Genomic DNA, 54,578 nt, shown 5'->3' with positions numbered 1-54,578 from the left:
AGGACAACACCTCAAATGCTTAAAACACCTCTTTTCATCGAAAAACGCAACCTAACCGAAACCAGTGACTACTACTCGCTAGCCACATCATGCATTGGCCATATTGACAGAATGGACTATACGGGGTTTCCGATGCCGGACGAGTTCAATCAACTTCTGTCTTTAGATATTTACATCGGCCGCGGATCAAATGCTGGGCACCGAGCATTCTTTCACTCGAACTACGCGTTAAAGGAATTTGTCGCAACATGCCGGGATGCAGCCCAGTTGATTGGCTTTCATGAGCTCGATGGACTGCTGCAGGACTTTGGGAAATGGTCTTCCCGCCTCATGCCTTGGACACGCCGAACTGCAAGCTCAAGTAGGTCGATAAGAAACACCAAACTTGAAAAACAACTTGAGGAATTTGACAGCAGGTTGCTGTGGGAAGCGCAGCCGTTGCGCCTAAGTGAAATAACTCAAAACGCTCGCGCGGAAGCTGCCGGTTGGGTTAACGAAAGAGCACCCAGCGATGCCTTACCCATTTACGAACAATATTATTTTTATTGCTCCGCATGGTTTCTTGGCAATGTCCCCCTGGAAGTGTTCGACGATTACGAAAGCCGCATTGCTGCCCTGGAGGAGTTCAGTCAGCCCCCTCCTAACCAATGACATTTCTCGCATTGCTCCCGCCCCTCATCCACTACGGTTTCCACTTTATCGCCCCTTTCCCGGTTGCCCGCCTTCTCTTTGGCCGCCAGCGCTGACTGATGGCCGCCGGGCTGATGATCCTGGCAAAGTGATTGATGCCGACCACCTGCTGGCTACGCCGATCTTCGACCCGAACCGCTGCAGCCTCAGCTTTCACCCGCTGCACTCAGGCCTTGCTGCCGCCGCTTACGCCGCTGCACTGCTGGTGCCGAGCTGGAAAATCCGCGCCCTGGCGCTGGGTGCCCTGTGGCACCTGGGAACTGACGGGCTGGACTGCGGGATGCAGGGGACATGGTGACCAAGCCCCTTTCATCCTCCTTTAGCAGGGCTTCCGCTCAACCACTCGGTCGGCACCAGCAGTCCGGGCAGCCTCCATCTTACGCCCTCGCCGTTTCCGGCTGTATATATTCATTGCCGCCAGAACACAGGTAACAAGGAACACCCCAGCCATCAGCGGATGAGTTACGTCCTCGCCGAGACCAAAGACCCGGTCCAACGCAGCTATAATCGCGACGACGGGCAAACATACGACAAAGGCCGTTAATTGAACGATCAAACTCCACTTGAGCAGTCAGATCAGAAATTTGACATAGAGCACTAAGGCAAATACGAGCAGCAACAAGATAGCCAAAATGCCAATGGCGACCCCCGCGGAAACTAATGTAACTTCCAACAGCTCGAGCCTCTTCTTGAGTAGCCTATCTAGCGCCCCTTTGCTTTAAGTGACAAGTGCTGCCGCCTCACTCCCACTTGTAGTTAAAACTCACTGAAATCCGCTCTTCCTCGGCCATGTTCAGCGGCACCTCGTGGCGGATGAAGCTCTCCCACAGCAGCACATCGCCCACCGCGGGCGACTGATAGACAAATGTCTTCAGCTCCTGGCGGCAGTCCCTCAGGCGCGGCGGGTGCGCCATCATCATCGCGTGGCGCGGGTCTTCCAGTTTCAGGGCAGAGGCGCCATCGGGCATCGACACGTAAGTGGTGCCCGAGATCACCGAATGCGGGTGGATGTGGCTGGCGTGGGTGCCGCCTTCGGGCAGGATGTTGATCCACAGATCCTCCAGCACCAAGTTGCGGCCGTCCAGATCCAGCTCCAGATCCTTGGCAAAGGCCGCCACATGCAGATCCAGCGATTTCACCACATCAGCAAAGATCGGGAACCGCCAGGGCAAATCCGTCAGCGAGGCATAGGAGGTATAGCCCGGGTAGCCGTTCTCCTCGCACCAGTCCTGGCCTGCGTCGTCGTCGCCGGCGATCACAAGACAGGAGTTTTCCAGTTCCTGCGCGTCAACCTTGGGTCCGTATTCGGACAGCTGCGCGCGGTAGAGGCGGGTCACGAAGAGCGAGTCAATCTGGGCCATACCGGTCTGATACCCCAGCGCCCGCCCCTTGGCGAGCAGCATCCGCACCGCAACCCCGCTTCTTTCTGGTGGAAAATACTCCGGGGGAGCCACCGCAGGCGGCGGGGGCGGCGCCCCCATTCTGCGCAGGCGCAGACCGGTGCCTGTGCCGCCGGGCGCCCCGGGTCAAACCCCGCCCGCCACAGAGTTGGGGCAACCGCGGTGCGCCTTGGGCATGCCCACGTGGTGCGGGTTCTGCACAAGGTACCAGACCGGCGCATAACCCCGTGCCTGGGTCCGGGAATATGTGCAGCCTTCCGGAGTGATCCAATGCACAGCGGTGCCGCCTGCCGAGACATAGCCCGATTGCGGCGCAGCGGCCGTTTCCGCTGGCGGCCCGCCCGCGGGGGCCGGGGAAAAGGCCATTGAGACCGACCCGCGGTCCGGCGCGGAAGAGCCGCAGGCCGAGGTCAGCAAAAGACAGGAGGCAGAGATCAGCATACGCATTAGAGAGTACTCCAAACAATCAGGCGCCCCTGCCGCTGAGGCCCGGCAAACTGAAAAACCTCCTGCCGGCGGGGCACATTAACAACCACGGCCCAACAATAGGAACTAAATGTGAACAAATGATGTGCGGCCAGAGACATCCGCATCGGCCGCAATCCATTCTGCAGAGGATGTCAAAGCTTCTCAGCCAAAGAAAAACCCCCGCTGATCGCTCAGCGGGGGTTCTTAATTTTAACAACCGGCTGCGCTGCCGCGCAGGCGGCGGCAAAGCCGCCGTTTACCAGTCTTCGCGGACCACGACGCGGGTCTTGACCGGCAGCTTCATCGCGGCCAGGCGCAGGGCCTCGCGGGCGATTTCATCGCTGACGCCGTCGATCTCGAACATCACGCGGCCAGGCTTAACCTTGGCTGCCCAATAGTCCACGGAGCCTTTACCTTTACCCATACGGACTTCGGTCGGCTTCGAGGTCACCGGGGTGTCCGGGAAGATACGGATCCAAACACGGCCCTGACGCTTCATGTGGCGGGTCATGGCACGGCGGGCAGCCTCGATCTGGCGTGCAGTCACACGCTCAGGGGTGGTTGCCTTCAGGCCATAGGTGCCGAAGTTCAGGTCGGAACCGCCTTTTGCCAAGCCGTGGATCCGGCCCTTGTGCATTTTGCGGAATTTAGTGCGCTTTGGCTGAAGCATCTCAAATCCTCCTTAGCGACGGCCGCCACCAGCACCACGGGGTGCAGGGCCGTCCTGGATTTCTTGTGCTTTACGGTCACGCGCCGAAGGATCGTGCTCCATGATCTCGCCTTTGAAGATCCAGACCTTGATCCCGATGATCCCGTAGGGGGTCATCGCTTCGGAGTGTGCGTAATCGATGTCGGCACGCAGGGTGTGCAGCGGTACGCGGCCCTCACGGTACCATTCGGTACGCGCGATTTCCGCACCGCCCAGACGGCCAGCGACGTTCACCCGGATACCCAGGGCGCCCATGCGCATGGCGTTCTGCACGGCCCGTTTCATGGCACGGCGGAAGGACACACGGCGCTCCAGCTGCTGGGCGATGGACTCGCCGACCAGCTGAGCGTCCAGTTCCGGCTTGCGCACTTCAACGATGTTGAGGTGCAGCTCGGAGTTGGTCATCTTGGCAATCTTCTTGCGCAGGACTTCGATGTCCGCGCCTTTCTTGCCGATGATGACGCCCGGACGGGCGGTGTGAATGGTCACGCGGCATTTCTTGTGCGGGCGCTCGATGATGACGCGCGCAATGCCGGCCTGCTTGCATTCTTCCTTGATGAACTCGCGGATTTTCAGGTCCTCGAGCAGCAGATCACCGTAGTCTTTGGTGTCGGCGTACCAGCGGCTGTCCCAGGTGCGGTTGACCTGAAGGCGCATGCCGATCGGATTGACTTTCTGACCCATTAGGCTTGCTCCTCAACTTGACGCACCTTGATGGTGATCTCCGCGAACGGCTTCAGGATTTTGCCGAACCGGCCACGGGCACGCGGACGGCCGCGCTTCATGGTCAGGTTCTTGCCAACCCATGCCTCGGCGACGATCAGTTCATCGACGTCCAGGTTGTGGTTGTTTTCAGCATTCGCGATGGCGGACTGAAGGCATTTCTTCACGTCCTGCGCGATCCGCTTGTTGGAGAAAGTCAGGTCGGTCAGGGCCTTCTCGACTTTCTTGCCGCGGATCATCTGCGCCACCAGGTTCAGTTTCTGCGGCGAGGTACGGAGCATGCGCAGTTTTGCCATTGCTTCGTTGTCTGCCACGCGGCGGGGGTTCTTTTCCTTGCCCATGACTTACTTCCGCTTCGCTTTTTTGTCTGCGGCGTGGCCATAATAGGTGCGGGTCGGCGAGTATTCACCGAACTTCTGACCGATCATGTCTTCCGAGACGTTGACGGGGATATGCTTCTGGCCGTTGTACACACCAAAGGTCAGGCCGACGAACTGCGGCAGGATGGTGGAACGGCGCGACCAGATCTTGATCACTTCATTGCGGCCCAATTCACGCGCTGCTTCGGCCTTTTTCAGGACATAAGCATCAACGAAGGGGCCCTTCCATACGGAACGTGCCATGGATTAGCGGCCTTTCTTCTTGGCGTGGCGCGAGCGGACGATAAGCTTCTGCGACGCCTTGTTTTTGTTGCGGGTCCGTTTGCCCTTGGTCGGTTTGCCCCAGGGGGTCACCGGGTGGCGGCCACCGGAGGTCCGGCCTTCACCACCGCCGTGGGGGTGGTCGATCGGGTTCATCACGACACCACGCACGGAGGGACGCTTGCCCTTGTGGCGCATACGGCCGGCTTTACCGAAGTTCTGGTTCGAGTTGTCCGGGTTCGACACGGCACCGACGGTGGCCATGCATTCCTGACGGACCAGGCGCAGTTCGCCCGAGGACAGGCGGATCTGAGCGTAACCGCCGTCACGGCCAACGAACTGAGCATAGGTACCGGCTGCACGGGCGATCTGGCCGCCTTTGCCGGGCTTCATTTCGATGTTGTGGACGATGGTACCTATCGGCATGCCCGAGAACGGCATTGCGTTGCCCGGCTTGATGTCGGCTTTTGCAGACGCGACGACTTTGTCGCCAACAGCCAGACGCTGCGGCGCCAGGATGTAGGCTTGCTCGCCGTCTTCGTATTTGATCAGCGCGATGAATGCGGTCCGGTTCGGGTCGTATTCGATCCGCTCAACGGTGGCCGCTACATCAAATTTGTTCCGTTTGAAGTCAACGATCCGGTAGAGGCGCTTTGCGCCGCCGCCACGGCGGCGTGCAGTGATCCGTCCGGTGTTGTTCCGGCCGCCCGATTTGGTCAGGCCCTCAGTGAGGGATTTGACCGGACGCCCTTTCCAAAGCTCCGAACGGTCGATCAGAACCAGCCCACGCTGGCCCGGCGTCGTCGGTTTATACGACTTGAGTGCCATGCTTTCTGTCTTCCGTTTAGCGTGCCAGGCCTTCGGTTCTTGTCTTTGGCCCAGCTATGTTTAAGGCCCCCGTAGGTGCCTGAGATATAGGGCCCCGAAGGTCCCCGAGTTCACACATCCTGACAAACGTAACGACCCCGGAACGAATCCGGGGTCTTCAGGATGGATGGCGTGTAGCAGAGGTGTTTGGGGGAGTCTAGGGGCTGTTCACACTAATAGCGATCACCTTCAATCCACACCTTGTTTGATCCTTTTGGCCGTCCCTTCCAAACTTGGAAACAAGAACTCTTTGAAAATGCCCAAGCTACTTAGGTCTGCCAGAATTTTTTGTTTGTCCTTAGGGGAGATATATAACTCGAAGGTACTAAAGCTCTGGAAAAAGTGACGCTTAGGCTCCGCTTTTCTCGACCTAGCGGCAGCTTCTTCACGCTCTGGACTAAATAAGCCAAAGATAAGGAACTCCCCACTTTGAGAAGCAATTCGAACATCCAATTTCCGGGGAAGGACAGAAACTGGATGCGTCAGATCATCGGGGTGAACCACCCCTTTGATGCTGGGGTTGTCCTTCTTTGCAAGACTTATCAAGTCTTGGATGCACTCTCCAACATTGAACTTTTCGAAGAACAGTTTTGCGAAGTCGTCCTCGGTGCCGTCTGAGGTTTCATCTTGTGCTTTTTCCCGGCACTGAAGCAGATGCTCTCTTATCGTCTCTTTCTGCTCAAACGGGAGATAGGCCAAGTTACACAAAAACGACACCGCCTCACTATCGAAGAATGTCTTCCGCATTTTCCCTGGCAGAAAGACGACTACCTCACCAGCGGCCCTTTTGGGCTTGGGGTTTTGGTTTTCAGAACCGATTTGCTCTTTTTTCTGACAAGCAAAGTACAGAGCAACCAAAGGATTTCTAGTAACATCCAGCAGACAAGTCGGCAGCCCGTAGTGCTGCGCCCTGGCCAGCAATTCAAACGTGCTAATATCCCGCGAAAATTCATCGGGATGTTCGGCCAAGAGCTGCCGAAGCATTTCGTGCTCTCGAAGCTGCCAGTCTCTTGACCTCAAGACAGAAGGCTCCGCCATGTAGGCCCTGTCTTCATGACCTCGAAAAAGAAGCTGGCCGTTACCCCATTTTGAGTTCAGTTTGGCAACTGCCTCAATAAACTCCGAAAGGCTGCTTACGTAAGCCATCACTGCTCCACCCACAATCGTAGATGGAATATTGAGGAGAAACCCATCTGTAACAAGTGCGAAACTCAGAACCGTCCCGTGGGGGTGCTCTCAACGTGGCGTTTGGCAGTTTATCCCGGCAAGATCCGTAGGACCTCACCGACGCGCAGAACATCAGCCATAGCGCCGCTCTATCGGGGCGGGCCATGCCGGAGGCATGCTTTCAGCATGACGCTAGCGCGGCGGCCTGCGGCCTTGATTCCGCGCCCGGGAACTAGGTCACAGGTCAGCGCTTTGATGGGTGTTGCGTGAGGGGCGCACGGACGGCTTCGCGGATTTTAACCGGCAGCGGCTATAAATCAGCGCAAGCCTTTCACAAGGGACCCGCCATGCCTGCTACCGCTGACCTCAGCCGGATTCCGCCCCTGGACAAAGCCGCCGGATTGCTCCGGCGGCTCCGCTTCATATCTGGTCAACAACCTTTTCCAGGCACCAGACCTTGGCCACGATCTGCCAGCCGTTCTCGCCCTTCAGCATCGACAGGTGATCCTGATACACATTCCTGCGCGCCCGGAAGCGGATTTTCACCAGCGCGCTCACCGGCGACATATGGTCTACCATCAGGATTTCGGCATCCATCTTCTGCCCCAGCGCATGGGGCGAGTTGGCCGCGTTGCCGCCGACGTCCTCATTGAAGCTTGCCACGGGTTCGGAAAAGATCGCGCCCTTCTCGGCATCAAACAGGCTCGCTGCCGGGTGGAACACCGCGTCCAGCTTTTCCTTGTCGCAGTAAAACAGCCCGTCGAAATACATCTGTACGACGTCAAAAAGGTCAGCGTGGGAATTCATAATGCACCTTGGTTCAAATTGCCTTTGCACCCAGACTAGACGGAGTGGCGTGTGCGCGGAAATGAAGCCTTGTGCGAAAGGCCATTTCGATCCGTCATGGGTTGCACCCCTGCCCCAACAAAAAAGGCCCCCGCTTGCGCGAGGGCCTCTCAATCTTGTCAAAAAGGCAGATCTCAGAGTCCGGTGGACACGTCGATGGTATTGCCTTCTTCCAGGGTGACATAGGCTTTTTTCACGTCTTTACGCTTGCCCATCTGGCCGCGGAAACGCTTGACCTTACCCTTGGTGACGGTGGTGTTGACCGCTTTCACCTTGACGCCAAAGAGAGCCTCAACGGCTTCTTTGATCATCGGCTTGTTGGAGTCGATTGCCACTTCGAACACCACTGCGCCGTTCTCGGACGCCATGGTGGATTTCTCGGTGATGATCGGCTTGCGGATCACGTCGTAGTGTTCTGCTTTCGCGCTCATTTCAGGCGAGCCTCCAGTGCTTCGACACCCGCTTTGGTGATCACCAGGGTGTCACGCTTCAGGATGTCATAGACGTTGGCACCGATGGTCGGCAGGATGTCCAGACCTTCGATGTTGCGGGACGCTTGCAGGAAGCCTTCGTTCACGGCAGCGCCGTCGATGACCAGAGCGCGTTTCCAGCCCAGGTTCTTCACCTGTTTGGCCAGAGCGGCGGTCTTGCCCTCAGCTGCGGCGTCCTCGATGATGACCAGTTCGCCCGCTTTTGCTTTGGCGGACAGCGCGTGGCGCAGGCCCAGCTTGCGGAACTTCTTGGTCAGCTCGTGGCCGTGCGAACGCGGGGTCGGACCCTTGTAGATACCACCCTTGCGGAAGATCGGCGCGTTGCGGTCACCGTGGCGTGCGCCGCCGGTGCCCTTCTGGCGGTAGATCTTCTTGGTCGAGTAGGAGGTCTCGGAACGGGTCTTCACCTTGTGGGTGCCGGCCTGCGCGTTGTTGCGCTGCCAGCGGACCACGCGGTGCAGGATGTCCGCACGCGGCTCCAGGCCGAACAGGTCTTCGGACAGTTCGATGTCGCCCGATTTGCCGCCGTCCAGTTTGATCACGTCAAGTTTCATGCTTCACCACCTTCCGCGGGAGCTTCCGCAGTTTTCAGAGCGGCCGGGAAAGGCAGACCCTCGGGGGCTTTCTTCTTCACGGCGTCCTTGACGGTAACCCAGCCGGATTTCGGGCCCGGTACGGCGCCCTTGATGAAGACCAGGCCGCGCTCGGCGTCGGTTTTCACCACTTCCAGGTTCTGGGTGGTCACACGGGCAGCGCCCATGTGGCCGGCCATTTTCTTGCCTTTGAAGACGCGGCCGGGGTCCTGACACTGACCGGTCGAACCGTGCGAACGGTGCGAGATCGACACACCGTGCGAGGCGCGCAGACCGCCGAAGTTGTGACGCTTCATTGCACCTGCAAAGCCTTTACCGATCGAGGTGCCGGTGACGTCCACTTTCTGGCCAGCCAGGAAGTGTTCGGCCGAGATCTCGGCGCCGACTTCGATCAGGCCGTCCGCGGGAACGCGGAATTCGGCCAGCTTGCGCTTGGGTTCCACCTTGGCAGCAGCGAAGACACCGCGCATGGCTTGCGAAGTACGCTTTGCCTTGGCAGAGCCTGCACCCAGCTGAACAGCGGTGTAGCCGTCTTTTTCCTCAGTACGCTGAGCAACAACCTGCAGGCCGTCCAGGGACAGAACGGTCACAGGGATCTGCTTGCCGTCTTCCAGGAACAGGCGGGTCATGCCCACTTTTTTAGCGATAATACCGGAACGCATAATCTATACCCTCCGATCTTACGACTGCAGCTTGATTTCGACGTCAACGCCGGCGGCCAGGTCGAGCTTCATCAGCGCGTCCACGGTCTGCGGGGTCGGGTCGACGATGTCGAGAAGGCGCTTGTGGGTGCGGATCTCGAACTGGTCGCGGGATTTCTTGTCAACGTGGGGGCCACGCAGAACAGTGAATTTCTCGATCTTGTTCGGCATCGGGATCGGGCCGCGCACTTGCGCGCCGGTCCGCTTGGCAGTGTTGACGATCTCTTGCGTGGAGGCATCCAGCACGCGATAGTCAAATGCCTTCAGCCGGATACGGATGTTTTGGCTTTGCATCGTACAGCCTTTTATTCAGGCGTTGGGGTTGAGAGGAGGGCCTGCGACCACCGCAACCCCTCATCGAACCCAAAAGGCGGGAATCATCCCGCCCCTATTCGCACTTGGCGAACTCGCGCCCTATACGCCCGAAAGGGCCATGTGGCAAGGGGTTTCGCACCGAAACCGTTGCGTTTGGGGAGAGCGGTGGGTTTGGGGTTTGTTTAGGTGTGTTAACCGGCAGTCGCGGAGAACAGGTTGCCCAACAAAGACTACACCTTACCTATGCCGTCGAAGAGTCCGTTGGTAACGGCGTAGACAAGCCCAATTGCCGCCGCAGCAGTACTACCGACCAGGAAACTCAACACTTCAGGGGGAAGGACAAAACCGTAAACTTTGAAACCAGCCAAGAGAAGGACAATCCCCACAAAAATCGAGTAGCAAACCAAGTAGCAGAAAACTGACTTGGCATACCCAGTCCGAAGCTTACGATTTATTCTTCGGTCTCGGTTACGCTCCTGCAACCCAGCTGTTTCAGCCTTCTTCCTCTGAATTTCTTCGTACTGCTCGTTTGCAAATGCACTAGCTTCATCCGAAGCTTTTTGATCTGTATCACCAATTGGACGTGCAGCATCCTTTGCATGCTGCTTGATCTTCTGGAACAAGAAGTCCGAAAGAGGATCACCTGCTTTGGGGGCCATTATGCAGCCATGATCTCTCTGTAGTGGTGCTGAATGAGGTCATCACCTATCTCAAGGTTAGCCACACTAGGGTCGTACACCTCATCCCAGGGAGTACCCGGCTGATGAGTAAGATTAGAAAGCGCAATACCATCCAGATCTTTATAGGCTTGGTATATCTGTCCAACGAATACCTTTTCATCATCCGTCAAATCTGGAAGAGAGGTAACGACGACCTTGCCGACAGGCTTGTCGCGCCAGTGCTTGATGGCGTGGTAGAGAGACGGAATGACGGGCCCAAATTTCCATGCTTCTATTCGATTGGAGATCAATGGCACCCCAAATGCACCGAGCCGGTAGCCGTGTGAGATATACACAAGCTTAAGATCCTGCATGGGTGTCAGAGTGTTCTGTTCCGCCTCGGCCAAATCCACGAGGAAATTTGACACAACACGTGCGTCCGCCATTTTGCATCCTCCCTCAATCTAGAAACTACAGAACCGTCAACAATGCAACTTTTGTTCGTGACTGAGCTACTCAGTTATCTACGCAACGAACTCAGTTGCACGAACCATATGGGGCAGTTTCCCTCAGTATGCAAGCATGACGAGGTATCATGTGCGCCAATCAAAACTATCAATAATCGATTAACATCCCGCTAATTCTTACACCCACAAAGAAAAAAGGCCGCCCGAAGGCGGCCTTTCCGTCGATCAATCAGGAGACCTGATTATTCAATGATCTTCGACACAACGCCGGCGCCGACGGTGCGGCCGCCTTCGCGGATGGCGAAGCGCAGGCCGTCTTCCATCGCGATCGGGGCGATCAGCTCAACTGCGAACTTCAGGTTGTCGCCCGGCATCACCATCTCGGTGCCTTCCGGCAGGGTCACGGTGCCGGTCACGTCGGTGGTGCGGAAGTAGAACTGCGGACGGTAGTTCGCGAAGAACGGGGTGTGGCGGCCGCCTTCTTCCTTGGTCAGGATGTAGGCTTCGGCTTCGAACTTGGTGTGCGGGGTCACGGAACCCGGCTTGCACAGAACCTGGCCGCGCTCAACGGAATCACGGTCCACACCGCGCAGCAGGGCGCCGATGTTGTCGCCCGCTTCACCGCGGTCCAGCAGCTTGCGGAACATTTCCACGCCGGTGCAGGTGGTTTTCGAAGTGTCTTTGATGCCGACGATTTCGATTTCGTCGCCAACGTTGATCACACCGCGCTCAACACGGCCGGTCACAACGGTGCCGCGGCCGGAGATCGAGAACACGTCTTCGATCGGCATCAGGAACGGCTGGTCAACCGCACGCTCCGGGGTCGGGATGTACTCATCCACGGCCGCCATCAGCTCTTTGATCTTCTCTTCGCCGATTTCCGGGTTGTTGCCTTCCATCGCCGCCAGAGCGGAGCCCGCAACGATCGGAATGTCGTCGCCCGGGAATTCGTAGGAGGACAGCAGCTCGCGGATTTCCATTTCCACCAGCTCCAGCAGCTCTTCGTCGTCGACCTGGTCAACTTTGTTCATGAAGACAACCAGGGCCGGAACGCCAACCTGGCGGGCCAGCAGGATGTGCTCGCGGGTCTGCGGCATCGGGCCGTCAGCAGCGTTCACAACCAGGATCGCGCCGTCCATCTGGGCTGCGCCGGTGATCATGTTCTTGACGTAGTCGGCGTGGCCGGGGCAGTCGACGTGCGCATAGTGGCGCGCTTCGGTTTCATATTCGACGTGCGCGGTCGAGATGGTGATGCCGCGGGCTTTTTCTTCCGGTGCGCCGTCGATCTGGTCGTAGGCTTTGAAGTCACCGAAGTATTTGGTGATAGCCGCGGTCAGAGTGGTCTTGCCGTGGTCAACGTGGCCAACGGTGCCGATGTTGACGTGCGGTTTATTACGTTCAAACTTTTCCTTAGCCATGATGGCCTCCTTTTGTTTCGAGAGGGGCACGCAACGGCTGCGGACCCCTCAATTTTCTGACGCTTACGCGTATTTCGCCTGGATCTCGTCGGAGATGTTCTGCGGCACCGGATCGTAGTGATCGAACTGCATGGTGAACTGGGCGCGGCCCGAGCTCATCGAACGCAGGGTGTTGATGTAGCCGAACATGTTCGCCAGCGGCACAAAGGCGTCGATGGCGATTGCGTTGCCGCGGTTCTCCTGGCCGGACACCTGGCCGCGGCGGGAGGTCAGGTCGCCGATGATGCCGCCGGTGTATTCTTCCGGGGTGATCACTTCGACCTTCATGATCGGTTCCAGCAGCTTGGCGCCAGCTTTCTTCATGCCTTCGCGCATGCCCATGCGGGCGGCGATTTCAAAGGCCAGAACGCTGGAGTCCACGTCGTGGAACTTACCGTCGATCAGGGCAACTTTGAAGTCGATCACGGGGAAGCCGGCCAGCGGGCCGCTGTCCATGACGGACTGGATGCCTTTTTCAACACCGGGGATGTATTCCTTCGGAACCGCACCGCCGACGATGCGGGATTCGAAGGAGTAGCCTTCGCCGGCTTCGGTCGGCGAGATGATCAGCTTCACCTCGGCGAACTGGCCCGAACCACCCGACTGCTTCTTGTGGGTGTAGGAGTGCTCGACCTCTTTGGAGATGGTCTCTCGGTAGGCCACCTGCGGCGCACCGATGTTGGCTTCCACCTTGAACTCGCGCTTGAGGCGGTCAACCAGGATGTCCAGGTGAAGTTCGCCCATGCCCTTCATGATGGTCTGACCGGATTCCAGGTCGGTTTCCACACGGAAGGACGGGTCTTCGGCGGCCAGACGGCCCAGACCCTGGGACATTTTCTCCTGGTCGGCCTTGGTTTTCGGCTCAACCGCGATCTCGATCACCGGATCCGGGAAGGTCATGGTTTCCAGGACAACCGGATCGTTGACGGCGCAGAGAGTGTCACCGGTGGTGGTGTCCTTCAGGCCTGCCAGCGCGATGATGTCGCCTGCGAACGCTTCAGTGATTTCCTCGCGGTCGTTGGAGTGCATCATCATCATCCGGCCGACGCGCTCTTTCTTACCCTTGGTGGAGTTCAGAAGCGTGTCGCCCTTGTTCAGGACGCCGGAATAGATGCGGGTGAAGGTCAGCGAGCCGACAAACGGGTCGTTCATGATTTTGAACGCCAGGCCGGAGAACGCCATTTCATCGTCCGCACGGCGGGCAATGTTACGCTCTTCGGTTTCGTCACCGGGTTTAAAGCCCATGTAGTCGACAACGTCCAGCGGGCTGGGCAGGTAGTCGATCACGGCGTTCAGCAGCGGCTGCACACCTTTGTTCTTGAACGCGGAACCGCCCAGAACCGGAACAAACGCCAGCTCCAGGGTGCCCTTGCGCAGCAGTTTGCGCAGGGTGGCAACGTCGGGCTCTTCGCCTTCCAGGTAGGCTTCCATGGCGTCGTCGTCCATTTCGACGGCCGCTTCCACCATTTTGCCGCGCCATTCGTCAGCCATGTCTTTCAGGCTGTCACGGATCGGAGCTTTGATCCAGGATGCGCCCAGGTCTTCGCCCTGCCACAGCCATTCTTCCATGTTGACCAGGTCAACCAGGCCTTCCAGCTCATTCTCTGCGCCGATCGGAACACCAACCGGGACCGCGCGGGCGCCGGTACGGTCTTCGATCATGTTGACGCAGTTGAAGAAGTCGGCGCCGATCTTGTCCATCTTGTTGACGAACACCATGCGCGGAACCTTGTAGCGGTCAGCCTGACGCCACACGGTTTCGGTCTGGGGTTCAACACCGGCGTTGGCGTCCAGAACACAGACCGCACCGTCGAGAACCGCCAGCGAACGCTCAACTTCGATGGTGAAGTCAACGTGGCCGGGGGTGTCGATGATGTTCAGGCGGTGCTTCGGCGAGTCGGCGGTCTTACCGTCTTCGGTGCGTTCCCAGAAAGTGGTGGTCGCAGCCGAGGTGATGGTGATACCGCGTTCCTGCTCCTGCTCCATCCAGTCCATGGTGGCTGCACCGTCGTGCACCTCACCGATGTTGTGGGATTTGCCAGTGTAATACAGGATGCGCTCGGAGCAGGTGGTTTTACCTGCGTCGATGTGCGCCATGATACCGAAGTTACGGTACAGGTCGAGCGGATATTCGCGTGCCATAGGTCTATGTCCTCCGGCTTACCAGCGGTAATGGCTGAAGGCTTTGTTCGCCTCGGCCATCTTGTGGGTGTCTTCGCGCTTCTTAACCGCGGTGCCACGGGACTGGACGGCGTCCAGCAGCTCGCCTGCGAGGCGCTCTTCCATGGTGTTCTCGTTGCGGTTGCGTGCGGCAGCGATCAGCCAGCGGATGGCCAGCGCTTCGCGGCGCTCGGGGCGGACTTCAACCGGAACCTGGTAGGTTGCACCGCCAACACGGCGGGAGCGGACCTCGACGGACGGTTTGATGTTGTCCAGGGCTTCGTGGAAGACCTCAACCGGAGCGCGCTTGATCTTGCCTTCGACGCGGTCGAATGCGTTGTAGACGATACGCTCTGCGACCGACTTCTTGCCGTCGATCATCAGGTTGTTCATGAATTTGGTCAGAACGCGGTCGCCGAACTTGGCGTCGGGCAGAACTTCGCGTTTTTCAGCGGCGTGACGACGTGACATATCAGCCTCTCCTTCTTACTTAGGACGCTTCGCGCCGTACTTCGAGCGGCGCTGCTTACGGTCTTTGACGCCCTGGGTATCCAGAACACCGCGCAGGATGTGGTAACGGACACCCGGAAGGTCTTTTACACGGCCGCCGCGGATCAGAACCACGGAGTGTTCCTGAAGGTTGTGGCTTTCACCGGGGATGTAGGAGATCACCTCGAAGCCGTTGGTCAGGCGGACCTTCGCAACTTTCCGCATAGCGGAGTTCGGTTTCTTCGGAGTGGTGGTGTACACGCGGGTGCAGACGCCGCGCTTTTGCGGGCACTGCTCGAGGTGCTGGGACTTCGAAACTTTACGCTTCGGCTGACGCGGCTTGCGGATCAGCTGCTGGATCGTTGGCATTCAGGTATTCCCCGTTTAGCAACTTGTCATGCACGCCGGCGCGTGCGGGTGATTTCGCTGCACCTGTGCGTCCACAAGCGCAAAAACCGCAATCGCTCCCATTCCGAGGTGAGACGACGCGGTGTGTTTACAGAGGATCCGGGTGGTAAAAGTGCCCGGACCTTGAGCCACTGCAATTTTGAATTCGGCTGACGAAGAATACACTCCAGGTGCCGGATAAGCGCGCGTATATGGGGAGTCGCGGGGGTTGTCAACAGCGGCCCCTCCGGGATCCTGCCGGCCGCGGCCTGTTGCATCTTGCCCGGCCCCGGAGGGACCGGCATAGTCAGCGCACCCAGCATTGCACGCAAAATGGATTTAAACATGCAGGTCATCGGATTGTGCCGGTTTTCATACCCGGCCATCGGCGGATTTCAAGTGGAGCATGAAACGCTGGAAGAGCGTCTGGCCTATCTCTATGCCGAGGCCCGGATGGAGGAGCGGTTCCGGTTGTTTGAGACCGTAGCCCTGCCCTGCCTGCGGGAGCAGACAGACCAGGAATTTGACCTGATTCTGGTGATTGGCGGAAGCCTGCCCGGCAAGTACCGCGACCGGCTGGAGGCGCTGACAGCCGGAATGCCGCAAATTCGCATTCATGCTGAGCCGCCGCGCAAGCACCGGGAGGTCATGAAAGAGCTGCTGAACAATGCCCGGCAAAATCCCAAGGCCCCCTGCCTGCAATTCCGGTTCGACGATGACGACGCGGTGGCCACCGATTTTGTTGAACGCCTGCGCGAGACCGCTGATGACTGCGCAAAACTGTTTGCCCGCTCCTCTGCCGCGGCGATTGATTTCAACCGGGGCTATGTTGCCGAATTCGGCGCCGCAGGCATTGCCGCAGCGCCGGCCGTGCGCCCCTATTTCACCGCGGCGCTGGGGATGTATGCGGCAGGCGGCAGCCGCAAGACGATCATGAATTTCGCGCATCATAAGATCCACCACCACATGCCCTCGGTCACGATCACCGACGCGCCAATGTGGGTGCGCAGCCACAATCGCTATAACGATTCCCGCCAGGCCGGCGCCAAACCGGTGGATGTCACGCCGCTGACGCGGGAACAGCAAACGGAATTTACCACTGTTTTTGGCATCAGGACTGCCAGCGTGAAACAAGCATTTGCCCAGGCTTAACCTGCCGCTGCTGTCGCCCGCGCAGCCTTGCGCTCGCGGTAGAAGGTGAACAGCCCGGCGCCAGCGACAATTGCCGCGCCGGCCAAGGTCAGCATATCCGGCCATTCGCCAAACACCGCCCAGCCCAGAATCAGCGCCCAGATCAGGCCGCTGTAGCGGAACGGCGCCACCACGGCGACCTCACCTACCCGCATCGTCATCACCGAACAGAGGTAGCCCGCAAAGATAAACACGGCCGCCCCCATCAGCGCCAGGAGGTCGGCAGTGCCGGCCGGCTGCCATTCGGTGGTGGCGGAGGCCGAAATGCCGAACACAAGCACCGAGACTGAGGCCGACAGCGTCACGGTCATGGACGGCACCTCGGCCGGCATCCGGCGGGTCACCAGGTCGCGGGCGGTGATGCAGGCCACCGCAGCCAGGGCATAAAGGGCACCGTCACTGAACCCGTCCGGGCCCGGGCGCACGATCAGCAACATCCCAGCAAAGCCCGCGGCAATAGCGGCCATCCGCCGCCAGCCCACCGGTTCCTGCAGGAACAAGGCGGCGCAAAGGGTCACGGTCAGGGGCAGCACCTGCAGTACCGCCGTCAGATTTGCCAGCGGCATCAGCATCAGGGCCGTGAGGAACAGATAGGTGCAAGCGACCTCGAAACCGCAGCGCAGCGCGATCATCGTCCAGGCCTTGCCGGACAGGCGGAGGCGCAGGCTTCCAAGGCGTCGGGCAAGAAACAGTATGAGAAAGCTCGCGGCAATGCCCCGTATGGTCAGGATCTGCGCCAGCGGCAGGGAGGAGCTGACCAGCTTGACCAGCGCGTCGTTGAAGGTGAAGGCGGCCATACTGCCTGCCATCAGCAGAGCGCCGGCCTGATTGGGTGTCATGGCAGCAGTTCCCTGAGCCAATCCGGGTCAAAGCCGAAATGCCGCTCTAGCGCTTGATTGACCTGGCGCCGCCGCCATTTGCGGGTGATCCCCATCTGGGCCGGATCGGATTTGTTGTCACCGTGAATTGTGCGCAGGAACGCAGGCACCGAGATATCGGAGAATGTGTTGTAATGCTGCGCAATCTTGCGGTGATTGTAAGCATAGGGGTTGGCGTTGCTGCTGAGCGGCGCTACCAGCGACAGGCCGGCCGAAAGCGGCGAGCGTTCGCAGGTATCGTAGATCTCGCAGCCCTTGCTGGTTTTTTCCAGGTAAAGCCCGCGGTTATGCGCAATCATAAATGGCGTCTGCCCCTCGTCCTGGAGCGGGATCATGCCGCGCGCAAAAGCCTTGGTGCGTTTGATGAAATCACGGTCCAGCGCATCGTCATCATCCAGCCGGAACAGAACCCGGTGCGTCGCCCGGCGCAGGTGGACAAGCCCATAAGCCGCTTTCAGCTGCTGATAGTGAATGTCAGGGGCGGCGCCGTGACAGTAGATGTTGCCGAAGGGCTCTGTCAGATCCAGCAGCCGCTGAAGGTAAGGCGCCGGCAGATCCTGCGAAGTCAGCACAATCAGCCGGAAACTGCTGTCGGTTTGTTGTGTCAGAGACCGCAGGCACAGGTTTTCAAACAGCCGGAAGCGCAGCTCCATCCGCTCCGGTGAGAACAGGTGCTCTGCCTTTTCGTCCAGGGTCTTGAACCGGTCCGAATAGTAATCTGTGCTCAGGACGGAAAACCGCACCAGCCCGATCATCCGAAGCCTGATATCCATCGGCGCCCCCTGCCCGCGGAACATGTGCTGATCCGCTTCCCTCAACCAACACATAGCCGCGGTTCAGAACACAAAAAAGCCCCCGCATGTGGCATACGGGGGCTTTTTCATGACTTTCGGCGCCAGGGATTAGTCGCGGCTTTCCGGAGTGTCGACCAGGTTGTCCAGGCCGCCCTCGTCCACCACGCCGTCATCCATCACCGGCGCAGCCAGGGCTGCAGCGGCTTCGGCTTCCTCGCGGCGGGCTTCCAGAACCACGTTGTCGCGGCCCTGGGCGATCTGGCGCACCCGCTGGGTGGCGCCGCCGGTGCCGGCCGGGATCAGGCGGCCCACGATGACGTTCTCCTTGAGGCCGACCAGCTTGTCCTTCTTGCCCTGCACCGAGGCCTCGGTGAGAACCCGGGTGGTCTCCTGGAAGGAGGCTGCCGAGATGAAGGAGCGGGTCTGCAGCGACGCCTTGGTGATGCCGAGCAGAATTGGTTCGCCCTGCGCCGGACGCTTGCCGCGGGCAAGGGCCTTCTCGTTGGCGGCGTCGAACTCCTGCTTGTCCACGTGTTCGCCTTTCAGCAGCGTGGTGTCGCCGGAGTTGGAGATCTCCCACTTCTGCAGCATCTGGCGGACGATCACCTCGATGTGCTTGTCGTTGATCTTCACACCCTGCAGGCGGTAGACGTCCTGAACCTCGTCGATCATGTAGTTCGCCAGTGCCTCGACACCCATGATGGACAGGATGTCATGCGGCGCCGGGTTGCCGTCCATGATGTAGTCGCCCTTCTGGACAAAATCACCTTCCTGAACCGGAATGTGCTTGCCCTTGGGCACCATGTATTCGACGGCTTCCATCGACTCGTCCGACGGCTCGATCGCGATACGGCGCTTGTTCTTGTAGTCGCGGCCAAAGCGCACGTAACCATCAATTTCGGCGATGATCGCGTGATCTTTCGGGCGGCGGGCTTCGAACAGTTCCGCAACGCGCGGCAGACCACCGGTAATGTCCTTGGTCTTGGCGCCTTCACGCGGGATACGCGCAACAACGTCACCTGCCATGATCTGCTGGCCGTCTTCGACCGACAGGATGGCGTCCACGGACATCGGGTAGGTCAGCGGGTTGCCAGCATCGTTGCGCACCGGCTCGCCATTGCCGTCCACCAGGATGATTTCCGGCTTCAGGTCGGAACCTTTCGGAGCCGCACGCCAGTCGATCACGATCTTCTGGGTCATGCCGGTGGCTTCGTCGGTCTCGTCGCGGACCGCCAGGCCCGAGATCAGGTCGACATACTTAGCCGTACCCGGCTTCTCGGCGATGATCGGCAGGGTATAGGGATCCCATTCGAACAGCTTGTCGCCGCGGGCAACATTCTGGCCTTCCTTGACGAACAGCTTGGAGCCGTAGCCCAGCTTGTGGCTGGCGCGCTCTTCGCCGTGCTCGTCCTGGATGATCAGCTTCATGTTGCGGCCGACAACCAGGGTCTCGCCGTTGGCGTTCTCCAGGGTCTGCGGCATCTCGAAGACGATCTTGCCTTCCTGGCTTGCTTCCAGGAACGACTGCTGGCCACCCTGGGCAACGCCGCCGATGTGGAAGGTCCGCATGGTCAGCTGGGTGCCGGGTTCACCGATCGACTGCGCCGCGATGATGCCGACGGCCTCGCCGGTGTTGACGCGGGTGCCGCGGGCCAGGTCACGGCCGTAGCACATGGCGCAGACGCCCTCTTCGCTCTCACAGGTCAGCGGCGAGCGGATGCGGGTCGACTGCACGCCGGCCTCTTCCACTGCATCCGCCATGCGCTCATCGATCAACTGGCCTGCGGCCACGATTATCTCGTCGGTGCCAGGACGCTTGATGTCATCCGCAGCCACACGGCCCAGGATGCGCTCGCCCAAGCTGGCCACAACCTCGCCGTCGTTCACAGCCGCTTCTGCGGTGATCGCACGCTCGGTGCCGCAATCGATCTCGCGAACGATGCAGTCCTGCGCCACGTCCACCAGACGGCGGGTCAGGTAACCCGAGTTCGCCGTCTTAAGCGCGGTATCCGACAGACCTTTACGGGCACCGTGGGTCGAGTTGAAGTACTCGAGAACGGTCAGGCCTTCTTTAAAGTTCGAGATGATCGGAGTCTCGATGATGTCGCCGTTCGGCTTGGCCATCAGGCCGCGCATGCCACCCAGCTGCTTCATCTGCGTAACCGAGCCACGCGCACCAGAGTGGGCCATCATGTAGACCGAGTTCGGTTCCATCACGGCGCCGTTTTCGTCCCGCTTGTCAGCGGAGATCGAGCCCATCATCGCCTCGGTGACCTTGTCGTTACACTTCGACCAGGCGTCGACAACTTTGTTGTACTTTTCGCCCTGGGTGATCAGGCCGTCCATGTACTGCTGTTCAAAGTCTTTCACCTGATCGCGGGTGTCGTCGACGATGGTCCACTTGCCGTCCGGGATCACCATGTCGTCCTTGCCGAACGAGATGCCGGCCTTGAACGCTTCGCGGAAACCCATGGTCATGATCTGGTCACAGAAGATAACCGACTCTTTCTGGCCGCAGTAGCGGTAGACGGTGTCGATGACCTGCTGAACCTCTTTCTTCCGCAAGAGGCGGTTGACCAGTTCAAACGGCGCCTTGGCGTTTTTCGGCAGCAGCGCGCCCAGGCGGACACGGCCCGGGGTGGTCTCAAAGCGCTTGAGAACCTCGTTGCCTTCCTCATCAATCTGAGTAATCCGCGCAGTGATCTTGGTGTGCAGGTGCACTTCGCCGGCGTCCAGCGCGTGCTGAACCTCGTCGATGGTGCCAAAGATCTTGCCTTCACCGGGCATGCCTTCGCGTTCCAGGGTCACATAGTAGAGACCCAGGATCATATCCTGCGACGGAACGATGATCGGTGCGCCGTTTGCGGGCGACAGAACGTTGTTGGTCGACATCATCAGGACGCGCGCTTCCAGCTGGGCCTCAAGGCTCAGCGGGACGTGAACAGCCATCTGGTCGCCGTCGAAGTCCGCGTTGAACGCCGAGCAGACCAGCGGGTGCAGCTGGATCGCCTTGCCTTCGATCAGCGTGGGTTCGAACGCCTGGATACCCAGACGGTGAAGCGTCGGCGCGCGGTTCAGCATCACCGGGTGCTCGCGGATCACCTCATCCAGGATATCCCAAACCTCGGGACGCTCTTTTTCGACCAGTTTCTTCGCCTGTTTCACAGTCGAAGACAGACCCTTGGCTTCAAGGCGCGAGTAGATGAAGGGCTTGAACAGCTCCAGCGCCATCTTCTTGGGCAGGCCGCACTGGTGCAGCTTCAGTTCCGGACCGGTCACAATCACCGAACGGCCGGAGAAGTCGACGCGCTTACCCAGAAGGTTCTGGCGGAAGCGGCCCTGCTTGCCTTTCAGCATGTCGGACAGCGACTTCAGCGGTCGCTTGTTAGCGCCGGTGATGACGCGGCCGCGGCGGCCGTTGTCGAACAGCGCGTCAACGGATTCCTGCAGCATCCGCTTTTCATTGCGGACGATGATGTCCGGCGCGCGCAGTTCGATCAGCCGCTTCAGGCGGTTGTTCCGGTTGATCACGCGGCGGTACAGGTCGTTCAGGTCGGAGGTCGCAAAGCGGCCACCGTCCAGCGGAACCAGCGGGCGCAGTTCCGGCGGAATGACCGGGATCACGGTCATGATCATCCATTCCGGACGGTTGCCCGATTCCAGGAAGGATTCCACAACTTTCAGACGCTTGATGATCTTCTTGGGCTTCAGTTCGCCGGTTGCTTCGGCCAGTTCGGCGCGCAGCGTTTCGGCTTCCGATTCCAGGTCGATCTGGGCCAGCATGTCACGGATCGCTTCAGCGCCGATGTTGGCGGTGAAGGCGTCCATGCCATAGGCGTCCTGGGCGTCCATGTACTCTTCTTCGGTCATCATCTGACCGTAGCTGAGGTCGGTCAGGCCCGGCTCGATGACAACGTAGTTTTCAAAGTACAGAACCCGTTCCAGATCGCGCAGGGTCATGTCCAGCATCAGGCCGATGCGGGACGGCAGCGACTTCAGGAACCAGATGTGCGCAACGGGTGCGGCCAGTTCGATGTGGCCCATGCGCTCGCGGCGCACTTTCTGCAGGGTGACCTCGACGCCGCATTTTTCGCAGACGACGCCACGGTACTTCATCCGCTTATATTTGCCGCACAGGCATTCGTAGTCTTTGATCGGGCCGAAGATGCGGGCGCAGAACAGGCCGTCGCGCTCCGGCTTGAAGGTCCGGTAGTTGATGGTTTCCGGTTTCTTGATCTCACCATAGGACCAAGACAGGATCCGTTCCGGGCTGGCCAGCGAGACTTTGATTTCATCAAAGACCTTCGGCGGCGTCAGCGGGTTGAACGGGTTGTTGGTGATTTCCTGGTTCATTTTTGAACCTCCGCGAAATTAAACGAGCACCAGCTTTGCTTTCCGACAGGCGCAAATACAGTGTAGGAGAGAAATGGCACCTGATCTTCATCACGAATGCCCATGACGAAGCGAACATTTCTTCCGCAAATGGTTGCGGTTCCAATACTTGTAGTCGTCATGCCTTCTCCATTGCTCAAGCCCTGGTCCAGGTGATTCCAGCTAACCTCTTTCCAAGAAGCGCTGTCCTCACCTAGGCCAAACTCTCCACTATCGATACGAGGTGGAAGTACGAATGGGTTCACTCCTCAACCTCCGCATCCAGGAGTTCCATGTTCAGGCCGAGGCCGCGGACTTCTTTGACCAGAACGTTGAACGATTCCGGCACGCCCGCCTCGAAGTTATCCTCGCCCTTGACGATCGACTCATAGACCTTGGTCCGGCCGGCGACGTCATCCGATTTGACGGTGAGCATCTCCTGCAGGGTGTAGGCGGCGCCATAGGCTTCCAGAGCCCAGACTTCCATCTCACCAAAGCGCTGACCGCCGAACTGCGCCTTACCGCCCAGCGGCTGCTGGGTAACCAGCGAGTACGGGCCGGTGGAACGCGCGTGGATCTTGTCGTCCACCAGGTGGTGCAGCTTCAGCAGGTACTTGATGCCGACGGTCACCGGACGCGCGAACTGCTCGCCGGTGCGGCCGTCGAACAGGATCGACTGGCCGGACTGGTCAAAGCCCGCACGCACCAGGGCGTTGTTCACATCGTCTTCCTTGGCGCCGTCAAAGACCGGGGTCGCAATCGGCACACCGCGGGTCACGTTGCCTGCGGCCTCAACCAGCGTTGCCTCGTCCATATTGGCGATGCCTTCGTCATAGACATCGTCGCCATAGGCGTGGTGCATCGCTTCACGGACCGGGGTCAGGTCGCCCGAGCGGCGGTATTCCTGCAGCGCGTCATCCACCTTGATGCCGAGGCCGCGTGCGGCCCAGCCCATGTGGGTCTCCAGGATCTGACCGACGTTCATACGCGACGGCACGCCCAGCGGGTTGAGGCAGAAGTCGACCGGAGTACCATCGGCGAGGAACGGCATGTCCTCCATCGGCACCACTTTCGAGATCACACCTTTGTTGCCGTGACGGCCGGCCATCTTGTCGCCCGGCTGCAGCTTGCGCTTCACCGCGATGAAGACCTTGACCATCTTCATCACACCCGGCGGCAGGTCGTCGCCGCGGCGGACCTTCTCGACCTTATCCTCAAAACGGGCGTCCAGAGCACGCTTCTGCGCCTCGTACTGCTCGTTCAGGGCCTCGACAACCTGGGCGTCCTGCTCATCCTCAAGGGCAAGCATCCACCACTGGCCGCGGGACAGGCTGTCCAGCATGTCCTGGTCGATCGGGGCACCGGCGCGCACGCCTTTCGGGCCCTTGACCGCGGTCTTGCCCAGCAGCATGCCGTGCAGGCGGGCATAGATGTTGCGGTCCAGGATCGCCAGTTCGTCGTCCCGGTCGCGGGCCAGACGCTCAACTTCCTCACGCTCGATCTGAAGCGCACGCTCGTCTTTTTCCACGCCGTGGCGGTTGAAGACGCGTACCTCGACCACGGTTCCGTAATCGCCCGGCTTCACGCGCAGCGAGGTGTCGCGCACGTCAGATGCTTTTTCACCAAAGATGGCGCGCAGCAGCTTTTCTTCCGGGGTCATCGGGCTTTCGCCCTTCGGAGTGATCTTGCCAACCAGAATGTCGCCCGGCTCCACATCGGCACCGATGTAGACAATGCCCGCCTCGTCGAGGTTGCGCAGGGCTTCCTCGCCGACGTTGGGGATGTCGCGGGTGATTTCTTCCGGCCCAAGCTTAGTGTCACGGGCGGCGACTTCGAATTCCTCGATGTGGACCGAGGTGAAGACGTCGTCACGCGCGATGCGCTCGGAGATCAGGATCGAGTCTTCGTAGTTGTAGCCGTTCCACGGCATGAACGCGACGACCACGTTTTTGCCCAGTGCCAGTTCGCCCATATCGGTCGACGGGCCGTCGGCGATAACCTCGCCCTTGGCAACGGTGTCGCCCACCTTGACCAGAGGCTTCTGGTTGATGGTGGTGTTCTGGTTGGAACGCTGGAACTTGCGCAGACGGTAGATGTCAACGCCCGCGTCGCCCAGCTCCAGATCGGAGGTGGCACGGATCACGATACGCTGTGCATCCACCTGGTCGATGATGCCCGCGCGTTTCGCCTGGATGGCTGCGCCGGAATCGATCGCAACCTTTTCCTCGATGCCGGTGCCGACCAGCGGCGCCTCTGCACGCAGCAGCGGAACCGCCTGACGCTGCATGTTCGAGCCCATCAGAGCGCGGTTGGCGTCGTCGTTTTCCAGGAACGGGATCAGCGAGGCAGCGACCGAGACCAGCTGCTTCGGCGACACGTCGATCAGGTCCACGCTTTCGCGCGGCGCCAGGGTGTAGTCGCCGGACTGGCGGGTCGACACCAGGTCGTTGATGAACTTGCCGCTCTCGTCCAGGGTCGCGTTCGCCTGCGCCACGGTATGGCGCATTTCCTCGGTTGCCGACATGTAGTGCACTTCGTCGGTCACCTGGCCTTCGTTCACCACCCGGTAGGGGGTTTCAATGAAGCCGTATTTGTTGACGCGCGCGAAGGTCGCCAGCGAGTTGATCAGGCCAATGTTCGGGCCTTCCGGGGTCTCAATCGGGCACATCCGGCCATAGTGGGTCGGGTGCACGTCGCGGACCTCAAAGCCGGCGCGCTCGCGGGTCAGACCGCCCGGGCCAAGCGCCGAGAGGCGGCGTTTGTGGGTGACTTCCGACAGCGGGTTGGTCTGGTCCATGAACTGCGACAGCTGCGAGGAGCCGAAGAATTCACGCACAGCAGCCGCAGCCGGTTTCGCGTTGATCAGATCCTGCGGCATCACGGTGTCGATCTCGACGGAGGACATCCGTTCCTTGATCGCACGCTCCATGCGCAGCAGGCCGACGCGGTACTGGTTTTCCATCAGCTCGCCGACGGAACGCACGCGGCGGTTGCCCAGATGGTCGATGTCGTCGACATCGCCGCGGCCGTCACGCAGGTCGACCAGCGCCTTGATACAGGCGACAATGTCTTCCTTGCGAAGGGTGCGCTGGGTGTCTTCGGCGTCTAGTGCCAGGCGCATGTTCATTTTGACACGGCCAACGGCGCTGAGGTCGTAACGCTCAGAATCGAAGAACAGGGTGTCGAACAGCGCGGAAGCGGCTTCGACGGTGGGCGGCTCGCCCGGGCGCATCACGCGGTAGATGTCCATCAGCGCGCTGTTGCGGTCCAGGTTCTTGTCCTGCGCCATGGTGTTGCGCATGTAGGGACCGACGTTGACGTTGTCGATGTCCAGAACCGGAATGTCGGTGATGCCAGCGTCCAGCAGTTCCTTCAGGGAGCCGCCGATCAGTTCGCCGTCCTTGTCGTATTCCAGGGTCAGTTCATCACCAGCCTCGACATAGATTGCGCCGTTGTCTTCGTTGATGATGTCCTTGGAGACATATTTCCCGACGATGTGCTCGAAGGGGACCAGCAGCTCGGTGATGGTGCCTTCTTCGATCATCTTCTTGACGGCGCGCGGAGTAACCTTCTTGCCGGCTTCGCAGATGATCTCGCCGGTGGCAGCGTCCACCAGGTCGTAGGTCGGGCGGGTGCCGCGCACGCGTTCCGGGAAGAACGGGGTGACCCAGCCGCGGGATTTCTCCAGCTTGAACTGCACGGTGTTGTAATAGGCATCCATGATGCCTTCCTGGTCCAGGCCCAGGGCGTACAGCAGGGTGGTCACCGGCAGTTTGCGGCGGCGGTCGATACGGGCAAAGACGATGTCCTTGGCGTCGAACTCAAAGTCCAGCCAGGAGCCGCGGTACGGGATGATGCGGCAGGCAAACAGCAGCTTGCCCGAGGAGTGGGTCTTGCCTTTGTCGTGGTCGAAGAACACGCCCGGCGAGCGGTGCATCTGGGACACGATCACGCGCTCGGTGCCGTTCACGATGAAGGTGCCGTTCGGGGTCATCAGGGGCATGTCGCCCATGAAGACGTCCTGTTCCTTGATGTCCTTCACCGACTTCGCGCCGGTGTCCTCATCGACATCAAACACGATCAGGCGCAGGGTGACCTTCAGCGGCGCCGAGTAGGTCATGTCGCGCTGCATGCACTCTTCGACGTCGTATTTCGGCTTCTCGAACGAGTATTTCACGAACTCCAGAACGGAGGTTTCGTTGAAATCCTTGATCGGGAATACCGACTGGAACACGCCTTTGATGCCTTCGCCGTCCAGCGGCTCTGCTGCATCGCCGGAGCGCAGGAACAGGTCATAAGAAGATTTCTGCACCTCGATGAGGTTCGGCATCTCCAGCACTTCGCGGATTTTGCCGTAATATTTACGTAGACGTTTCTGGCCAAGGAACGATTGAGCCATGTCAGATGTCACCTTTCGAGTTCTCACCGGTCAAGGAAGCCGCCGGGCCCCGGCTCCTTGCCCATACGAGACAGCGCGTTCGGATCAATTCATGGCCACCGTCCCGAAGGCAGCCTCCCGATCCTTTGAACTCCGCCTAAGAAAACGCCTCTTGGATGAGGCCCTTTCTAAGACAGGTTCGGCTGGGCCCGGAAAAATCCGGACCCAGCCAAATTTCCGATGCATCCGCGATGCACCAGAGGCAGGACTTAGGCCAGCTCGACTTCGGCGCCAGCTGCTTCCAGCTTGGCTTTGATGTCTTCTGCTTCGGCTTTGTCGATGCCTTCTTTGATTTTGCCGCCTGCTTCGACCAGCTCTTTGGCTTCTTTCAGGCCCAGGCCGGTGATGCCGCGAACTTCTTTGATCACGTTGATCTTGGAAGCGCCGGCGTTCTTCAGAACGACGTCGAATTCGGTCTTTTCTTCTTCAGCTGCACCGCCGGCGTCGCCGCCAGCTGCCATGACAACTGCGCCGCCAGCTGCGGGCTCGATGCCGTATTCGTCTTTCAGGATGGTTTTCAGTTCTTGTGCTTCCAGCAGGGTCAGACCCACGATGCTTTCTGCGAGTGCTTTCAGATCAGCCATTGTATCAGCTCTTTCCGTTTACAGTATGTGTGTTCCAACGTGCGGGACATTTCCCCACGCCAGTCATTCAGTGCCAACCGCTTACGCAGCTTCCGCCTTCTCTTCGATGGTCGAAAGGATGCTTGCGATGTTGCTTGCAGGTGCGCCAATTGCGCCGGCGATGTTCGAAGCAGGTGCGCCAATGCAGCTTGCGATCTGAGCGATGAGCTCGTCGCGGGACGGCATTTTGGACACAGTTTCGACGCCTGCGCGGTCCAGAGCATTCTCACCCATTGCACCGCCGAGGATCTCAAACTTTTTGTTATCCTTGGCGAAACCCTCGGCCACTTTTGCAGCGGACACAGGGTCTTCCGAATAGGTCAGAACGGTCATCCCTGTCAGCAGGTCGGCCATGCTTGCACACGGCTTACCCTCGAGGGCGATTTTGGCGAGCCTGTTTTTGGCAACACGCACGGAGCTGTTCGCGTCACGGGCACGTGCGCGCAGATCCTGCATCTCGGCAACTGTCAGACCGGCGTAGTGAGCTACCACCACGACGCCAGAGCTTTCGAAGATCTGGCCGAGTTCCTCGACCACTTTCTCTTTCTGGGCTCTATCCACAGTTCTCTCCAAGTTAGGGATGCTTACACATCCCGGCTCATATTTGCCGAACCAGATGGCCCGGCGTTCAGGTCCGTTTTACGGGATGAGCCAAATCCGCCCGAGGGAATGAAAACCCCCGATCTTCTTGGTCTGTACCCGTCTCAGGAGGGAAATTAAGGCCAGATCGGAGGCCACCCACCATCTTGGACGAAATGAAATAAAGCGCACGACGAATTGCACGCTTTATCTCAAGGCAGTGGATAGTCCCATTTGCAGGGATTTCCAAGGGCAAATCTGCCCCGCCGGGTATAATCGCCGCAGCTCAGGCAGCCGCCGCCAGCACCCCTGGTGTCAGGCAGCCGCGAAGCACCCGGGCCTCCGCCGCGCTCAGCGTCATGGCTGCGGTTTCGCCAAAGGCGCCAGCGCCCCCGGCCAGCTCCGGGAACAGCACCAACAGCTCGCGGCGCTGGCTGGCCCCCAAGGCTGCCACGGAACCCGCCGCCAGAAAGAAACTCTCTGTCAGCACGCCGTTTGACCTTAGGATGTGGTGACGGTCGAACATGACATGATGGTAGCGGACCGTCTCCTGAGCACGGATGGCGACGCCTGGAAGTCCGCAAAGGTGCTTGGCGGCGACCAGAACCTCGGCCCGGCTGAACAGCATCTCGGCAACCGGCAGCTCGAAGTGCACCCGGTGCTGCTGAGACAAAACCAGCTCCCGGCCGTTTCCGATAGCCCCCGGCGCAAACACCACCGGGGCGAATGCACCGCTGCCCGCCACCTCAACGGATGACATCCAGCGGATGGGCTGAAGGCCGCCATCCTTTGTCCAGACGAGCTGCCCCGGGGTCAGATCCTCAACGGGAACCGGACCGTCAGCGGTCTCGATCAGGGTGCCATCGCCAAAGCAGGTGACAAAGTCGTTGTATCGGGCAGTTCCAGTGTTGGAGCCGCCAACCTTCACATACGAAAAGCCGCTCTCAAGCGGTGCGCTGGCGGCATAACCCCAAACATTGGACGTTTGCCCGTTCTGGGAAAAGACATAGATGGTTATTTCAGGCCCCGCGGGATTGCCGTCGCCATCCAGCTGCCGGACCCGAATCTGCAACTCCGCCTCCACTTCGGTGCCATCGGCCACGATGCCGCCGCCATCGGTGATGATATGGTCGTCTTCCCGGTCATCGTTAAACCGGTTCCGCCCGCCCCCGGTATCGTCCAGCGTCACCGTGGTTCCTGTTCCGCCGGAATAGGTGAAGACCGTGCCGTCCGGAGTGTCCGAATTGTTGATGATCGGATTGCCAACGATCGCGCCGCTGGAGCTCAATTCAACAATGAGGCTGGAACTGTCCTGTGCAAAGAAACTGCGTAGTGTCATGGGCCGCAAATATTCTCCGGTGAGGCCTGAACAAGATTTACCCAAGGATAACCGTATGAAATTTCCGTGAGAAGGCCTGCGCGCACGAGCGGCGGAAACCTGCCCCGGGGCCGGATTGCAAGCCCCCCCCCTGCCCAAGACCAGCCCCAAAGAAAAAGCCCCGGACGTTTGCACATCCGGGGCTTCGAAGTCTGGCAAGGCCGCCCGATTACTCGGTAACAGCGTTGTCCACGTCAACCGTGATGCCCGGACCCATGGTCGAGGACAGGTTGATCTTTTTCATATAAGCGCCTTTTGCGCCCGACGGCTTGGCTTTGGCCACGGCCGACACGAAGGCACGGACGTTCTCGACCAGCTTAGCTTCGTCAAAGGACGCTTTGCCGACGCCGGCGTGCACAACGCCGCCTTTTTCCGCTTTGAACTGGACTTCGCCGCCCTTGGCTGCTTCCACGGCCGCTTTCACGTCCATGGTCACGGTGCCGACCTTCGGGTTCGGCATCAGGTTGCGCGGGCCCAGGATTTTACCCAGACGGCCGACGACCGGCATCATGTCCGGGGTGGCGATGCAGCGGTCAAAGTCGATCTTGCCGCCCTGGATCGCTTCCATCAGGTCTTCGGCGCCGACGATGTCTGCACCGGCTGCCTGCGCTTCTTCCGCTTTCGGGCCGCGGGCGAAGACTGCAACGCGCATGTCCTTGCCGGTGCCGTTCGGCAGGCCGACCACACCGCGGACCATCTGGTCTGCGTGGCGGGTGTCGACGCCCAGGTTCATCGCGATCTCGATGGTCTCGTCGAATTTGGTGGTTGCGTTGGCTTTCACCAGGGCAACTGCTTCTTCCACGGACAGGTTTTCTTTGCCTGCGAAAGCTTCGCGCGCGGCGCGGGTGCGTTTACCGAGCTTTGCCATCTTACTTCACCTCGATGCCCATGGAGCGGGCAGAGCCCAGGATGATCTGCATTGCCGCGTCGATGTCGTTGGCGTTCAGATCTTTCATCTTGGCTTCGGCGATTTCCTTCACCTGGGCCACGGACACGGTGCCGACGGTTTCACGCGACGGGTTGTTCGCGCCGGATTTCACCTTGGCCGCCTTCTTCAGGTAGTAAGACGCGGGCGGCGTCTTGATGTCCATGGTGAAGGACTTGTCCTGATAGTAGGTGATCACGGTCGGGCACGGCGCGCCGGGCTCCATGTCTGCGGTCTTGGCGTTGAACGCCTTGCAGAATTCCATGATGTTGATGCCGCGCTGACCCAGCGCCGGGCCGACGGGCGGAGAGGGGTTTGCCTGACCTGCAGGAACCTGCAGCTTCATCGAACCAACAAGCTTCTTAGCCATTTGGTTGTCCTTTCAACGAGGGCGGGACGCGTCCTGCCCGGAGAATGTTGCGTGGTCGGATTTCAGGATCGCGATCCGTCCATCTCCCACGAGAGAATCTCGCCCGAAGACGATAGAGGCGGCGTTTACAGGGGAACGGCGGGGTTGGCAAGTGGGTGAGACAAGCAATCAAGTGGCAGCATCATCCCCTCCGCCCTGCAGAGGATCCTTCTGCCCCGCCATCGGCTGCAGGACCAAATGCCAGGCCGCCATGCGTGCCCGACCCGCAAGTCGGCAGGAAGATGCTAAGTCAAGGCGGCCGCATTTGCCGATAGGTGCGGATTTCCCCTTTGACGGGTCCGGTATTGAAGGATTTTTTGCTGTGCTGCCTTGACCGTCAGGCATTTACGCGCCGGCGCGCCGTTTAGCGCGCCTTCGGGTCCCGGCACCGGGCCGTAAATACCTGCCAGCTGCTGGCGGCCGGCGCGCGGCAGCCCCTGCAGTACCATCGGCCCCAGCAGCAAGGATTCTGAAAAGCAGCCGTTGGCGATTACAATCTCATGCTGGTCGCACGCAAAGTGAACCCAGGTCGCCCTGGTCTTTCCCAGCATATGACGGATCCCCGGCGCCGCGGTCAGCGACTTGGCCGGGGCAAGCCCGCTGTGCAAGAATTCGCGGTGCAGCTGCCCTGCCTCACCAACCAGTATCCGGTGCTGGGGCGAAACCGTCAGATCCTGTGCGGGCCGCCCAGCACCCAGAGACCCAGCCTTGATCAGAACCGGCTTGGCGTGATCGCCCGCCGCATCAAGCGAATGATCGCCACAATGCGTCCAGCGGACTTGCTGAGGACCGTGATCCTTGGTCAGCACATAGTCACCAGGGCGCAAGGTTTCGACCCTCCGGGCCCCTGATGGGGTCTCTATCCGGACTCCCGGCACGTAGCAGGTTGCAAATTCAAAGGCATCCCGCGATGCATACAGACCGGATGTGGTGTCATGAGTCAAACTGTCCAATCTGATCGAACGGATTGGCGCGGCCTCAAGCGCATCCTGATTAGCGTTCTGACTGGTTTCCGGCGCCAGATAGGTATTGCCCAGGACATCCTGAAAAATCGCGACATTCGCCGTCGCTGTTGTCCCGTCGATATATGTTATCGTGACATTGAACCGGGCCGCGCTGTCAAAAGCTTGATCCGCGCCGCCGTCAATGCGAAAATTCTCGGCCGGTGCGTTGTCCTGATCAAAATAACTGGCCGCCCCGCCGCCATAGCTGCCAGTCCCGGGTGAGAAGGAAACAAAATCATCAACCAGCGCATCGCCAACACCACCCAGCGTCGTGCCCACCAGCGCCGAGGCATTTTCAGCCACGTCATTGCCTTCAATGGTATCCATATCGGCCAGATTGCCGAGTGAGATCACATTGAAAGTCGTCGCCATACCACGCGCTCCGCATAACCCAGCTTTCGCCGTTCCAAGCGAAAGCCATTTGCGGCAGTACGTTACCCGAACAATTCTACCGGCTCGTTAATCACGGATTCAACGCCCGGCGCCCCCCCCCGCGCGCGCTCACGAGCGCCGAGGCCAAAGCAACGAAAATGCCGCAAGGCTGGACCCCGCGGCACCTAATATTCCAAACTATTAGGACTTATCACCCCTGCTTGGTCACCTGGGTGAAATCCAGTTCCACCGGGGTCTCGCGACCGAAGATGGACACGGTGACCTTGAGCTTCTGGTTGTCGTCGTCGACCTCTTCGACCATGCCGTCGAAATCCTCGAACGGGCCGTCGTTGACCTTGACCTTCTCGCCGACCTCGAATGTGATCAGGGTGCGCGGCGCCTCGACGCCTTCCTCGACGCGGCCCAAGATGCCCTGCACCTCTGCGTCGCGCATCGGCATCGGGCGGCCCTGCGGGCCGAGGAAACCGGTGACGCGGTTGATCGAGGAAATCAGGTGATAGCCGCGGTCGGACATTTCCATATGCACCAGCACGTAGCCGGGCATGAAACGGCGCTCGGTCGAGACCTTCTTGCCGCGGCGGATCTCGATCACCTCTTCGGTGGGGACCAGCACCTCGTCGATCTCGTCCTCAAGGCCCTGTTCTGCGACCGAGGTGCGGATCTGCTCTGCGATTTTCTTTTCGAAGTTCGAAAGAACGCTGACCGAATACCACCGTTTCGCCATGAACCGTTGTCCTTGTTCTGCCGGGCGGGCCTATGCCGCGCCGCTGCTAAATCATCCCGCTGCAGCCCAATGGCTGCGCTCTCCAACAAAAAGCGGCGTGCAAACCGAATCGCTGCACGCCCGCCTCAATAGTTCCGGTTCCCTACCGCCCATCACATCCAAGATCAAGGGCCGCCAAGATCAAGGCCTGCGCAGCAGCCGCATAGGGAGCCTCAGTACCGCTGCGGGCTTAGCCGAACATCCCCAGAAGCCCTTGCAGGCCAAAGCGGATCAGCAGATCGACCAGCGCAAAGAACAGCGCCGTCAGCGCCGCCATGATAAACACCATGACCGTGGTCAGCAGCACTTCGCGGCGGGTCGGCCAAACGACCTTGGATACTTCGGCGCGAACCTGCTGGATGAACTGAACGGGGTTGATAGTCGCCATACCGGGGGAGTCTCTCTGCTAGCAGTGCAGGCGATGTAACGCCTGCCGCCGCTGAATTCAAGCCCCGCCCCGCTGTTGCGCAGGCAGCGTCCGCGCGGTCAATCCAATTTTAATCCACTTCCTGCAAAACTGACTTTAGCAGCCCCGGCCCCTTGATGCGCCGCGCAGGCTTTTTTCGTGTTGATGAATGAGACAGGATGCCATGACACCCGCATTTTCCTTATCCCAGGCCGAACAACTGGAACGCGATTCCAAATTTGAGGATGCCGTCCTGGCCTATTCCGGCATCCTGGCCCGCAACCCCAGGAATACCCGCGCCATGCAAGCACTGGAGTTGCTGCGCGGGCGCCTGCGTGAACAGCGGGAACCGTCAGATGACACCAAGGAAGAGCTGGAGTCAGCTCTGGCGGCCGGACGCCACTTTGATGCGGCTGAAAGCTGCGGCGCCCTGCTCAAGACATTCCGCGAATTGCATTTTCTATGGGACTTCCTGGGCCGCTGCCATCTGGCCGCCGGACATCTGGACAATGCCGCGACCTGCCTGAACAAGGCCTGCGGCCTGAACCCCAAATCCGCCGGAACCTATGCCGCAATGGGCCGCGTTCTGATGGCGCGCGGGCAGCGTGAAAACGCCATCGCCCTGTACCAGAAAGCCCTGGGGCTGGATGCCAATTGCCTTCCCGCCCTGCTCAGCATGGCCGAAGCCCTGCCGCAGGAAGGCCGCAGCGCGGAGGCTGCCGTCATGCTGCGCCAGGCAGTTTCCATCGCGCCCGAGGACGCCGCATCCCGCTTTGCCCTCGCCAGCCTGCTGCGCAGCCTTGGCGCAGCAGACGAGGCGAAGGAGCATTATACCCGCGCCGCCAGCCTGAACCCGGACCTGGCAGAAGCCCATTTCCAGCTTGGCCTGCTGCTGAAGGCCGAGGGACGGTTTGCGGAGGCCCTGCCCTGCTTTGACCGGATGCTCAGGATCTCGCCGTCCGACGACCGTGCCCGGACCCAGCGCCTGCACATGCTTGCGGAGCTGAACGATTGGCGCTGGATGCAGGAATACGCAGATCACCGGCGGCTGCTGGGCCTGCGCTGCGGCGGCTGCGACCCCAGCGCGCTGATGCTGATGGAAGACAACCCGGATCTGCTGAGGGCCCGCGCCCAGGCCTATGCCAGCGACGTGTTCCCGGGAGCAGTGCTGCAGACGGAGCCGCCCGCGCAGCAACGCCCAGCCCGTCTGCGGATTGGCTATGTCTTCACTGCCGCAAATGCCGCAGCGGTCCTGGATCAGCACGCCGCCCTGCTCGCCGGGCACGACAGCAGCCGGTTTGAAGTCTGCGCCTATGCCGCAGGCCCCGGCCTGGACAGCGAAGCGGCCCGCAAAATCAGCAGCTGCGTTTCCATTTTCCGGCAGTTGGATGGAACAGCCCCAGGCAACGGCGCCGCGGCGATTCAGGCGGACCGGCTGGACATTGCGGTGGATCTGTCCGGTTACAGCGATGGCAACAAGGCACATCCCTTTGCAGCGCGTCTGGCACCACTGCACATCGCCTGGCCGGGCTATCCAGGCACAATGGGCTCTGCCGCCTTTGACTACCTGATCAGCGATGAAACCGTTTGCCCGCCCGGCAGCGAGCGATACCACAACGAACATCTCCTGCAGCTGCCCGCCAGCTGCCAGGCAATGGCAAGCGCGGCCATTGACGCAAACGCCAAACCCGGCCGGGCGGACTTCAGCCTGCCGGAGGATGGCTTTGTATTCTGCAGCTTTGCCAGCGGCAGCCGGATCACCCCGCGGGAGTTCGATCTCTGGATGCAGCTGCTGGATGGCGCTGCCGGCAGCGCGCTCTGGCTGCTGGACAATGGCCCCCACGCGGTGTCCAACCTGCGCCGCGCCGCTGCGGCCCGCGGGGTCGACCCGGACCGGCTGATTTTCACCCCCAAGGTAGATGGACATCCTGCCGGCCTGTCTGCGGCGGATCTGTTTCTCGACACATTTACGGTTAATGCATCCGCCGAAGCCAGGAGCGCGCTGGCGGCCGGGCTGCCGGTCCTCACCCTGCCCGGGCAGCAGCTGGCCGCACGCACGACCGCAAGCCTGCTGCAGGCTGCCGGCCTTCCGGACCTGATCGCCGGCAGCATGGAAGATTACAAAGCCAAGGCCGCGGAACTGGCCAGCGATGCCGGCGCTTACAAGGCACTGCGCGGCAAACTTATGGCACAGCAAAAGACCGCGCCGCTGTTCGACACTCCCCTTTTCACCCGGCAGGTGGAGACCGCCTATGACGCGGTATACGAACAGCATATGCGCGGAATGCCACCGGGCCATCTGTCCCTCGCCAGAGCTGCGCCGCAAATTGAATAGACGTCCGTTCCAGCGCCCGGAAAGCGCACAGGCGAACCCTGTTTGCAATGTCAGGAAAATGGCAGGGGCAGCAGGGTTCGAACCCGCGACCTACGGTTTTGGAGACCGTCGCTCTACCAACTGAGCTATACCCCTGTGGTGCGGCATGTCCTACGGCAGGTGCGCTGCAGAGGCAAGAGGGAAAAGCGCATTTTCTTGCGCCGCCCGGGCGGTTTGCCCGCCACAGGCTCTCCCTGGGCTTTGCCCCGGCGCAGCCATGCAGTATGACAGGGCAATTGCCGGGGCCAAGCCCCTGTGCCCCTTGCAGGAATGAGCCCTAGCCCCGTGAGCCTCAGAAAGAAAATCGCCGACAGCCCAAGGGTCAACCGCGCCATCGAGGGGCTGTTTGCCGCCTATGTGCGATTCGCCTTCCGCACCTCCCGCTGGACCCGCACCGGGTTTGAGGAGATGGACGCCTGCGTGCGCCGCGGCGAGCCGGTGATTTTCGTGCTCTGGCATCAGCGGCTGATCATGGCGCCTTATCTGTTCGACACCTCGCTGGGCCGCATCTGCGCGCTCACCTCCGCCGCCCGCGCCGGGCGGCTGGCCGGGCAGATCCTGGTGCGGCTGGGGTTCGAAACCATCCCGATGTCCAGCCACAAGCGCCACGTTGCCCTGTCACGCGAAGTGCTGCGCCGCACCCGGGAGGGCTGTTCCATCGGTATCGCTGCTGACGGCCCGCGGGGCCCGGCCCGGGTGTCTTCGACCGTGCCGGTGGTCTGGGCGCGGATGACCGGCTGCCGGGTGTTCACCGTGGCCTTTGCCGAGAAGAAGGTGATGAAGCTGCCGACCTGGGATCGGCAGATGCTGCCGATGCCGTTTTCGCGCGGAGTGCTGATGTGCCGGGAATGGACGGACGAGGTTCCGAAGAAGCCGAGCGAAGAAGAGGTGGAAGCGTTGCGGCTGAGCCTGGAGGCGTCGCTGGATACCATTACCGATGCCGCGGATGCCGCAGCCGGGTGCAGCAGTGAGGATCCAAAGACACAGGCGGGCTGAGCCGGCGTTTGCGGCGGCGGGCGGATTACCTGCCCTGCGAACATAATACAACGCACGGGCATGCAGATTGTCCGCAAGAAGTTCGTTGGTTTTTGACCTGGTAAAGACCGCACCAGATTGTATTCAATCGCAAGATGCGTAACGCTGGCTGGAGCCAGCATTCATATTTTCAGTTTGAATTTCCACAGGTCAAAATGCAGTCCATCACCCTACGCCCCCTGCAGGCAGCATCTCTCTTCGCCGTTTCTGCCGCTTTCCTGATTTGCGGCGAGGCCCGGGCGGAGACGGAAATTGATCTTGGGTCCCGCAAAACGGTTTCCTTGGAAACAAAACTGCTCTGGCCCCAAGAGTACGGCTTGTACTTGCTGCTGCAGAAAAGCACGGAGCTTTATTGGGAACTGACCAGAAACGGGTACGGCGTCAGCCCGCCCAATCAGACAACGGATGACCCAGGCCTGCTCACCTTTTCTGTGAAAATCTACGAATGGGGGAGCGGCGAAGATAAGCTGGTCTTTGAGCAATCGAACCTGCTGCCAAGTGTTCATATGATTTTAACGAAGAATTCGGGCTGGAAGTCGCTTCGGCCCAGCTGTCCACCGGCAGATACCGGATAGAGGCCACACCGGAGAATACGAGTCACGCCCTGGCGGACATCCCCGCAAGGCTGATGTTTATCAAAGCACTAAGGGGAAAATAGGCCGCATTCTATTCCCCGCCCGGACGCTGCGCGTTCGGGCCGCGTCCGGCCTGCGCCGAACCGGAGGTTTGCCTCCGGCAAAACGGGCGGGCGCGATTGCATAGCAGCCGGAGCTGGCGCTCCCTGCGGCCTCAAAAGCTCCACTGGAGCTTTTGCAATACGGCCTCCGGCCCCGGGCCGGTTCCTGCCCTGTTCTGAGATTGCCGTATAGTGCTGCCGTATAGAAAAAGGGCCTCCCGAGGGAGGCCCTTTCTATTGTCTCACCGGCGCGGGCTCTCATTGATTTTGCTGCGCAAAACCAACTGCCGCCCGCCAGACGGCAAAGCCGTCTTACTCAATGATTTTGGAAACAACGCCAGCGCCGACGGTGCGGCCGCCTTCGCGGATGGCGAAGCGCAGGCCGTCTTCCATCGCGATCGGCGCGATCAGCTCAACTGCGAACTTCAGGTTGTCGCCCGGCATCACCATCTCGGTGCCTTCCGGCAGGGTCACGGTGCCGGTCACGTCGGTGGTGCGGAAGTAGAACTGCGGACGGTAGTTCGCGAAGAACGGGGTGTGGCGGCCGCCTTCTTCCTTGGTCAGGATGTAGGCTTCGGCTTCGAACTTGGTGTGCGGGGTCACGGAACCCGGCTTGCACAGAACCTGGCCGCGCTCGACGGAATCACGGTCCACACCGCGCAGCAGGGCGCCGATGTTGTCGCCGGCTTCACCGCGGTCCAGCAGCTTGCGGAACATTTCCACGCCGGTGCAGGTGGTTTTCGAAGTGTCTTTGATGCCGACGATTTCGATCTCGTCGCCAACGTTGATGACACCGCGCTCGACACGGCCGGTCACAACGGTGCCGCGGCCGGAGATCGAGAACACGTCTTCGATCGGCATCAGGAACGGCTGGTCAACCGCGCGCTCGGGGGTCGGGATGTATTCGTCCACGGCCGCCATCAGTTCTTTGATCTTCTCTTCGCCGATTTCCGGGTTGTTGCCTTCCATCGCCGCCAGAGCGGAGCCCGCAACGATCGGAATGTCGTCGCCCGGGAATTCGTAGGAGGACAGCAGCTCGCGGATTTCCATTTCCACCAGCTCCAGCAGCTCTTCGTCGTCGACCTGGTCAACTTTGTTCATGAAGACAACCAGGGCCGGAACGCCAACCTGGCGGGCCAGCAGGATGTGCTCGCGGGTCTGCGGCATCGGGCCGTCAGCAGCGTTCACAACCAGGATCGCGCCGTCCATCTGGGCTGCGCCGGTGATCATGTTCTTGACGTAGTCGGCGTGGCCGGGGCAGTCGACGTGCGCATAGTGGCGCGCTTCGGTTTCATATTCGACGTGCGCGGTCGAGATGGTGATGCCGCGGGCTTTTTCTTCCGGTGCGCCGTCGATCTGGTCGTAGGCTTTGAAGTCACCGAAGTATTTGGTGATAGCCGCGGTCAGAGTGGTCTTGCCGTGGTCAACGTGGCCAACGGTGCCGATGTTGACGTGCGGTTTATTACGTTCAAACTTTTCCTTAGCCATTGCTTAGGCGCCCTTTTGAAATGAGGGGTCGCTTGCCGACCCGGTTTCCTCTGCGCCGGCGGATTATTTGGTTTGCCGGCAAAAATCAACCCGTTCCTGCTTGACAGGGACGGTTTTCGCGCGCCTCAGCCAGCCGGTTGCGTCTCTGCCGCAGCCGCGTCCGCGCCGGTGGCGGGTTCCACCGCAGCGCGCGGGGCAAACCAGCCCTCCACCTCGTGCTGTTCGGCCATCCATTCCTCGACCTTGTCGGCGATATTGATGGCCAGGCCCTGGATCTGTTCCTGCTTAGTCCGGGCATGGCCGGAGCCCAGGAGGGCGCTTTCGCCAGTGGTGCTTTCGAAGATTTCCATCTGGTGCTTCTTCGCCAGGAATTTCTTTTGTGCCACGTCATAGACAAAGACATTCACCACCACTGCGCTCTTGGGGGAGAACAGCACCGGCACGCCGGGGGGCGCAAGCATGAAGCCCTCAAGCGTCACCGCAACGTCGTATTCCTGGGTGCCGTCATAGCGGCGCAGGCGGGTGTTCAGCGCGTTTTCGATCGGCGCGGTCCATTCGCTGTGCTCGGCGTCGCGCGACAGCGGCCATTGCAGCGCTTTCTCGGTGTAGACATGGGTGACGCGGGCCTGGAAGGCACCCAGATCCTCCGGTGCCTCATCCAGGCGGGTTTCACCGCAGGCGGTGAGCAGGGTCAAAGAGGCCAGCAGGGAAAGAACGCGGATCATGGAAGTCCCCCAAGAGAAATTCGGTCCCGCCCAGATAGCCGCGGGCGGCGGTTGGGGTAAAGGTCCGGAAGCAGCAACCCCCGCGCGGGTGGCGCGGGGGGCACAGGCAGGCGGCAGGTTTCTGCTGCCTCACTTGAACTTGTAGTTGCGCGGGAAGCCGTGCGGCGGGCGTTTGCCCACGCCGGCGCGCTTGCCGAGCCACTGGGTCAGGTCGGTCTCGTGGCGGGTCTTGCCGCCACCCATTTCCCAGCGCAGCCCGTCATCCCAGTTGAAGGTCGTGATGTCGGAAAGGCCGCCGTCCAGCTCCAGTGAGCCCTGCTTGCCGCGGGCCATGTTGTACTTCTGCAGCCGCACGCCCTTGCCGCGGGTGAGTTCCGGCATTTCCTCGACGGAGAAAACCAGGAACTTGCCGTTCTCAGAAACGATGGCCACATGGTCGCCCTCGACCGGAATACAGATCTTGGCGCGCTCGTCGTCCTTGACGTTCAGCACTTGCTTGCCGCTGCGGGTCTGGGCGACGATTTCCTTTTCAGCGCAGATGAAGCCGTTGCCCGCATCCGAGGCCACCAGCAGGCGGCCGTCGGGGTTGTGGATCATCAGGTCGACGATCTCAGCCTCGTTCGGCAGGTCGACCATCAGGCGCAGCGGTTCGCCCATGCCGCGCCCGCCCGGCAGGTTGGCGGCTGACAAGGTGTAGAAACGTCCATTGGAGCCGAACACCAGCAGGCGGTCGGTGGTTTCGGCGTGGAAGATGAAGCGCGGGCCGTCGCCGTCCTTGAACTTCAGCTCGCGGTTCAGGTCGATGTGGCCAGTCATCGCCCGGATCCAGCCCATCTGTGAGCAGACCACGGTGATCGGCTCGCGGTCGATCATCGCCTCCAGCGGCACGTCCTCAACCTCGCCGGCCTCGGCAAACAACGTACGGCGGGCTCCACCGGCGTAGTCCTTGCCGAACTGCTTCTTGGTTTCTTTCAACTGCTCGGAGATGCGGGACCATTGCAGGTCTTCGGAGGCCAAGAGTTCGACCAGCCCGGCGCGCTCCTCGCGCAGGGCATCGCGTTCGCGGACCAGTTCGATTTCTTCCAGTTTGCGCAAAGACCGCAGGCGCATGTTGAGGATCGCCTCAGCCTGCACCTCTGTCAGTTCGCCCGCGCCGGGCGCCGGAGAGACATACTCGGCCTCGGTGAAGGCGCGGGGGTGGTCCTTGCTCCAGTCCTCGCGGATCAGGGCGGCCTTCGGGTCCTCGTCATAGCGGATGATGTCGATCACCCGGTCGAGGTTCAGGAAGGCGATGATGAAGCCCTCCAAGACCTCCAGCCGGTGGTCGATCTTTTCCATCCGGTGGCGCGAGCGGCGCTGCAGCACATCGCGGCGGTGGTCGAGGAAGGCGCGCAGCACCTCCTTCATTGAACAGACCTTGGGGGTCACACCGTCGATCAGAACGTTCATGTTGAGGCTGAATCGGATTTCCAGGTCCGAATTGCGGAACATCATGTTCATCAGAACCTCGGGGTCCACATTCTTGGACTTAGGTTCCAGGATGATGCGGATGTCGTCCGCCGATTCGTCGCGCACGTCGGCGAGGATCGGAACCTTCTTGGTCTGGATCAGCTCGGCGATCTTCTCGATCAGCTTGGATTTCTGGACCTGATAGGGGATCTCGGTGACGACAACCTGCCACTGGCCGCGGCCCAGGTCCTCGACCTCGTGCTTGCAGCGCAGGCGGAAGGAGCCGCGGCCAGTGCTGTAGGCCTTGGCGATGTTTTCCTTGGGCTCGACGATGATGCCGCCGGTTGGGAAATCCGGGCCCGGCACGTAGTTCAGCAGGGTGTCATCGCGGGCATCCGGGGTCTTGATCAGATGCAGGCAGGCGTCGATCAGCTCTGCAATGTTGTGGGGCGGGATGTTGGTCGCCATGCCAACCGCGATGCCGGCCGCACCGTTGGCAAGGATGTTCGGGAAGGTCGCGGGCAGAACTGCCGGCTCAGTCAGGCGGCCATCGTAATTGTCGCGGAAATCAACCGAATCCTCATTGAGGCCTTCGAGCATCGCTTCGGCCACGAAGGTCATCCGCGCCTCGGTGTAGCGCGACGCCGCCGGGTTGTCGCCGTCGATGTTGCCGAAGTTGCCCTGACCGTCGACCAGCGGGTAACGGACGTTGAAGTCCTGCGCCAGGCGCGCCATCGCGTCATAGATCGCGGCGTCGCCGTGGGGGTGGAAGTCGCCCATAGTATCGCCGGAAATCTTGGCCGATTTCAGGAAGCCGCCGGAGGAGCTGAGCCGCAGGCGGTTCATCGCATAAAGAATGCGCCGGTGCACCGGCTTCAGCCCGTCACGCGCGTCGGGCAGTGCCCGGTGCATGATGGTGCTAAGCGCATAGGTCAGATAGCGCTCGCCAATGGCGCGGCGCAGCGGTTCGCGGATTTCGCCACCTTCAGGGGCGGACGGCATGTCGGGGTCTTCTACCAGGTCGGTCATGCATCGGTGATACTGCCGCCGCTGGAATTGGTAAAGCGGGCGCGCGCGAAATTCGCACACCTCTGCCTGGTTGCCAGGGCACGGGGAGAAGCGGCGCGACTCTCCCCTGTTTCCTGGCCGTTAACATGCACTAGGTATAGAGGGACCGGGCAGCTGCGCCGGTCGTTTTTGTACTGGAAATCCATTTTCTGATGCAGCCGCCTTTAGTTGGTCTGGGGGGACCGGGTTATGTCGCGATTTGTTCTGGTATCATTTGCCTTCCTCGGATGGGGATTTTACGAGCTGAGCGGAGGGGCGGATTTTGAACCGCCTAAACGGCCAGAGCCGGTGGCGGCAGCGCAGCCTGCCGCGGCTCAGCCTGTGAGAATCACCGCTGCCGCGCTGACTGCGCAGCCGGTCCTGACACACCGGTCGCAGGTTCAAACGCCAGCCCGCCCGGCTGCGGACCCGGCCCTGCGCCAGCGGGTCGCGGCCCAGCATCTGGCCAGCGCTTCCGGTGTTCTTGCATCGACTCAGACAGCCTTTTCCGGCGAACCCGCCCCTGGTGGCCTGCAACTGGCATCGCTTGACGGCGGCTTGGCGGCGATCACGGCAGCACCTGCCGCCATCGTGGAAGCCGTGCAGCCGGAGCCAGAGGCCGTTTTGGACCGCCGCAGTATCCGTGCGTCACGAGTGAACATGCGGCAAGGGCCAGGCACCAGTTATCCGGTAATCACCCGCTTGCTGGGCGGGGATGAGGTCATCGTGATCGAAGACAGCGGCACCGGCTGGCTGCACCTTCGTGCGCCGGACAAAGGGCACGTGGGATGGATTGCGGCTTCCCTGGTGAGCAAGAAACGCCCATAACTGCACCGGTAGTTTCCGGGCAAAAGGGCGAAACCTTGAAAAAGACCATCCTGATTACCGGCTGCTCCTCCGGGATCGGCCTGGACGCAGCCCGCGGCATGCGGGAACGGGGCTGGCGGGTGTTTGCCTCCTGCCGCCAGCAGCGCGATTGCGACCGGATGCGGGCCGAAGGGTTTGAAAGCCCAAGGATCGACTACACCGACCCGAACAGCATCGAATCAGGCCTTGCCGAAGTGCTGGAAGCCAACGGCGGCACGCTGGATGCGCTTTTCAATAATGGCGCACACGGTCTGCCCGGTGCGGTGGAGGATCTGCCCACCGAGGCCCTGCGCACCATTTTTGAGGCTAATTTCTTTGGCTGGCACGAGCTGACCCGGCAGGTGATTCCGGTGATGCGCAAGCAGGGGCACGGGCGGATCGTGCAGAACTCCTCGATCCTGGGCTTTGTCACCTTCCCATGGCGGGGCGCCTATGTAGCGACAAAATACGCGCTGGAGGGCCTGACCGACACGCTGCGGGTCGAGCTGCGCGGCACCGGCATCCACATGGTGCTGATCGAGCCCGGTCCGGTGACGTCGAAAATCCGCGAGAAATCCATCCCGCATTTCGAGCGCTTCATCGACTGGAAGGCGTCGCCGCTGCGCGAACTGTACGAATCGCGGCTGCTGAAGCGGCTGTATGATGGCAGCAACGGCCCGGACCGGTTCGAGCTGCCGGCCTCAGCTGTCACTGCCAAGCTGGCCCATGCCTGCGAATCCCGGCGGCCGCATCCGCGCTACTACGTCACCACTCCCACCTATATCGCCGGTTTCCTGCGGCGCATCCTGCCGACCCGGGCAATTGACCGCATCCTTGTAAAGCTCGGATAGGGTCGCCATCTGCATCTGCGCAGGGTAGATGAGGCCCAACGAATTGATGCGCTTGGGGGACAGGATGAGCGATCCGCTGTATTATCTGGGGCTGGCTGCGGTGGCTGCCGTGGTTGTGGCGCTGGTCGTCGGCATCGGCGGCTTTGGAAAGGGCGGGGAGTTCAACCGCCGCAATGCAAACAAGATGATGCGGCTGCGCATCCTGTTTCAATTCATTGCAGTGGTGATCCTGCTGGCCTACGTCTATCTGCGCAGCCAGGGAGGATAAGTGGCGATGGTCGTTCTGAACAAGATTTACACCCGCACCGGCGACAAGGGCGAAACCGCGCTCGGCAACGGCGCGCGGGTCGCCAAGCATTCGGCGCGGGTCAATGCCTATGGCACCTCGGATGAGCTGAACTCCTTTGTCGGGGTCGCACGGCTGGAGGCGGAGGGCGAAATGGATGCCGCCCTGGCCCGCATTCAGAATGACTTATTCGATCTGGGCGCCGATCTGTGCCGTCCGGAGATGGAAAAGGACGCCGAAGCGGAATACCCGCCGCTGCGGGTCGCGGCGGCGCAAGTTGAGCGGCTGGAAGCCGAGATCGACGTCATGAACAAGGATCTGGAGGCGCTGCGCAGCTTCATCCTGCCGGGCGGGTCACGCCTTGCGGCGCATTTGCATGTCTGCCGCACCGTGGCGCGCCGCGCCGAACGGCTGGCCACCGACCTCAGCACTGCCGAGGACGTGAACCCGGCGGCAGTGAAATACCTGAACCGTCTCTCCGACTGGTTCTTTGTTGCCGCCCGCACCGCCAACAACGGTGGCAAGGACGACGTACTGTGGGTGCCCGGCGCCAACCGCTGAGGCGACCTGCCTCAGTTTTCCCGGCCTGATTCGCCCTTTGGCGCCGGATTTTTGCGAATCCGGCGCCAAACGCGTCACGCAGGCCAGCTGCGCCCTGCCGTTGCGGCGGGCAGATTTCCCACCGGAAACATTCTTGCAAAAATGATGTTCCAAATGAGCAAACGCGACGTCGGCGTGCGCTAACGTGACGATTTTGCCCTGTTGCAGGCGCACACCAGCCGGTATCAACGCTGCGAGAGCATAGAGGGGGAGTCGCCCTGGGGCGGCTTGCCGTTTGTTAAGGAGAGAACGCAAAATGAAGGTACTCGTGCCTGTCAAACGCGTGATTGACTACAACGTGAAGGTCCGCGTCAAAGCGGACGGCAGCGGTGTCGATCTCGCCAACGTGAAAATGTCGATGAACCCCTTCGACGAAATCGCTGTCGAAGAAGCTATCCGCCTGAAAGAAGCCGGCAAGGCCGATGAGGTGGTTGCGGTTTCCATCGGCGTCAAGCAGGCTCAGGAAACCCTGCGCACCGCCCTGGCGATGGGCGCAGACCGCGCCATCCTGGTGGTTGCTGCCGACGACGTGCACACCGACATCGAGCCGCTGGCCGTTGCGAAAATCCTGGCCAAAGTGGTCGAGGAAGAGCAGCCCGGCGTCGTGCTCTGCGGCAAGCAGGCGATCGACAACGATATGAACGCAACCGGCCAGATGCTGTCGGCGCTGCTGGGCTGGTCCCAGGGCACCTTTGCCTCCGAGCTGGACATCGAAGGCGAAACCGCAAAAGTCACCCGCGAGGTTGACGGCGGCCTGCAGACCATTTCCGTGAAGATGCCCGCCATCATCACCGTGGACCTGCGCCTGAACGAGCCGCGCTATGCGTCGCTGCCCAACATTATGAAGGCGAAGAAAAAGCCGCTGGACGAGAAAACCGCCGCCGACTACGGCGTCGACGTCACGCCGCGCCTGGAAATCGTCAAGACCGAAGAGCCGCCGGCACGCGCCGCAGGCATCGTGGTCGGTTCTGTCGACGAGCTGGTTGAGAAACTCAAAGAAGCGGGGGCTGTGTAATGGCTGTTCTTCTCCTTGCTGAAGTGACCGACGGCGCGCTGGCGCTGGACGCAACCGCAAAAGCTGTTGCCGCAGCCTCCAAACTGGGCGACGTGACCGTTCTGGCTGCTGGCGCCTCTGCTGCTGCGGCTGGCGAAGAAGCCGCCAAGATCGCAGACGTTGCCAAGGTTCTGGTTGCCGAAGACGCATCCCTGGGTCACCGCCTGGCGGAACCGACCGCGGCACTGATCGCTGGCCTGGCGTCTGACTTTGAGCACATCGTGGCACCCGCCACCACCGACGCCAAGAACGTCCTGCCGCGCGTTGCGGCACTGCTGGACGTGATGGTGATCTCCGACGTTTCCGGCGTTGTCGACGGCAACACCTTCGAGCGCCCGATCTACGCCGGCAACGCGATCCAGACCGTGAAGTCGAACGACGCCAAGAAAGTCGTGTCGATCCGTACCGCGTCCTTTGACGCAGCTGGCGAAGGCGGCTCCGCATCCGTGGAAACCATCTCTGCTGCGGCAAACCCGGGCCTGTCCGAGTGGGTCGAAGACAAGGTTGCCGCAAGCGACCGCCCCGAGCTGACCTCGGCCGGCATCGTTGTCTCTGGCGGCCGCGGCGTTGGCTCCGAGGAAGACTTCAAACTGATCGAGACCCTGGCCGACAAACTGGGCGCTGCTGTCGGCGCATCCCGCGCGGCTGTCGACTCGGGCTACGCCCCGAACGACTGGCAGGTGGGTCAGACCGGCAAGGTTGTTGCTCCGGACCTCTATGTCGCCATCGGCATTTCCGGCGCTATTCAGCACCTGGCCGGCATGAAGGACTCCAAGGTCATCGTGGCGATCAACAAGGACGAAGAAGCACCGATCTTCCAGGTTGCGGACTTTGGCCTGGTTGCCGACCTGTTCGAAGCCGTCCCGGCCCTGACCGAAAAGCTTGGCTAAGCCCTACTGAGGTGTTAGGCAAAGATAAGGCCCGCCGAATGGCGGGCCTTTTTCTGTTCACGGGCGTCACTTGCCTTGCAGCAGGGGGAGAAGGCGATCAGCGAGCGCGTCTGCAATCCTCATATGCTCCTTGGGGCCGATCATGTGGCGGGCAGCCGGCAGTTCCATCTGACCGAAGACCATTCCGGCAATGTCCTGAGCCGTGGACGCGGAGGAGGACTTGAACTCCAGAATGCCGCTGACCTTGGGGCGCAGCGCATCCGCCATAGGCCGGTCCACCAGCACCGGCTCTTCTGTAAAGCCGCCGTCGGCATCCAGTTCATAACGCAGCCAGAGCAGCAGAACACGGCCTTTCAGCTCTTCTATCAGGCCGCTCATCCGCTCCAGCCAGCTGCGCTGCAGCTGCTCCCGGACCTGCTCGAACCTCTGCCCGGAGATGTCCTGAAGGGTGCTGAGCAGGTGCTTGTTGAAGTGGAATTCGGTAAAGTCCACTTCCGGGTACAGTGTCTTGAGCGCCGGCTGGGCTTGCAGGAAGCGGTCGTTGCGGCGCGGGTGGACCCGGTAGTACGGGTTCGAAATGTTCTGCGCACTCAGCATCTGCAGCACCGAGATGTGCGCACCCCGGGCAATATTGATCAGCGTCTTGTCCTGCACAAAACTGTCCAGCCCGGCGTTCACGCTGCCCAGGTTGATACAGTCTATGCCAAGGCGGGGCTGCAGGGTGTCGACAAAGGGAAACTCAACGAATCGCCCGTAGACTTCGGTTCCACCAAGAAAGGCAACATAAGGCGCATCCAGGGACCGTTGAGGCCCCCGAACCAGCAGCCTGGACTGCCCATATCTGCATGGTTCCCCCGCAAGCGCACCTGCGCTTTTGAGTTCATAGCTCATTTCACCACCAATTTTTCACCCGAGACTCACCTTGCAGGGCAAGCATTGCAATTTCCCTAAAGTGAGAATTTGCCTCAAATCGGCTCAAGCTGCCCTTGTGCCTGCCCTTCCCCGGCCAGTAAGGTTGCCGCAGATATTTCAGGAGCCTGAGGCATGGAAATTCAGAAGGTTGGAGTGATCGGCGCGGGTCAGATGGGCAACGGCATTGCCCATGTTATGGCGCTGGCCGGGTACGAGGTCGTGCTGAATGACGTCAGCCAGCAGGCGCTGGACGGCGCGCTGAGCCTGATTCACAAGAACATGGAACGCCAGGCCAGCAAGGGCAAGATCTCCGAAGCCGACGTGAAGGCGGCGCTGGCGCGTATCGTACCGTCGCTGAAGCTGGCTGACGTGGGCGCAACCGATCTGGTGATCGAAGCGGCGACCGAGCGCGAGACCGTGAAGCAGGCCATCTTTGAGGACCTGCAGCCGCATCTGCAGCCGCATACAATCCTGACCTCCAACACCTCCTCGATCTCGATCACCCGGCTGGCCAGCCGCACCGACCGGCCAGAGCGTTTCATGGGGTTCCATTTCATGAATCCGGTGCCGGTGATGCAGCTGGTGGAGCTGATCCGCGGCATCGCCACCGACGAGCCAACCTTCAACGCCTGCCAGGAAGTTGTGGCGCGGCTGGGCAAGACCTCGGCCAGCGCCGAGGATTTCCCGGCTTTCATCGTCAACCGGATCCTGATGCCGATGATCAACGAGGCGGTCTATACGCTCTATGAGGGCGTGGGGTCTGTGAAGTCGATCGACGAGTCGATGAAGCTGGGCGCCAACCACCCGATGGGGCCCCTGGAGCTGGCGGATTTCATTGGCCTGGACACTTGCCTAGCGATCATGAACGTTCTGCACGACGGGCTGGCGGATACCAAGTACCGCCCCTGCCCGCTGCTGACCAAATACGTTGAGGCGGGCTGGCTGGGCCGCAAGACCCAGCGCGGCTTTTATGACTACCGCGGCGAGGTACCGGTTCCGACCCGGTAACCGCCCGCACAGAATAAAGAAGCGCCCCGCGGGGCGCTTTTTCGTTTCCGGCAGTATAATCAGGCGGGCTCAGCTTTGCTTACCGAGGCTGAGCGTGTGGTCACGCAGCCAGGCCATGAAACCGCGCGGGTCGGTTTGCAGCTGCTCCATCTGCTCATCCGTTAGCGGCTTGCCGACCACCGGCGCCTGCGGTTTGTTGCAGGAGCGGACGATTTCGTGCAACAGCAGGCCCTGGCGCAGGATCGGGGAGATCTGACAGGCGATCTGATACCAGCGGGAATTCGAGCCGGGGAAGTAGATCGGCACCACCCGCGCGCCGGAGCGGCGGATCAGCTGGGCGGTGAAGACGTTCCATTCGCGCTCTACCGCGGGGCCGAACCAGCTGTCGGACGACATCACTACGCCCGAGGGGAACAAGGCCACCGCACCGCCCTCCTTGAGGAAGGCCATGGTCTTGGCCCGCATGTCCACCATCTTGCGCTGCGCTTCGGGGTCATGCGGGAAGGGCACCGGGATCATGAAGGAGGTTGCCGCCTCATCCAGGCCGGTCAGCACCGAACGGGTCAGGATGCGGTAATCGAGGCGGCGGCGGCCGATGAGATCAGCAAAGATCATGCCGTCGACCATCCCGTGCGGGTGGTTGGCGACGATCACCACAGGACCGTCTGCGGGGATATTTTCGATCTGTGTCTGCGGGGTCTGCAGGTCGATGCCCATGGTGTTGAGGGCGCCGCGCCAGAACTTCTGACCACGGTACTCGGCGTTCCGCTTCTCGAACTTGTTGACCATACGCAGGATGGTCAGCTTGCCGGTCAGCCATTCGATGGTCTTGATCGCCACGGACGTCCAACGGTCATCGAAAGAGTTAGCATAGGTCAGCGTGCGGCGGTCATAGACCTCGCCCGTTGCCTGTTCAGCGGTGTCCGGTGTGATGCCGGTCTTCCTGTCTTGTGCGGTGTCCGCCAATGTGTCTATTCCCGTTCCGCTTCCGGCGCGGACCTAGAACCCTTCGCCGAACTTGTCCGCCACCAGCGCTTCCAGCGCATGTGCCAGCGCATCAGCATCAGGCCCCGAAGTCTCGACGTCAATAGTCGTTCCTTTCGAGGCTGCCAACATCAAAAGCCCCATAATACTGTCGCCGGAAGCGGACAAGCCGTCCTTTAAGACTTCTGCCGTGGCGTCAAACCCTTCGACCACCTCTACCAGCTTGGCCGAGGCGCGGGCGTGCAGCCCTTTTTCATTGATGATTTTCAGCGTCTTCAGAGCCATTTAATGTGCCTGCTCCCCGTCAGGGTTTACGTTCTGGGCATTGATGTACTTGCGCCCGGCCTCCATCGCCTGCCGGACTGCATCGGCGACCGGCAGGTGGCGGGATTTCGCCAGTTTGATCAGCATCGGCAGGTTGGCACCGTACAGAATGCGGCGGTCCGGCGGCGCGCAGGCTTTGAGGCTGAGGTTAGAGGGCGAACCGCCGTAAAGGTCAGTCACCACCACCACGCCGCCGCCGCTGTCAACCTCGTTGGCGGCTGCGCAAATCTCATCCTGCTTGCCTTTCCGGTCGTCCTCAGGACCGATGGCGATGGCCATCAGACTGGGCTGCGGACCCACAACGTGTTCCACCGCGGCGAGGTATTCCCCCGCCAGTCCGCCATGCGCTACGATCACAATCCCGATCAACCCGGCCTCTCACTTCTTTTGCTGGCCTTGCAGCTCGCGGTGTCTAATTGACACTTGCTGGCCGTCTTCTGCAAGAGCCTTGGCCAGGGATTCAGCCAAGGTCACTGAACGGTGCTGCCCTCCGGTGCAGCCAAAGGCGATGGAAAGATGCGACTTGCCCTCTTCCTGATAGGCGGGCAACAGCAGGCGGGTGAGATCCAGCACCCGCGAAAAGAATGGGGCATAGCGCACATCGGCGCGGACGTATTCCTGAACCTCCTGATCCAAACCGCTGTGTTGCCGCAGCTCCGGCTGCCAGTAGGGATTGGCCAGAAACCGGCAATCGAAGACCATGTCTATGCCAAGCGGGATTCCGCGTTTGTAAGAGAAGCTTTGCACGGACAGCGCCAGCCTGCGGCCCTCCGGTGCGAACCAGCGCTCAATCTCGGCCTTCAGCTGATGGACATTCATCGTGGATGTGTCGAGCAGGATATCGGCCCGGTCCCGGATCGGTGCCATCAGGTCCAGCTCCCGCCGGACGCCGTCACCCGGGGATTCAGCCGGCGCCAGAGGGTGGCGGCGGCGGGTTTCCGAGTAGCGGCGCAGCAACACATCGGGCTGCGAATCGAGATACAGCACAGTCAACTCCACCTCCTGGCGGCCTGACATCATGTCGATCACATCCAGCAGCGCACGCGGCGAGAAATCCCGGTTGCGGCTGTCCAGCCCCAGGGCCACCGGCCGCGGGGCCGCGGCTGTTTCGAGCAATCCCGGCAGCAGCCGCAGCGGCAGGTTGTCGATGGCTTCAAACCCGAGATCCTCCAGCACGTTGATTGCTGTGGTCCGGCCCGCCCCCGACGGGCCGGTCACAAGCACTGCCGGCACCGGTTTGTTCCTGGGCTCAGGCATCCGGGTCCAGAGCTCCGCATCTAAGGTATTGAAGCAGCGCCGGTGCGAAATGCGCGCCATCCACACGTTTCAGCCGGGCAATCTCCTGCCCCAGCAGCCGGGTGGAATGGCGCACCGGCAGGCGTTCGGTCTCAGTCTCATCCAGGTCCACCAGCGCCGCTACCGGCACCGGGCTGCGGATCTGCGCATGCAGCAAGCCCATATAGCGGGCTTCCACCAAGCCGCGGATCGGTTCGGGTGCGCTGGCAACCAGCCGACTGTCCAGCAACTGCACCAGCACCCGGTCATCTGCCACCAGCTGGGTGCCAAAGGCCATCAGCTGCAGCGCCAGCGCGGATTTGCCCTGCCCGGAGGTTCCGGTAATCAAAAGCCCCTGCCCCTCCAGCGCGACGCAGGAGGCATGCAGGATGAGGCTTTGTGTTTCAGACATGGGTGAAGAAACCGGGATCAGACAGGCAAACCTACCACAAAACGCGCGCCCAAGGGTTCAGAAGTAACGTCAGCCTCTGTCGGACGGATATTCTCGGCCCAGATCACACCGCCGTGCGCCTCGACGATTTGCTTGGAAATCGCCAACCCAAGACCGGAGTTATTGCCGAAATGCTCCACCGGGCGCTGCGAGTAGAAGCGTTTAAAAATTTTCGAGAGGGCCTGATCCGGGATTCCGGGGCCGGTGTCCTCAACCACCACCAGCACCCGGTTGGCGCGGCGGCGGGCCCAGACGCGGATCGCATCGCCGTCCTCGCAAAAGGAAATGGCGTTGGTGATCAGGTTGACAAAGACCTGCGCCAAGCGCGCCTCCAGCCCCTGCAGCAGGATCGGCTGGGCAGGCAGATCGGTGATATAGTCGATCCCCTTGGACCGGGCGTCCTCGCCCAGATACTGGTTCAGATTGCCAAGCATCGTCAGAAGATCGAACTCTTCCTCTTCCTCTTTGACCAGCTCCGCATCCAGCCGCGAGGCGTTGGAAATATCACTGACAAGCCGGTCCAGGCGGCGGACGTCATGTTCGATCACATCCATCAGCTTTTCGCGCTGGTCATCGCGTTTGACCATCCGCAGCGTGCCAACCGCAGATTGCAGGCTGGCGAGCGGGTTCTTGATCTCATGCGCCACATCCGCGGCAAACTGCTCGTTGCTGTCGATCCGCGTGTACAGCGCCTTGACCATGCCGCGCAGGGCACGGCTGAGGCGGCCGATTTCATCCGGACGGGCCGAAAGATCGGGAATCCGGATACGGCCCGGGTTCGACTTGCGGCTGCCGCGCTCGCGGCCCAGCTCCGCCGCCTCAGCCAGGTCGGCCAGCGGATTGGCAATGGTTGAGGCCAGCACCAGGCTGAGACCGACCGAAACCAGCAGGGCAACCACGAACATCTGCAGTACCCGCTCCTGTTCGCCGCGCACCAGCGCATCCACCTCGCCGGTGGGAGAGGTCAGCGCTATCACGCCGACGGCGCTGCCATTGTGCATGATGGGAGTGGCCGCAGTTATTACCCGGCTGCCGCTGGTGTCGACAACGGTTTCAACCCCGGTCCCGCCGTTCATCGCCTTGTCGACCAGACCGCTCAGCCGCTCTTCCAGGGCGGGGCCGGACCCGGCCTCCGCGTCAGGCGTTTCGCCGCCATCGGCAATGTCCCACAGGGCAGACAAAGCATCGCTGATCAGCGTGCGGCTGCGGCCGCTGTCGTTCAGCACATTCAGGGTATCGCTGCGGTCCACGCCCTTTACACTGGAAATAAGATTGCCTGTCGTGTCGAACACAAAGGCCTCCACACCGCCGCGCAGGCTGAGGCGGGCCAGCGTGTCCTCGGCCTGGATCCCGTCGCCCGCGGCAAAGCTGACCGCACCGGCGGCAGGCATTTCCGCCTCAAACACATTGGCCGCCAGCATCGCTTCCGACACCAGCGTGCCGGCACGCTGGTGCACCAGGCTTTGCCGCGAGGAGTTCAGATAGAGAATCCCTGCAACCAAGATGATCAGAGCGATCAGGTTGAAGGTGATGATCTTGCGAGTCAGCGGCGACCCCTTGAGAGACAAGAGGCCGCGGCGCGCGCGCTTGACCTGCATTTCCCGCGTCACTGACTGATCCGGGGTGACCCAGTCCTCCCCCAGAACAACATCGCCGTCCTGCTGGCGTTGCGTTATGCTGGTATCGCGCATCTGCGCTTACTCCTTCGGCGGCGGGCAAAGCGCCCTGCTCAAGCGTGCCGCTTATTCTTCATTATAACGGTAACCGATTCCATAAAGGGTTTCGATTGCCGCAAAATCCGAATCCGCGCTGCGCATCTTCTTGCGCAGGCGCTTGATGTGGCTGTCGATGGTGCGGTCGTCCACATAGACCTGATCATCATAGGCCACATCCATCAGCTGGTCCCGGCTTTTGACAAAACCGGGCCGCTGGGCCAGTGCCTGCAGCAGCAGGAATTCGGTCACCGTCAGCGACACGTCCTTGCCCTTCCAGCTGACCGCGTGGCGCAGCGGATCCATCCGCAGATTGCCGCGCTCCATCACCTTGGCGTCGGGCGAGGCGCTGCCGGACGCATCGCTGCTGATTGCTTCCTGACGGCGCAACAGCGCGCGGATGCGCTCGACCAGAAGACGCTGGGAAAACGGTTTCTTTACATAGTCATCGGCCCCCATGCGCAGGCCCAGCACCTCGTCGATCTCGTCATCCTTAGAGGTGAGGAAGATCACCGGCATCTGGGTTTTCTGCCGCAGCCGCTGCAACAGGTCCATGCCATCCATGCGCGGCATCTTGATATCCAGCACCGCCATATCCGGAAGCTTTTTATTAAACGCGTCCAGTGCCGCCTGGCCGTCATTATAAGTTTCGACCTCAAAGCCCTCAGCCTCAAGAGTCATGGAAACGGATGTCAGGATGTTCCTGTCATCGTCAACCAAAGCAATCTTTGACATTGGAATTGCCCCTAATCTGCTCTGTTCTGTGTTTTGTTTTTACCACTTTCATCGCCGTTATAGTGCGCCGAATCAATCCCATTTGAAGAAACCTGGCGATCTTTGGGTTCAATTGGGGCAAAAATACCTTAGCGTCTGCTGAACAAGCGGGCGCTTTGGCCGGCAAAAAATAATGGTTGCGCTAAACATCGCCTTGGTGGCGCTAACTAGGGGCAGACGGCCTGTTCAGCCCCCGAAACCCCGTGTTAAGACCGCGCCACCGGCAGCGATGCCGTTTTCTATTGCCCCATTGGCGCAGCCGCGCAGCCTGCGTGCCGCAGCGCCGCCACAGGAGAAAAAACGCATGACATCTGGACGGGTTAACCCGCAATTCCGCCTCGAGGATCAGGGCATCGAGGGCCTGGGCAATGTCTATTACAACTTCATGGAGCCGGCGCTGATCGAGGCCGCGCTGCAGCGCGGCGAAGGCACGCT

General features: G+C 60.8%; 57 protein-coding genes and 1 tRNA gene (1 of these 58 cut by a window edge). 14 read left to right on the top strand and 44 right to left on the bottom strand.

The annotated features are described in order from the left end of the window. Positions 1–15: 15 nt before the first annotated feature. Together ACXAEK_RS07340 and ACXAEK_RS07335 are read left to right on the top strand one after the other, a co-directional pair. Positions 16–651: a DMP19 family protein gene (locus ACXAEK_RS07340; RefSeq protein ID WP_475040847.1), complete on the top strand. Its 636-nt coding sequence runs from the start codon at positions 16–18 to the stop codon at positions 649–651. Positions 652–778: 127 nt separating this feature from the next. Further along, entirely contained in the window at positions 779–988 is a 210-nt protein-coding gene (locus tag ACXAEK_RS07335; RefSeq protein WP_475040845.1) for a DUF6122 family protein, read from the top strand. Positions 989–1,430: 442 nt separating this feature from the next. Here the strand turns inward: ACXAEK_RS07335 and ACXAEK_RS07330 are convergent, their stop codons facing one another. The 19 genes from ACXAEK_RS07330 to rpsL form a co-directional block, all read right to left on the bottom strand. Beyond that, positions 1,431–2,051: a TIGR02466 family protein gene (locus ACXAEK_RS07330; RefSeq protein ID WP_475040844.1), complete on the bottom strand. Its 621-nt coding sequence runs from the start codon at positions 2,049–2,051 to the stop codon at positions 1,431–1,433. 165 nt (positions 2,052–2,216) lie between these two features. After that, on the bottom strand, positions 2,217–2,537 hold the full coding sequence (locus ACXAEK_RS07325; RefSeq protein WP_475040842.1) for a hypothetical protein: 321 nt from the start codon (positions 2,535–2,537) through the stop codon (positions 2,217–2,219). Between the two features lie 277 nt (positions 2,538–2,814). Continuing rightward, a complete protein-coding gene (gene rplP / locus ACXAEK_RS07320; protein WP_039125980.1) occupies positions 2,815–3,228 on the bottom strand; it encodes a 50S ribosomal protein L16 in 414 nt (137 codons plus the stop codon). Positions 3,229–3,240: 12 nt separating this feature from the next. Next, positions 3,241–3,951, bottom strand: a complete 711-nt coding sequence (rpsC, locus tag ACXAEK_RS07315; protein WP_475040841.1) for a 30S ribosomal protein S3 — start codon at positions 3,949–3,951, stop codon at positions 3,241–3,243. Continuing rightward, positions 3,951–4,331: a 50S ribosomal protein L22 gene (rplV, locus tag ACXAEK_RS07310; RefSeq protein WP_008557868.1), complete on the bottom strand. Its 381-nt coding sequence runs from the start codon at positions 4,329–4,331 to the stop codon at positions 3,951–3,953. Before rplV ends, rpsC begins: the two co-directional genes overlap by 1 nt. A gap of 3 nt (positions 4,332–4,334) precedes the next feature. After that, positions 4,335–4,613, bottom strand: coding sequence for a 30S ribosomal protein S19 (gene rpsS, locus ACXAEK_RS07305; protein ID WP_475040840.1), 279 nt, complete (start codon positions 4,611–4,613; stop codon positions 4,335–4,337). Between the two features lie 3 nt (positions 4,614–4,616). Then, positions 4,617–5,459, bottom strand: a complete 843-nt coding sequence (gene rplB / locus ACXAEK_RS07300; RefSeq protein ID WP_019297986.1) for a 50S ribosomal protein L2 — start codon at positions 5,457–5,459, stop codon at positions 4,617–4,619. Positions 5,460–5,687: 228 nt separating this feature from the next. After that, positions 5,688–6,644, bottom strand: a complete 957-nt coding sequence (locus ACXAEK_RS07295; protein WP_475040838.1) for an FRG domain-containing protein — start codon at positions 6,642–6,644, stop codon at positions 5,688–5,690. Between the two features lie 441 nt (positions 6,645–7,085). Next, complete coding sequence (locus ACXAEK_RS07290) at positions 7,086–7,472, bottom strand: nuclear transport factor 2 family protein (RefSeq protein WP_475040836.1); 387 nt, start codon at positions 7,470–7,472, stop codon at positions 7,086–7,088. Positions 7,473–7,645: 173 nt separating this feature from the next. Then, positions 7,646–7,942: a 50S ribosomal protein L23 gene (locus ACXAEK_RS07285; protein ID WP_039160813.1), complete on the bottom strand. Its 297-nt coding sequence runs from the start codon at positions 7,940–7,942 to the stop codon at positions 7,646–7,648. Continuing rightward, positions 7,939–8,556: a 50S ribosomal protein L4 gene (gene rplD / locus ACXAEK_RS07280; protein ID WP_475040834.1), complete on the bottom strand. Its 618-nt coding sequence runs from the start codon at positions 8,554–8,556 to the stop codon at positions 7,939–7,941. The genes ACXAEK_RS07285 and rplD overlap by 4 nt, the downstream gene beginning before the upstream one ends. Beyond that, positions 8,553–9,257 (bottom strand): 50S ribosomal protein L3, encoded by a 705-nt coding sequence (gene rplC, locus ACXAEK_RS07275; protein ID WP_475034380.1) that lies wholly within the window; start codon positions 9,255–9,257, stop codon positions 8,553–8,555. Before rplC ends, rplD begins: the two co-directional genes overlap by 4 nt. Positions 9,258–9,275: 18 nt before the next feature. Further along, the gene (gene rpsJ, locus ACXAEK_RS07270) at positions 9,276–9,590 is read right to left on the bottom strand and encodes a 30S ribosomal protein S10 (protein ID WP_019298501.1); all 315 of its coding nucleotides are present in this window, start codon (positions 9,588–9,590) and stop codon (positions 9,276–9,278) included. A gap of 251 nt (positions 9,591–9,841) precedes the next feature. Further along, the gene (locus ACXAEK_RS07265; RefSeq protein WP_475040833.1) at positions 9,842–10,270 is read right to left on the bottom strand and encodes a hypothetical protein; all 429 of its coding nucleotides are present in this window, start codon (positions 10,268–10,270) and stop codon (positions 9,842–9,844) included. Continuing rightward, on the bottom strand, positions 10,270–10,716 hold the full coding sequence (locus tag ACXAEK_RS07260; protein WP_475040832.1) for a Panacea domain-containing protein: 447 nt from the start codon (positions 10,714–10,716) through the stop codon (positions 10,270–10,272). Before ACXAEK_RS07260 ends, ACXAEK_RS07265 begins: the two co-directional genes overlap by 1 nt. A gap of 263 nt (positions 10,717–10,979) precedes the next feature. Further along, positions 10,980–12,155, bottom strand: a complete 1,176-nt coding sequence (gene tuf, locus ACXAEK_RS07255) for an elongation factor Tu (protein WP_475040809.1) — start codon at positions 12,153–12,155, stop codon at positions 10,980–10,982. Positions 12,156–12,218: 63 nt separating this feature from the next. After that, entirely contained in the window at positions 12,219–14,336 is a 2,118-nt protein-coding gene (fusA, locus tag ACXAEK_RS07250; RefSeq protein WP_475040831.1) for an elongation factor G, read from the bottom strand. An 18-nt stretch (positions 14,337–14,354) separates the two neighbouring features. Then, positions 14,355–14,825, bottom strand: a complete 471-nt coding sequence (gene rpsG, locus ACXAEK_RS07245) for a 30S ribosomal protein S7 (protein ID WP_019298618.1) — start codon at positions 14,823–14,825, stop codon at positions 14,355–14,357. Between the two features lie 15 nt (positions 14,826–14,840). Further along, positions 14,841–15,212 (bottom strand): 30S ribosomal protein S12, encoded by a 372-nt coding sequence (gene rpsL / locus ACXAEK_RS07240; RefSeq protein ID WP_008204009.1) that lies wholly within the window; start codon positions 15,210–15,212, stop codon positions 14,841–14,843. A gap of 363 nt (positions 15,213–15,575) precedes the next feature. Here rpsL and ACXAEK_RS07235 point away from each other — a divergent pair, with 363 nt between their 5' ends. Next, positions 15,576–16,382 carry a putative rhamnosyl transferase gene (locus ACXAEK_RS07235; RefSeq protein ID WP_475040829.1) on the top strand — a complete coding sequence of 269 codons (807 nt, stop codon included), beginning with the start codon at positions 15,576–15,578 and terminating at the stop codon, positions 16,380–16,382. On the opposite strand, the gene ACXAEK_RS07230 is transcribed toward ACXAEK_RS07235, so the two are convergent. The 13 genes from ACXAEK_RS07230 to secE all read right to left on the bottom strand — a co-directional run bounded on the left by ACXAEK_RS07230 (position 16,379) and on the right by secE (position 33,364). Beyond that, on the bottom strand, positions 16,379–17,260 hold the full coding sequence (locus tag ACXAEK_RS07230; protein WP_475040828.1) for a DMT family transporter: 882 nt from the start codon (positions 17,258–17,260) through the stop codon (positions 16,379–16,381). The genes ACXAEK_RS07235 and ACXAEK_RS07230 overlap by 4 nt on opposite strands. Then, positions 17,257–18,072 carry a glycosyltransferase gene (locus ACXAEK_RS07225; protein ID WP_475040826.1) on the bottom strand — a complete coding sequence of 272 codons (816 nt, stop codon included), beginning with the start codon at positions 18,070–18,072 and terminating at the stop codon, positions 17,257–17,259. The genes ACXAEK_RS07230 and ACXAEK_RS07225 overlap by 4 nt, the downstream gene beginning before the upstream one ends. 129 nt (positions 18,073–18,201) lie before the next feature. Further along, entirely contained in the window at positions 18,202–22,446 is a 4,245-nt protein-coding gene (gene rpoC, locus ACXAEK_RS07220) for a DNA-directed RNA polymerase subunit beta' (protein WP_475040825.1), read from the bottom strand. After that, positions 22,443–22,730, bottom strand: a complete 288-nt coding sequence (locus ACXAEK_RS07215; protein ID WP_475040824.1) for a hypothetical protein — start codon at positions 22,728–22,730, stop codon at positions 22,443–22,445. The genes rpoC and ACXAEK_RS07215 overlap by 4 nt, the downstream gene beginning before the upstream one ends. Beyond that, positions 22,727–26,863: a DNA-directed RNA polymerase subunit beta gene (gene rpoB / locus ACXAEK_RS07210; RefSeq protein WP_475040822.1), complete on the bottom strand. Its 4,137-nt coding sequence runs from the start codon at positions 26,861–26,863 to the stop codon at positions 22,727–22,729. Before rpoB ends, ACXAEK_RS07215 begins: the two co-directional genes overlap by 4 nt. A 248-nt stretch (positions 26,864–27,111) precedes the next feature. Beyond that, the gene (gene rplL, locus ACXAEK_RS07205) at positions 27,112–27,486 is read right to left on the bottom strand and encodes a 50S ribosomal protein L7/L12 (RefSeq protein ID WP_027236232.1); all 375 of its coding nucleotides are present in this window, start codon (positions 27,484–27,486) and stop codon (positions 27,112–27,114) included. An 81-nt stretch (positions 27,487–27,567) separates the two neighbouring features. Further along, positions 27,568–28,086 (bottom strand): 50S ribosomal protein L10, encoded by a 519-nt coding sequence (gene rplJ, locus ACXAEK_RS07200; RefSeq protein ID WP_475040819.1) that lies wholly within the window; start codon positions 28,084–28,086, stop codon positions 27,568–27,570. Positions 28,087–28,390: 304 nt separating this feature from the next. After that, positions 28,391–29,443, bottom strand: coding sequence for a Hint domain-containing protein (locus tag ACXAEK_RS07195; protein WP_475040818.1), 1,053 nt, complete (start codon positions 29,441–29,443; stop codon positions 28,391–28,393). Between the two features lie 208 nt (positions 29,444–29,651). Further along, on the bottom strand, positions 29,652–30,350 hold the full coding sequence (rplA, locus tag ACXAEK_RS07190) for a 50S ribosomal protein L1 (RefSeq protein WP_475040816.1): 699 nt from the start codon (positions 30,348–30,350) through the stop codon (positions 29,652–29,654). Between the two features lies 1 nt (position 30,351). Beyond that, positions 30,352–30,777 carry a 50S ribosomal protein L11 gene (rplK, locus tag ACXAEK_RS07185; RefSeq protein ID WP_039134872.1) on the bottom strand — a complete coding sequence of 142 codons (426 nt, stop codon included), beginning with the start codon at positions 30,775–30,777 and terminating at the stop codon, positions 30,352–30,354. A gap of 284 nt (positions 30,778–31,061) precedes the next feature. Further along, the gene (locus ACXAEK_RS07180) at positions 31,062–32,192 is read right to left on the bottom strand and encodes a Hint domain-containing protein (RefSeq protein ID WP_475040815.1); all 1,131 of its coding nucleotides are present in this window, start codon (positions 32,190–32,192) and stop codon (positions 31,062–31,064) included. A gap of 211 nt (positions 32,193–32,403) precedes the next feature. After that, the gene (gene nusG, locus ACXAEK_RS07175) at positions 32,404–32,937 is read right to left on the bottom strand and encodes a transcription termination/antitermination protein NusG (RefSeq protein WP_222456137.1); all 534 of its coding nucleotides are present in this window, start codon (positions 32,935–32,937) and stop codon (positions 32,404–32,406) included. Positions 32,938–33,166: 229 nt separating this feature from the next. Continuing rightward, on the bottom strand, positions 33,167–33,364 hold the full coding sequence (secE, locus tag ACXAEK_RS07170) for a preprotein translocase subunit SecE (RefSeq protein ID WP_019298606.1): 198 nt from the start codon (positions 33,362–33,364) through the stop codon (positions 33,167–33,169). Positions 33,365–33,566: 202 nt separating this feature from the next. On the opposite strand from secE, the gene ACXAEK_RS07165 reads away from it, so the two are divergent. Then, positions 33,567–35,717: an O-linked N-acetylglucosamine transferase, SPINDLY family protein gene (locus tag ACXAEK_RS07165; RefSeq protein WP_475040813.1), complete on the top strand. Its 2,151-nt coding sequence runs from the start codon at positions 33,567–33,569 to the stop codon at positions 35,715–35,717. 59 nt (positions 35,718–35,776) lie between these two features. On the opposite strand, the gene ACXAEK_RS07160 is transcribed toward ACXAEK_RS07165, so the two are convergent. Beyond that, positions 35,777–35,852, bottom strand: a tRNA-Trp gene (locus ACXAEK_RS07160). A 189-nt stretch (positions 35,853–36,041) separates the two neighbouring features. Between ACXAEK_RS07160 and ACXAEK_RS07155 the strand changes: the two genes are divergently transcribed. Beyond that, positions 36,042–36,752 (top strand): lysophospholipid acyltransferase family protein, encoded by a 711-nt coding sequence (locus ACXAEK_RS07155; protein ID WP_475040812.1) that lies wholly within the window; start codon positions 36,042–36,044, stop codon positions 36,750–36,752. A gap of 194 nt (positions 36,753–36,946) precedes the next feature. Beyond that, positions 36,947–37,366: a hypothetical protein gene (locus tag ACXAEK_RS07150; RefSeq protein ID WP_475040810.1), complete on the top strand. Its 420-nt coding sequence runs from the start codon at positions 36,947–36,949 to the stop codon at positions 37,364–37,366. A 413-nt stretch (positions 37,367–37,779) separates the two neighbouring features. Here ACXAEK_RS07150 and tuf (ACXAEK_RS07145) read toward each other — a convergent pair whose 3' ends face one another. The 3 genes from tuf (ACXAEK_RS07145) to ACXAEK_RS07135 all read right to left on the bottom strand — a co-directional run bounded on the left by tuf (ACXAEK_RS07145) (position 37,780) and on the right by ACXAEK_RS07135 (position 42,158). Continuing rightward, positions 37,780–38,955 carry an elongation factor Tu gene (tuf, locus tag ACXAEK_RS07145; RefSeq protein WP_475040809.1) on the bottom strand — a complete coding sequence of 392 codons (1,176 nt, stop codon included), beginning with the start codon at positions 38,953–38,955 and terminating at the stop codon, positions 37,780–37,782. Between the two features lie 125 nt (positions 38,956–39,080). After that, the gene (locus ACXAEK_RS07140) at positions 39,081–39,680 is read right to left on the bottom strand and encodes a hypothetical protein (RefSeq protein ID WP_475040808.1); all 600 of its coding nucleotides are present in this window, start codon (positions 39,678–39,680) and stop codon (positions 39,081–39,083) included. Between the two features lie 129 nt (positions 39,681–39,809). Then, positions 39,810–42,158, bottom strand: a complete 2,349-nt coding sequence (locus tag ACXAEK_RS07135) for a DNA topoisomerase IV subunit A (protein ID WP_475040806.1) — start codon at positions 42,156–42,158, stop codon at positions 39,810–39,812. Positions 42,159–42,386: 228 nt separating this feature from the next. Here ACXAEK_RS07135 and ACXAEK_RS07130 point away from each other — a divergent pair, with 228 nt between their 5' ends. The 6 genes from ACXAEK_RS07130 to ACXAEK_RS07105 all read left to right on the top strand — a co-directional run bounded on the left by ACXAEK_RS07130 (position 42,387) and on the right by ACXAEK_RS07105 (position 46,703). Further along, complete coding sequence (locus ACXAEK_RS07130; RefSeq protein WP_475040805.1) at positions 42,387–43,004, top strand: SH3 domain-containing protein; 618 nt, start codon at positions 42,387–42,389, stop codon at positions 43,002–43,004. A 35-nt stretch (positions 43,005–43,039) separates the two neighbouring features. Next, entirely contained in the window at positions 43,040–43,873 is an 834-nt protein-coding gene (locus tag ACXAEK_RS07125) for an SDR family NAD(P)-dependent oxidoreductase (RefSeq protein WP_475040804.1), read from the top strand. A 64-nt stretch (positions 43,874–43,937) separates the two neighbouring features. Further along, positions 43,938–44,141 carry a twin transmembrane helix small protein gene (locus ACXAEK_RS07120; RefSeq protein WP_475040802.1) on the top strand — a complete coding sequence of 68 codons (204 nt, stop codon included), beginning with the start codon at positions 43,938–43,940 and terminating at the stop codon, positions 44,139–44,141. A 6-nt stretch (positions 44,142–44,147) separates the two neighbouring features. Further along, positions 44,148–44,720 (top strand): cob(I)yrinic acid a,c-diamide adenosyltransferase, encoded by a 573-nt coding sequence (locus ACXAEK_RS07115; RefSeq protein ID WP_475040801.1) that lies wholly within the window; start codon positions 44,148–44,150, stop codon positions 44,718–44,720. Positions 44,721–45,015: 295 nt separating this feature from the next. Continuing rightward, positions 45,016–45,774, top strand: a complete 759-nt coding sequence (locus ACXAEK_RS07110) for an electron transfer flavoprotein subunit beta/FixA family protein (RefSeq protein ID WP_039159202.1) — start codon at positions 45,016–45,018, stop codon at positions 45,772–45,774. Then, positions 45,774–46,703, top strand: a complete 930-nt coding sequence (locus ACXAEK_RS07105; RefSeq protein WP_475040799.1) for an electron transfer flavoprotein subunit alpha/FixB family protein — start codon at positions 45,774–45,776, stop codon at positions 46,701–46,703. Before ACXAEK_RS07110 ends, ACXAEK_RS07105 begins: the two co-directional genes overlap by 1 nt. Positions 46,704–46,769: 66 nt before the next feature. On the opposite strand, the gene ACXAEK_RS07100 is transcribed toward ACXAEK_RS07105, so the two are convergent. Then, positions 46,770–47,594 (bottom strand): DUF6473 family protein, encoded by an 825-nt coding sequence (locus tag ACXAEK_RS07100; RefSeq protein ID WP_475040798.1) that lies wholly within the window; start codon positions 47,592–47,594, stop codon positions 46,770–46,772. A 153-nt stretch (positions 47,595–47,747) separates the two neighbouring features. Here ACXAEK_RS07100 and ACXAEK_RS07095 point away from each other — a divergent pair, with 153 nt between their 5' ends. Then, positions 47,748–48,623, top strand: coding sequence for a 3-hydroxybutyryl-CoA dehydrogenase (locus tag ACXAEK_RS07095; protein ID WP_475040797.1), 876 nt, complete (start codon positions 47,748–47,750; stop codon positions 48,621–48,623). Between the two features lie 69 nt (positions 48,624–48,692). Here the strand turns inward: ACXAEK_RS07095 and ACXAEK_RS07090 are convergent, their stop codons facing one another. From ACXAEK_RS07090 to ACXAEK_RS07060, 7 genes are read right to left on the bottom strand one after another with little or no spacing between them, the layout of a single operon-like run. Further along, positions 48,693–49,589 carry a lysophospholipid acyltransferase family protein gene (locus ACXAEK_RS07090; RefSeq protein ID WP_475040796.1) on the bottom strand — a complete coding sequence of 299 codons (897 nt, stop codon included), beginning with the start codon at positions 49,587–49,589 and terminating at the stop codon, positions 48,693–48,695. Positions 49,590–49,622: 33 nt separating this feature from the next. Continuing rightward, positions 49,623–49,892: an HPr family phosphocarrier protein gene (locus ACXAEK_RS07085; RefSeq protein WP_475040794.1), complete on the bottom strand. Its 270-nt coding sequence runs from the start codon at positions 49,890–49,892 to the stop codon at positions 49,623–49,625. After that, on the bottom strand, positions 49,893–50,300 hold the full coding sequence (locus ACXAEK_RS07080; protein ID WP_475040793.1) for a PTS sugar transporter subunit IIA: 408 nt from the start codon (positions 50,298–50,300) through the stop codon (positions 49,893–49,895). A gap of 9 nt (positions 50,301–50,309) precedes the next feature. Continuing rightward, positions 50,310–51,188: an RNase adapter RapZ gene (rapZ, locus tag ACXAEK_RS07075; protein WP_475040792.1), complete on the bottom strand. Its 879-nt coding sequence runs from the start codon at positions 51,186–51,188 to the stop codon at positions 50,310–50,312. After that, positions 51,181–51,618, bottom strand: a complete 438-nt coding sequence (locus tag ACXAEK_RS07070) for an HPr kinase/phosphorylase (RefSeq protein ID WP_475040791.1) — start codon at positions 51,616–51,618, stop codon at positions 51,181–51,183. The genes rapZ and ACXAEK_RS07070 overlap by 8 nt, the downstream gene beginning before the upstream one ends. Before the next feature lie 17 nt (positions 51,619–51,635). Then, entirely contained in the window at positions 51,636–53,348 is a 1,713-nt protein-coding gene (locus ACXAEK_RS07065; protein WP_475040789.1) for a sensor N-terminal transmembrane domain-containing protein, read from the bottom strand. Between the two features lie 51 nt (positions 53,349–53,399). Beyond that, a complete protein-coding gene (locus ACXAEK_RS07060; RefSeq protein ID WP_475040788.1) occupies positions 53,400–54,104 on the bottom strand; it encodes a response regulator transcription factor in 705 nt (234 codons plus the stop codon). 343 nt (positions 54,105–54,447) lie between these two features. On the opposite strand from ACXAEK_RS07060, the gene ACXAEK_RS07055 reads away from it, so the two are divergent. After that, positions 54,448–54,578 carry the start of a phosphoenolpyruvate carboxykinase gene (locus ACXAEK_RS07055; RefSeq protein ID WP_475040787.1) on the top strand. The gene runs 1,468 nt beyond the window's last position, so the window shows 131 of its 1,599 coding nt (coding positions 1–131); the start codon lies at positions 54,448–54,450; its stop codon lies beyond the right edge, outside the window.

The organism is Leisingera sp. ABM4_101 (genome assembly GCF_056158725.1).
This window is presented reverse-complemented; position numbering and strand designations above follow the sequence as displayed.

Excerpts from the sequence above, each read along its gene's own strand:
- ACXAEK_RS07085 (WP_475040794.1), bottom strand. The coding sequence starts at position 49,892 with ATGGCTCTGAAGACGCTGAAAATCATCAATGAAAAAGGGCTGCACGCC.
- ACXAEK_RS07180 (WP_475040815.1), bottom strand. The coding sequence starts at position 32,192 with ATGGCGACGACTTTCAATGTGATCTCACTCGGCAATCTGGCCGATATG.
- rplV (WP_008557868.1), bottom strand. The coding sequence starts at position 4,331 with ATGGGCAAGGAAAAGAACCCCCGCCGCGTGGCAGACAACGAAGCAATG.
- secE (WP_019298606.1), bottom strand. The coding sequence starts at position 33,364 with ATGGCGACTATCAACCCCGTTCAGTTCATCCAGCAGGTTCGCGCCGAA.
- ACXAEK_RS07225 (WP_475040826.1), bottom strand. The coding sequence starts at position 18,072 with ATGGATATCAGGCTTCGGATGATCGGGCTGGTGCGGTTTTCCGTCCTG.
- ACXAEK_RS07195 (WP_475040818.1), bottom strand. The coding sequence starts at position 29,443 with ATGACACTACGCAGTTTCTTTGCACAGGACAGTTCCAGCCTCATTGTT.
- rplB (WP_019297986.1), bottom strand. The coding sequence starts at position 5,459 with ATGGCACTCAAGTCGTATAAACCGACGACGCCGGGCCAGCGTGGGCTG.
- nusG (WP_222456137.1), bottom strand. The coding sequence starts at position 32,937 with ATGGCGAAACGGTGGTATTCGGTCAGCGTTCTTTCGAACTTCGAAAAG.
- ACXAEK_RS07150 (WP_475040810.1), top strand. The coding sequence starts at position 36,947 with ATGCAGTCCATCACCCTACGCCCCCTGCAGGCAGCATCTCTCTTCGCC.
- rplP (WP_039125980.1), bottom strand. The coding sequence starts at position 3,228 with ATGCTTCAGCCAAAGCGCACTAAATTCCGCAAAATGCACAAGGGCCGG.
- rplK (WP_039134872.1), bottom strand. The coding sequence starts at position 30,777 with ATGGCTAAGAAGCTTGTTGGTTCGATGAAGCTGCAGGTTCCTGCAGGT.
- ACXAEK_RS07095 (WP_475040797.1), top strand. The coding sequence starts at position 47,748 with ATGGAAATTCAGAAGGTTGGAGTGATCGGCGCGGGTCAGATGGGCAAC.
- rpoB (WP_475040822.1), bottom strand. The coding sequence starts at position 26,863 with ATGGCTCAATCGTTCCTTGGCCAGAAACGTCTACGTAAATATTACGGC.
- ACXAEK_RS07135 (WP_475040806.1), bottom strand. The coding sequence starts at position 42,158 with ATGACCGACCTGGTAGAAGACCCCGACATGCCGTCCGCCCCTGAAGGT.
- ACXAEK_RS07140 (WP_475040808.1), bottom strand. The coding sequence starts at position 39,680 with ATGATCCGCGTTCTTTCCCTGCTGGCCTCTTTGACCCTGCTCACCGCC.
- ACXAEK_RS07105 (WP_475040799.1), top strand. The coding sequence starts at position 45,774 with ATGGCTGTTCTTCTCCTTGCTGAAGTGACCGACGGCGCGCTGGCGCTG.
- ACXAEK_RS07130 (WP_475040805.1), top strand. The coding sequence starts at position 42,387 with ATGTCGCGATTTGTTCTGGTATCATTTGCCTTCCTCGGATGGGGATTT.
- ACXAEK_RS07260 (WP_475040832.1), bottom strand. The coding sequence starts at position 10,716 with ATGGCGGACGCACGTGTTGTGTCAAATTTCCTCGTGGATTTGGCCGAG.
- rpsJ (WP_019298501.1), bottom strand. The coding sequence starts at position 9,590 with ATGCAAAGCCAAAACATCCGTATCCGGCTGAAGGCATTTGACTATCGC.
- ACXAEK_RS07065 (WP_475040789.1), bottom strand. The coding sequence starts at position 53,348 with ATGCGCGATACCAGCATAACGCAACGCCAGCAGGACGGCGATGTTGTT.
- ACXAEK_RS07115 (WP_475040801.1), top strand. The coding sequence starts at position 44,148 with ATGGTCGTTCTGAACAAGATTTACACCCGCACCGGCGACAAGGGCGAA.
- ACXAEK_RS07230 (WP_475040828.1), bottom strand. The coding sequence starts at position 17,260 with ATGACACCCAATCAGGCCGGCGCTCTGCTGATGGCAGGCAGTATGGCC.
- rpoC (WP_475040825.1), bottom strand. The coding sequence starts at position 22,446 with ATGAACCAGGAAATCACCAACAACCCGTTCAACCCGCTGACGCCGCCG.
- ACXAEK_RS07325 (WP_475040842.1), bottom strand. The coding sequence starts at position 2,537 with ATGCGTATGCTGATCTCTGCCTCCTGTCTTTTGCTGACCTCGGCCTGC.
- ACXAEK_RS07235 (WP_475040829.1), top strand. The coding sequence starts at position 15,576 with ATGCAGGTCATCGGATTGTGCCGGTTTTCATACCCGGCCATCGGCGGA.
- rplL (WP_027236232.1), bottom strand. The coding sequence starts at position 27,486 with ATGGCTGATCTGAAAGCACTCGCAGAAAGCATCGTGGGTCTGACCCTG.
- ACXAEK_RS07070 (WP_475040791.1), bottom strand. The coding sequence starts at position 51,618 with ATGTCTGAAACACAAAGCCTCATCCTGCATGCCTCCTGCGTCGCGCTG.
- rpsL (WP_008204009.1), bottom strand. The coding sequence starts at position 15,212 with ATGCCAACGATCCAGCAGCTGATCCGCAAGCCGCGTCAGCCGAAGCGT.
- ACXAEK_RS07330 (WP_475040844.1), bottom strand. The coding sequence starts at position 2,051 with ATGGCCCAGATTGACTCGCTCTTCGTGACCCGCCTCTACCGCGCGCAG.
- rpsG (WP_019298618.1), bottom strand. The coding sequence starts at position 14,825 with ATGTCACGTCGTCACGCCGCTGAAAAACGCGAAGTTCTGCCCGACGCC.
- ACXAEK_RS07295 (WP_475040838.1), bottom strand. The coding sequence starts at position 6,644 with ATGGCTTACGTAAGCAGCCTTTCGGAGTTTATTGAGGCAGTTGCCAAA.
- rplC (WP_475034380.1), bottom strand. The coding sequence starts at position 9,257 with ATGCGTTCCGGTATTATCGCTAAAAAAGTGGGCATGACCCGCCTGTTC.
- ACXAEK_RS07285 (WP_039160813.1), bottom strand. The coding sequence starts at position 7,942 with ATGAGCGCGAAAGCAGAACACTACGACGTGATCCGCAAGCCGATCATC.
- ACXAEK_RS07165 (WP_475040813.1), top strand. The coding sequence starts at position 33,567 with ATGACACCCGCATTTTCCTTATCCCAGGCCGAACAACTGGAACGCGAT.
- rplD (WP_475040834.1), bottom strand. The coding sequence starts at position 8,556 with ATGAAACTTGACGTGATCAAACTGGACGGCGGCAAATCGGGCGACATC.
- ACXAEK_RS07340 (WP_475040847.1), top strand. The coding sequence starts at position 16 with ATGCTTAAAACACCTCTTTTCATCGAAAAACGCAACCTAACCGAAACC.
- rapZ (WP_475040792.1), bottom strand. The coding sequence starts at position 51,188 with ATGCCTGAGCCCAGGAACAAACCGGTGCCGGCAGTGCTTGTGACCGGC.
- ACXAEK_RS07120 (WP_475040802.1), top strand. The coding sequence starts at position 43,938 with ATGAGCGATCCGCTGTATTATCTGGGGCTGGCTGCGGTGGCTGCCGTG.
- fusA (WP_475040831.1), bottom strand. The coding sequence starts at position 14,336 with ATGGCACGCGAATATCCGCTCGACCTGTACCGTAACTTCGGTATCATG.
- ACXAEK_RS07265 (WP_475040833.1), bottom strand. The coding sequence starts at position 10,270 with ATGGCCCCCAAAGCAGGTGATCCTCTTTCGGACTTCTTGTTCCAGAAG.
- ACXAEK_RS07110 (WP_039159202.1), top strand. The coding sequence starts at position 45,016 with ATGAAGGTACTCGTGCCTGTCAAACGCGTGATTGACTACAACGTGAAG.
- rplA (WP_475040816.1), bottom strand. The coding sequence starts at position 30,350 with ATGGCAAAGCTCGGTAAACGCACCCGCGCCGCGCGCGAAGCTTTCGCA.
- rpsC (WP_475040841.1), bottom strand. The coding sequence starts at position 3,951 with ATGGGTCAGAAAGTCAATCCGATCGGCATGCGCCTTCAGGTCAACCGC.
- ACXAEK_RS07060 (WP_475040788.1), bottom strand. The coding sequence starts at position 54,104 with ATGTCAAAGATTGCTTTGGTTGACGATGACAGGAACATCCTGACATCC.
- tuf (WP_475040809.1), bottom strand. The coding sequence starts at position 38,955 with ATGGCTAAGGAAAAGTTTGAACGTAATAAACCGCACGTCAACATCGGC.
- rpsS (WP_475040840.1), bottom strand. The coding sequence starts at position 4,613 with ATGGCACGTTCCGTATGGAAGGGCCCCTTCGTTGATGCTTATGTCCTG.
- ACXAEK_RS07100 (WP_475040798.1), bottom strand. The coding sequence starts at position 47,594 with ATGAGCTATGAACTCAAAAGCGCAGGTGCGCTTGCGGGGGAACCATGC.
- tuf (WP_475040809.1), bottom strand. The coding sequence starts at position 12,155 with ATGGCTAAGGAAAAGTTTGAACGTAATAAACCGCACGTCAACATCGGC.
- ACXAEK_RS07290 (WP_475040836.1), bottom strand. The coding sequence starts at position 7,472 with ATGAATTCCCACGCTGACCTTTTTGACGTCGTACAGATGTATTTCGAC.